Annotated in this window: 46 protein-coding genes and 4 pseudogenes (1 of these 50 running past the window's edge); 10 read left to right on the top strand and 40 right to left on the bottom strand. The window is 40.2% G+C overall.

Annotated elements, in window-relative coordinates:
- Positions 1–499: pseudogene (locus tag AC0KTX_RS01580) on the top strand (alpha-N-arabinofuranosidase) (it extends 986 nt beyond the left edge of the window).
- A 20-nt stretch (positions 500–519) separates the two neighbouring features.
- Positions 520–774, top strand: coding sequence for a DUF6171 family protein (locus tag AC0KTX_RS01575; protein ID WP_474250482.1), 255 nt, complete (start codon positions 520–522; stop codon positions 772–774).
- A 636-nt stretch (positions 775–1,410) separates the two neighbouring features.
- On the opposite strand, the gene AC0KTX_RS01570 is transcribed toward AC0KTX_RS01575, so the two are convergent.
- The 8 genes from AC0KTX_RS01570 to AC0KTX_RS01535 all read right to left on the bottom strand — a co-directional run bounded on the left by AC0KTX_RS01570 (position 1,411) and on the right by AC0KTX_RS01535 (position 11,135).
- Positions 1,411–2,706, bottom strand: a complete 1,296-nt coding sequence (locus tag AC0KTX_RS01570) for a homocysteine synthase (protein ID WP_474250481.1) — start codon at positions 2,704–2,706, stop codon at positions 1,411–1,413.
- A 481-nt stretch (positions 2,707–3,187) separates the two neighbouring features.
- The gene (locus tag AC0KTX_RS01565) at positions 3,188–4,252 is read right to left on the bottom strand and encodes a dihydrodipicolinate synthase family protein (RefSeq protein WP_474250480.1); all 1,065 of its coding nucleotides are present in this window, start codon (positions 4,250–4,252) and stop codon (positions 3,188–3,190) included.
- Positions 4,252–5,268 (bottom strand): NAD-dependent epimerase/dehydratase family protein, encoded by a 1,017-nt coding sequence (locus AC0KTX_RS01560; protein ID WP_474250479.1) that lies wholly within the window; start codon positions 5,266–5,268, stop codon positions 4,252–4,254. The genes AC0KTX_RS01565 and AC0KTX_RS01560 overlap by 1 nt, the downstream gene beginning before the upstream one ends.
- Before the next feature lie 159 nt (positions 5,269–5,427).
- Positions 5,428–6,435, bottom strand: coding sequence for a zinc-dependent alcohol dehydrogenase (locus tag AC0KTX_RS01555; protein WP_474250478.1), 1,008 nt, complete (start codon positions 6,433–6,435; stop codon positions 5,428–5,430).
- Position 6,436: 1 nt separating this feature from the next.
- Entirely contained in the window at positions 6,437–7,852 is a 1,416-nt protein-coding gene (locus AC0KTX_RS01550) for an extracellular solute-binding protein (RefSeq protein WP_474250477.1), read from the bottom strand.
- Positions 7,853–7,911: 59 nt separating this feature from the next.
- Positions 7,912–8,724 carry a carbohydrate ABC transporter permease gene (locus AC0KTX_RS01545; RefSeq protein ID WP_474250476.1) on the bottom strand — a complete coding sequence of 271 codons (813 nt, stop codon included), beginning with the start codon at positions 8,722–8,724 and terminating at the stop codon, positions 7,912–7,914.
- A gap of 136 nt (positions 8,725–8,860) precedes the next feature.
- Positions 8,861–9,781, bottom strand: coding sequence for a carbohydrate ABC transporter permease (locus tag AC0KTX_RS01540; RefSeq protein WP_474250475.1), 921 nt, complete (start codon positions 9,779–9,781; stop codon positions 8,861–8,863).
- A 70-nt stretch (positions 9,782–9,851) separates the two neighbouring features.
- Positions 9,852–11,135: a sugar ABC transporter substrate-binding protein gene (locus tag AC0KTX_RS01535; RefSeq protein ID WP_474250474.1), complete on the bottom strand. Its 1,284-nt coding sequence runs from the start codon at positions 11,133–11,135 to the stop codon at positions 9,852–9,854.
- A gap of 403 nt (positions 11,136–11,538) precedes the next feature.
- Here AC0KTX_RS01535 and AC0KTX_RS01530 point away from each other — a divergent pair, with 403 nt between their 5' ends.
- Positions 11,539–11,802, top strand: a complete 264-nt coding sequence (locus AC0KTX_RS01530; protein WP_474250473.1) for a hypothetical protein — start codon at positions 11,539–11,541, stop codon at positions 11,800–11,802.
- A 27-nt stretch (positions 11,803–11,829) separates the two neighbouring features.
- Positions 11,830–14,811 (top strand): carbohydrate binding domain-containing protein, encoded by a 2,982-nt coding sequence (locus tag AC0KTX_RS01525; RefSeq protein ID WP_474250472.1) that lies wholly within the window; start codon positions 11,830–11,832, stop codon positions 14,809–14,811.
- A gap of 91 nt (positions 14,812–14,902) precedes the next feature.
- Here AC0KTX_RS01525 and AC0KTX_RS01520 read toward each other — a convergent pair whose 3' ends face one another.
- The 27 genes and pseudogenes from AC0KTX_RS01520 to AC0KTX_RS01390 form a co-directional block, all read right to left on the bottom strand.
- A complete protein-coding gene (locus AC0KTX_RS01520) occupies positions 14,903–15,307 on the bottom strand; it encodes an acyl-CoA thioesterase (RefSeq protein ID WP_474250471.1) in 405 nt (134 codons plus the stop codon).
- An 81-nt stretch (positions 15,308–15,388) separates the two neighbouring features.
- Positions 15,389–15,868 carry a hypothetical protein gene (locus AC0KTX_RS01515; RefSeq protein WP_474250470.1) on the bottom strand — a complete coding sequence of 160 codons (480 nt, stop codon included), beginning with the start codon at positions 15,866–15,868 and terminating at the stop codon, positions 15,389–15,391.
- A 227-nt stretch (positions 15,869–16,095) separates the two neighbouring features.
- A pseudogene (locus AC0KTX_RS01510) lies at positions 16,096–16,402 on the bottom strand (sensor histidine kinase).
- A pseudogene (locus tag AC0KTX_RS01505) lies at positions 16,374–17,055 on the bottom strand (ABC transporter ATP-binding protein). The pseudogenes AC0KTX_RS01510 and AC0KTX_RS01505 overlap by 29 nt, the downstream one beginning before the upstream one ends.
- 635 nt (positions 17,056–17,690) lie before the next feature.
- Positions 17,691–18,782, bottom strand: coding sequence for a glycerol dehydrogenase (locus AC0KTX_RS01500; protein WP_474250469.1), 1,092 nt, complete (start codon positions 18,780–18,782; stop codon positions 17,691–17,693).
- Positions 18,783–19,034: 252 nt separating this feature from the next.
- On the bottom strand, positions 19,035–19,772 hold the full coding sequence (locus AC0KTX_RS01495) for a YfjL-like protein (RefSeq protein ID WP_474250468.1): 738 nt from the start codon (positions 19,770–19,772) through the stop codon (positions 19,035–19,037).
- An 816-nt stretch (positions 19,773–20,588) separates the two neighbouring features.
- On the bottom strand, positions 20,589–21,947 hold the full coding sequence (locus AC0KTX_RS01490; protein ID WP_474250467.1) for an MATE family efflux transporter: 1,359 nt from the start codon (positions 21,945–21,947) through the stop codon (positions 20,589–20,591).
- A 151-nt stretch (positions 21,948–22,098) separates the two neighbouring features.
- Positions 22,099–23,079 (bottom strand): aldo/keto reductase, encoded by a 981-nt coding sequence (locus AC0KTX_RS01485; RefSeq protein ID WP_474250466.1) that lies wholly within the window; start codon positions 23,077–23,079, stop codon positions 22,099–22,101.
- 11 nt (positions 23,080–23,090) lie between these two features.
- Entirely contained in the window at positions 23,091–24,116 is a 1,026-nt protein-coding gene (locus AC0KTX_RS01480) for a Gfo/Idh/MocA family protein (protein WP_474250465.1), read from the bottom strand.
- 156 nt (positions 24,117–24,272) lie between these two features.
- The gene (locus tag AC0KTX_RS01475) at positions 24,273–25,205 is read right to left on the bottom strand and encodes an aldo/keto reductase (protein ID WP_474250464.1); all 933 of its coding nucleotides are present in this window, start codon (positions 25,203–25,205) and stop codon (positions 24,273–24,275) included.
- A 52-nt stretch (positions 25,206–25,257) separates the two neighbouring features.
- On the bottom strand, positions 25,258–26,265 hold the full coding sequence (locus AC0KTX_RS01470) for a Gfo/Idh/MocA family protein (RefSeq protein WP_474250463.1): 1,008 nt from the start codon (positions 26,263–26,265) through the stop codon (positions 25,258–25,260).
- A gap of 71 nt (positions 26,266–26,336) precedes the next feature.
- Positions 26,337–28,397: a beta-galactosidase gene (locus tag AC0KTX_RS01465; protein ID WP_474250462.1), complete on the bottom strand. Its 2,061-nt coding sequence runs from the start codon at positions 28,395–28,397 to the stop codon at positions 26,337–26,339.
- Positions 28,398–28,419: 22 nt separating this feature from the next.
- Entirely contained in the window at positions 28,420–29,775 is a 1,356-nt protein-coding gene (locus tag AC0KTX_RS01460) for a multi antimicrobial extrusion protein MatE (protein WP_474250461.1), read from the bottom strand.
- 231 nt (positions 29,776–30,006) lie between these two features.
- Positions 30,007–30,765, bottom strand: a complete 759-nt coding sequence (locus AC0KTX_RS01455) for a sugar phosphate isomerase/epimerase family protein (RefSeq protein ID WP_474250460.1) — start codon at positions 30,763–30,765, stop codon at positions 30,007–30,009.
- Between the two features lie 32 nt (positions 30,766–30,797).
- Entirely contained in the window at positions 30,798–31,913 is a 1,116-nt protein-coding gene (locus tag AC0KTX_RS01450) for a Gfo/Idh/MocA family protein (protein ID WP_474250459.1), read from the bottom strand.
- A gap of 159 nt (positions 31,914–32,072) precedes the next feature.
- On the bottom strand, positions 32,073–33,260 hold the full coding sequence (locus AC0KTX_RS01445; protein ID WP_474250458.1) for a Gfo/Idh/MocA family protein: 1,188 nt from the start codon (positions 33,258–33,260) through the stop codon (positions 32,073–32,075).
- Positions 33,251–34,219 carry a sugar phosphate isomerase/epimerase family protein gene (locus AC0KTX_RS01440; protein ID WP_474250457.1) on the bottom strand — a complete coding sequence of 323 codons (969 nt, stop codon included), beginning with the start codon at positions 34,217–34,219 and terminating at the stop codon, positions 33,251–33,253. The genes AC0KTX_RS01445 and AC0KTX_RS01440 overlap by 10 nt, the downstream gene beginning before the upstream one ends.
- 25 nt (positions 34,220–34,244) lie before the next feature.
- Positions 34,245–35,084, bottom strand: coding sequence for a carbohydrate ABC transporter permease (locus AC0KTX_RS01435; protein ID WP_474250456.1), 840 nt, complete (start codon positions 35,082–35,084; stop codon positions 34,245–34,247).
- Between the two features lie 16 nt (positions 35,085–35,100).
- Positions 35,101–36,000: a carbohydrate ABC transporter permease gene (locus tag AC0KTX_RS01430; RefSeq protein WP_474250611.1), complete on the bottom strand. Its 900-nt coding sequence runs from the start codon at positions 35,998–36,000 to the stop codon at positions 35,101–35,103.
- Positions 36,001–36,106: 106 nt separating this feature from the next.
- Positions 36,107–37,393 (bottom strand): ABC transporter substrate-binding protein, encoded by a 1,287-nt coding sequence (locus tag AC0KTX_RS01425; RefSeq protein WP_474250455.1) that lies wholly within the window; start codon positions 37,391–37,393, stop codon positions 36,107–36,109.
- A gap of 376 nt (positions 37,394–37,769) precedes the next feature.
- Positions 37,770–38,621 (bottom strand): sugar phosphate isomerase/epimerase family protein, encoded by an 852-nt coding sequence (locus AC0KTX_RS01420; RefSeq protein ID WP_474250454.1) that lies wholly within the window; start codon positions 38,619–38,621, stop codon positions 37,770–37,772.
- Between the two features lie 166 nt (positions 38,622–38,787).
- On the bottom strand, positions 38,788–39,993 hold the full coding sequence (locus AC0KTX_RS01415; protein ID WP_474250453.1) for an ROK family protein: 1,206 nt from the start codon (positions 39,991–39,993) through the stop codon (positions 38,788–38,790).
- A 275-nt stretch (positions 39,994–40,268) separates the two neighbouring features.
- Positions 40,269–41,044: pseudogene (locus AC0KTX_RS01410) on the bottom strand (SMP-30/gluconolactonase/LRE family protein).
- A 459-nt stretch (positions 41,045–41,503) separates the two neighbouring features.
- Positions 41,504–42,310 carry a metallophosphoesterase gene (locus AC0KTX_RS01405; protein ID WP_474250452.1) on the bottom strand — a complete coding sequence of 269 codons (807 nt, stop codon included), beginning with the start codon at positions 42,308–42,310 and terminating at the stop codon, positions 41,504–41,506.
- A 547-nt stretch (positions 42,311–42,857) separates the two neighbouring features.
- Positions 42,858–43,130 (bottom strand): HPr family phosphocarrier protein, encoded by a 273-nt coding sequence (locus AC0KTX_RS01400; RefSeq protein ID WP_474250451.1) that lies wholly within the window; start codon positions 43,128–43,130, stop codon positions 42,858–42,860.
- 246 nt (positions 43,131–43,376) lie between these two features.
- Positions 43,377–45,260 (bottom strand): molecular chaperone HtpG, encoded by a 1,884-nt coding sequence (gene htpG, locus AC0KTX_RS01395; protein ID WP_474250450.1) that lies wholly within the window; start codon positions 45,258–45,260, stop codon positions 43,377–43,379.
- Between the two features lie 228 nt (positions 45,261–45,488).
- Positions 45,489–45,983 (bottom strand): spore coat protein, encoded by a 495-nt coding sequence (locus tag AC0KTX_RS01390; RefSeq protein ID WP_474250449.1) that lies wholly within the window; start codon positions 45,981–45,983, stop codon positions 45,489–45,491.
- Positions 45,984–46,640: 657 nt separating this feature from the next.
- Between AC0KTX_RS01390 and AC0KTX_RS01385 the strand changes: the two genes are divergently transcribed.
- Positions 46,641–46,931: a DNA alkylation repair protein gene (locus AC0KTX_RS01385; protein ID WP_474250448.1), complete on the top strand. Its 291-nt coding sequence runs from the start codon at positions 46,641–46,643 to the stop codon at positions 46,929–46,931.
- Between the two features lie 159 nt (positions 46,932–47,090).
- On the opposite strand, the gene AC0KTX_RS01380 is transcribed toward AC0KTX_RS01385, so the two are convergent.
- The 4 genes from AC0KTX_RS01380 to AC0KTX_RS01365 form a co-directional block, all read right to left on the bottom strand.
- Entirely contained in the window at positions 47,091–48,014 is a 924-nt protein-coding gene (locus tag AC0KTX_RS01380; protein ID WP_474250447.1) for a ketopantoate reductase family protein, read from the bottom strand.
- A 407-nt stretch (positions 48,015–48,421) separates the two neighbouring features.
- Positions 48,422–49,648: a cation:proton antiporter gene (locus tag AC0KTX_RS01375; RefSeq protein WP_474250446.1), complete on the bottom strand. Its 1,227-nt coding sequence runs from the start codon at positions 49,646–49,648 to the stop codon at positions 48,422–48,424.
- 9 nt (positions 49,649–49,657) lie between these two features.
- A complete protein-coding gene (locus tag AC0KTX_RS01370; protein WP_474250445.1) occupies positions 49,658–50,158 on the bottom strand; it encodes a cation:proton antiporter regulatory subunit in 501 nt (166 codons plus the stop codon).
- A gap of 50 nt (positions 50,159–50,208) precedes the next feature.
- Positions 50,209–50,775: a tyrosine-type recombinase/integrase gene (locus AC0KTX_RS01365; protein WP_474250444.1), complete on the bottom strand. Its 567-nt coding sequence runs from the start codon at positions 50,773–50,775 to the stop codon at positions 50,209–50,211.
- A 607-nt stretch (positions 50,776–51,382) separates the two neighbouring features.
- Here AC0KTX_RS01365 and AC0KTX_RS01360 point away from each other — a divergent pair.
- From AC0KTX_RS01360 to AC0KTX_RS01340, 5 genes are all read left to right on the top strand, one after another.
- A complete protein-coding gene (locus tag AC0KTX_RS01360) occupies positions 51,383–52,381 on the top strand; it encodes a LacI family DNA-binding transcriptional regulator (protein ID WP_474250443.1) in 999 nt (332 codons plus the stop codon).
- Between the two features lie 131 nt (positions 52,382–52,512).
- A complete protein-coding gene (locus tag AC0KTX_RS01355; RefSeq protein ID WP_474250442.1) occupies positions 52,513–53,916 on the top strand; it encodes a sucrose-specific PTS transporter subunit IIBC in 1,404 nt (467 codons plus the stop codon).
- A gap of 81 nt (positions 53,917–53,997) precedes the next feature.
- A complete protein-coding gene (locus AC0KTX_RS01350; protein WP_474250441.1) occupies positions 53,998–54,306 on the top strand; it encodes a hypothetical protein in 309 nt (102 codons plus the stop codon).
- Complete coding sequence (locus tag AC0KTX_RS01345; protein WP_474250440.1) at positions 54,251–55,708, top strand: glycoside hydrolase family 32 protein; 1,458 nt, start codon at positions 54,251–54,253, stop codon at positions 55,706–55,708. The genes AC0KTX_RS01350 and AC0KTX_RS01345 overlap by 56 nt, the downstream gene beginning before the upstream one ends.
- A gap of 197 nt (positions 55,709–55,905) precedes the next feature.
- On the top strand, positions 55,906–56,136 hold the full coding sequence (locus AC0KTX_RS01340) for a hypothetical protein (RefSeq protein ID WP_474250439.1): 231 nt from the start codon (positions 55,906–55,908) through the stop codon (positions 56,134–56,136).
- Between the two features lie 179 nt (positions 56,137–56,315).
- Here the strand turns inward: AC0KTX_RS01340 and AC0KTX_RS01335 are convergent, their stop codons facing one another.
- On the bottom strand, positions 56,316–57,524 hold the full coding sequence (locus AC0KTX_RS01335) for a CaiB/BaiF CoA transferase family protein (protein WP_474250438.1): 1,209 nt from the start codon (positions 57,522–57,524) through the stop codon (positions 56,316–56,318).
- Positions 57,525–57,671 lie beyond the last annotated feature (147 nt).

Below are 57,671 nucleotides of genomic sequence, written 5' to 3'. Positions count from 1 at the left end.
CTTTCATTTTAACGTTTTCCACCAGCATTCGGACCGCGTTCATATGGCCAATATTGCGCAAATGGTCAATGTCTTGCAAGCGATGATTTTAACAAAAGGCGAAAAAATGATCTTAACCCCAACTTATCATGTGTTTGACATGTTTAAAGTCAATCACGATGCCAAACTGCTTGCAGTTGAAAGCCATGTTGAACAATATTAGTGGAATGAAGAAACATTGCCAAAAATCAGTGTTTCCGCCACCAAAGATCAAGAAAACCGAATTCATATCAATCTTTGTCATATCGATTTGCAAGACACGATTGAATTAACGATCGATGTAAGAGGAATGTCCATCCAAGAAGCAGGACCAATAAAAGGAACAATCTTAACAGCAAACGAAAAAAATGCCCATAACACCTTTGATCACCCGGAAAATGTAAAGCCAGACAGCTTTCATGATTTTGCGTGGAATGAAAAATATTTTAAAATACCTCCAATGTCCGTAGCAGTCTTGTAAATAAATGGAAGAGAAAGCCTGTGAGAAATGATTGCCGAAGATGCATGGAAAATGTGGTCATTACCGATGACATCATAGGCGAAATGATGAAAGAGGCACACATCGATGGAACGATGATTGCCTCTGACGACACGTATCAAAAGAGAATCGGTATTTGTCAAACATGCCCTCAACTAATGGACGGAACGACATGCCATTCAAGCGGTTACTTGATCCATTTTCAAGCAAAAATTTTAAGCAACCGCTGTCCGTCGCCGACAGACCCTAAATGGTAAAGCAAAGCCATGCCTCTCTCTCGTTTGACTTTTGAAACTGCAGTCATAATGCGTAATTTTTCGGATTATGAAGCAATTAAATTTGGTTTTCGTCCCCGCCTTTGAAAATTCAAGGCGGGCTTTTCTATCAATTTTATCCAAAAATATCCTCTCTTTTGTACTTTTCTTAAATTTCAATCCATATTTCCTTGAGCAAGCGGCAATAAAAAAAAGAGAACCTTTCAGAAGGTTCTCGGCAGAACGTCACAGAAAATTTGCGGAAATTGTGAAGGGAAAATCCTACAATGGTCAGATAAATAAAAAAATTGTGCGCTGCGCAATGTTTTTTGAGAAGTAACCTTTGTACGTTGCAAAATTTTGTTATGAAAATTTTCTGCGTTCAGGATCATAACAAAACTTTGCTCATAGCCGGTCGGATTCTTTTTGTTCTGGTATTTTTTAAATGTTACTCTCCTTATATTCGGGCAAATAAAACAATCACCATCTTCACAATAGATCCAGTTTTGGTATTTTTAATGTCTTTTTTGTATTTACGTGTTTAGAAAGGGCGATTTTTTTGTGCACTTTTTTGACAAAATAAAAGGGCACCAAAAAGTCAATTATCCTGACTTTTCGGACATCCCCTTCTTAAGAAGATCAGCGGCGCTGGCTTGCTTCAATCGCTTGTTTTAAATCTTCGATGATGTCTTCAATCGCCTCCGTGCCTACTGATAAACGGACAAGTCCTGGCGTTACGCCGGCTGCAAGCTGTTCTTCGCTCGTTAATTGTTGATGTGTTGTACTGGCAGGATGAATAATTAATGATTTGGAATCGCCAATGTTGGCAAGATTGGAGAATAATTGAACAGAATCGATTAATTTTCGGCCTGCTTCAACGCCGCCTTTTATTTCAAATGTCAAAATTGCTCCTTGCCCTTTCGGCATGTATTTTTTGGCAAGTTCGTACGAAGGGTGGCTTTCCAATCCCGGATAGCTGACCAATTCCACCGCTTCATGCTCTTGTAAAAATTCCGCCACTTTCAGCGCGTTTTCGCTATGGCGCTCCATGCGCAAATGCAATGTTTCAAGACCTTGCAAAAACAGGAACGAGTTGAAAGGCGAAAGCGTTGCCCCCAAATCCCTTAAAAGTTGAATGCGCGCTTTAGTAATGTAAGCCGCTTCTCCTATATCATCCGCATAAACCAACCCATGATAGCTGGGATCTGGTTCTGTGAATCCAGGGAATTTGCCACTTGCCTTCCAGTCAAATTTTCCGCTGTCAACAATCACGCCGCCGATGGAATTTCCATGTCCGCCGATAAATTTTGTTGCGGAATGAACGACGATATCGGCTCCGAATTCAATCGGACGCAGCAAGTACGGGCTAGGAATCGTATTATCGACAATAAGCGGAATGGAATGTTGATGTGCGATGGAAGCGACCGCCTCGATATCTAGCACATCCATTTTCGGATTTCCGATGGATTCCGCATAAAGCGCTTTTGTTTTGTCCGTAATAGCTGCTTCAAAGTTTTTTGGATCTGAAGCATCGACAAATTTAACAGTAATGCCGAGTTTCGGCAATGTATGCGCAAACATATTGTACGTTCCGCCATAGAGAGTGGAGGAGGAAACGATTTCGTCTCCGCTTGATGCGATATTGATGATGGAATAAAAAATAGCTGCCTGTCCGGATGACAGCGCAAGCGCACCAATTCCGCCTTCAAGCGCCGCAATCCGCTTCTCGAAGACGTCGCTCGTTGGATTCATAATTCTTGTATAAATATTTCCTTCTTTCTTTAAACCGAACAGATCGGCTCCGTGTTGGCTGTCTTCAAAAACGTAAGATGTCGTCTGATAAATCGGCACCGCTCTTGCTAAAGTCGTCGGATCTGGAACCTGACCGGCGTGAACGGCCAAAGTTTCCGGCTGAAATTTTTTTTCGTTTGACATTCGCTATTTCCCCCTTATGTACTGAATCCTGAACAGAAACAACATCATTTATCAAAACATTCAAAACTATTTTGATAAAGATAGTATAACATATAATCTTTCTTTGAACAGTATGGATTGTTTCGATCCAATTGCTTTTTTCAGGTAATTCATTTCTCAAAAGAAAAAACTGTGATCGGTTTTGCAACGATCTACAGTTTTAGATTTTCCAAAAAATGTTTTGTACCTTTCTGCAAAAAAAAATAGACGGCATACCATGATTGCTTCTTCCAAAGGAAATGGATATAGCTAACCGTTCGGATAACAGAAAAACTGCTTTCATTATTTGAATCATTAATCCATCATACGATAAGATTGAAAAGTAAATATAGTTTTTAAAGCGGCAGAAAAGAGGAAACGATTTTTTTATCTGAAAGATCCGTTATCCTGTTTCAGAATACCTTCGCTTGATCCACGAATAAACAGATAGTCCGTCTTTTTGTTATTTTATTTGATCTTTTTGCAAGAATTGTTGAACAAAATCATCATCATTTAAGTGAGGATATGCTTGATAAATGCGGTCTATTTCTTCCAGCTGGCCTTCCGATAATGTCTCGTTTTCGTTTAAGCAAATATTGTATTTTAATAATCCTTGCCTCTTTAGCACTTCATGAATGCCTGAAATACAACCGGAAAAATTGTTTTTCGCATCGAAAATCGCCGCATTGGCATCAGTGATTTCATTTGCTAGTTTGAAATATGCTGCAGGAATGCAATCATTCATGCGCACTTTTTTTATTTCCTCAAAAATTTCCACTGCTTTTGAGGTCCAGAATGCCCAATGGCCCAATAGACCGCCGACAATTCTTTTTTCAATGATATCACCATTGACCTTAAACCGATATGTTGAAAGCAAATCCATTAGCAGATGATCGTCATTTCCCGTATACAAAGCGATTTCATTTCTTCTCCTTGATTCGCATACAGCTCGCACAACATCAAGTGTTTGATAACGATTAAATGGAGCAATTTTTATGGCATATAACGATTCAATTTCTGCTGCTACCCGCCAAAATTGAAAGCTTAATGACCTTCCCCCGACAGCAGGCTGCAAATAAAATCCGAAAATCGGAATGACTGTTGCTATTTCTTGTAAATGGTGAACAAGCTGCTTCTCGCTGTAATGATTGAGGCCTCCCAAGCTCACTAATCCAAGATGGTAGCCCAAATCCCTTGCCAATGCTGCTTCTTCCTTGGCTTGTGCCGTTTCACCGCATATACCAGCTATTTTCAAAAAAGGGCGCTTTATATCGGCTTCCGAGATGGTTTCCGCTGCAAAGGACAGAACCTTTTCATATAAATGATATTCAGGATCTCTTATTTCAAATTGTGTCGTATGAACCCCGACGGCAATGCCTCCCGCTCCTGCTTCTATATAATAGTTTGTCAGCAATTTTTGATATGTTTCATCTAGATCTTTTGTTTCCGTCAATGCGAGAGGGTGTGCAGGAATGACGGTCCCTTCTTGCAGATGCCGGAATAATTCTGAGGATAATGGAAAGGACATTAAAACGCACCTTCCCTTTGCTGGAAATGTGTAGGCTTGGCGATGGTTATTCCGTTTCCTTTCACCCAGTCGCTGATCCAATCAATCATTTGATATAAAGTCACCGATGGATAACCAAATAAGCGAAAACATTTGCCAGCATTATTTAATAATGCTGTATCTTCTTCTTCATGGACAAATATCGGCTGTTTCTTCAGCCGATCCCCAAATGCTTCCGCCACTCTGCGGACAGACAGGAGTTCAGGCCCCGTTACATTTAAAATATTGGCGGGACTCGCGCAATGCAGTAAAGATCGAAGTGCATATTCATTTGCATCCCCTTGCCAAATCACATTGACATTCCCCATCTTTAAATCGATCGGTTTTTCCTGATAGACCGATTTTGCGATGTCTAACAACACCCCATAACGCATATCAATCGCATAGTTTAAACGGAAAATTAAAACCGGTGTCCCGTTTTTGATGGAATAATGTTGAAAAATTCTTTCCCTGCCTAAGCAAGTTTGGGCATATTCTCCGATGGGAGCAGCCGGATCCGTTTCGATCGACCCCCCAAGCTTGACAGGAGTAAGCGGATATATATTGCCAGTTGAAAAAACAACAAAACGGGAATTAGGAAATTTTTGAACAACCGTTCCAGGCAAATAGCTATTCATTACCCACGTATAGTGTGCATGACCGACTGTACCGAATTTCATGCCAACCATATAAATTATATTTTTTACATTCGGAAGTTTGTCTAAATTGCCTTCGTCCAACAAATCGGCAGCAATGGTGTCAATGCCTTGCGCTTCCAGTTCATCGCGCAGCTCATTGGCAGAAAAACGGGATACGGCAATCACCCTTTTATTCAACTGAGCCGCAGCAACTGCATTTTTGGCCAATTTCGCCAAACTTGGCCCCATTTTTCCGCCTGCTCCTAATATCATGATATCCCCATCAATTTTTTTCATATCTTCCACTAATCTGTCAGATGGAGTTGTCATCATTTTTTCCAATTGTTTTAATGTTTTCAAGATCCACACCCCTTCATTTTCACCAAAATGGGCATTTTCTTCCACATGATTTTCCATTTAATCCAGAATTATCAATTTTTTTTAGCTGATACAAACCCTTTCACACGTTTATCTTCCATAACGGTAGAAGGAGGAAATGTTTCCTTCGGCTGTTGATTTCTATTCCTCAGGATACTTGATAACTTTTGTTAATACAGGGCTTTGTTTATTGATCAGCTCTTTATAAGCCTTTTCCACTTCGTCAAGCTCGACAATTTCTTGTAAATATGGCGAAACATTAATGCGTTTCTCAGAAACAATCCGTATAAATTCTTCCAAATTTCTTCCTTCTGTCCAACGAACAAAACCATAAGGATAATCGACGGCATTTTTCTCAAAAATCGGATCATACCTCCCGGGGCCGCCCGCCCGTGAAATCAAAATTTTCGCCTCTTTAGCAAACATGTCCGCCCGCGGGAAATTCGTTTCAAGATCGCCTACAATTACAACTTTTCCTTGGTCGCGAATCCAGCCCAAACTTTTATGGGTTAAATCTGATTTTTTTCCGCTCGCGCATAAAAACACAGCATCAACACCATAATGATTCGTGCATGTTTGAATGGTTTGTTCAACGTCTTGCAAAGTTAATAATGACGGTATGCCTGTAAGATTTTCAAAGCTGTTCGCCCTTGCTTCCGATACATCATGAACTATTACACGATAAAGGGAGGCATGAGCAATTTGAGCAATTAATTGTCCAAGAATTCCCAGCCCGACAACGACCGCCCATTCGCCAAATTGCAGCTGTCCTATGCGCAATGCATGAATAGAAATTGCCCCTAAACCGCCCAGAGCAGCCGCTTTTGGTTCTACGTGGCTTGGGACTTTGCAGCATAATGTTTTCGGAACAAGCAAATATTGGGCGTGTTTGACATAAGGGGATCCATAGCAAGCAACCAAATCCCCCTTCGAAATCGTTTTGACACCATCCCCCACTTCAACAGCTACTCCCACTGCACTATACCCCAATGAAATGGTTCGCCCTTCACTGGCTTCAATTAAAGAAATTTCAGTGCCGGGGCTGATGACGGAATATTTGGTTTTAATGAGAATATATTGGTCTTTTATTTTTGGAATTTCACTTTCTTCTAAATAAACCGCTTTATCTTTTGCAACAACCGTTTTCAATTTATTGAGCTCCTTTCTTTTCTATGTTGTCCTTTGTAAGAAGTGTGCGGATCCTCTGGACAAACAATTTTTCAGTCAGCAATCCCGACAAATACAGGCGCATTTCATGTTGAATCTCACTTAATTCTTGAAACGTAACACCAATATCGGAAAATAACCGGTAAGTCGGGATAATTTCTCTAAATAAATGAAATCTTGACGGTTTATAAATCTTTTCATCTCCCGTTTTTTCAGCTTCCTTTTTCACACTGGGAATACTTAATGTATGCTTACGAATCATCCCTTGTACAGAATCGGAACTGATAAAATCAACAAACTTTTTCGCAGCATGAATTTTCGTTGAATGCTTATTAATAGCAAAACCTATAATTAACAATAACGTCATGGCGCTTGAGAGATACGGCAAAGGCGCAATATCATAATCAAGATTCTGTTCTTTAAATACATTTAAACTAAAATAAGAGGAAACAATCATAGACACTTTTTCTTGAATAAATAGTTTTTCTGCATCTTGGTCGCTATCCGATAAAAAAGTTTGCAAAATTCCTTGTTTATCAAACATTTCTCTAATCGTATGAATGCTTTCCAATAGGCGCTCTTCATCAAATGAAACAAAACCATTGATGTTCCGCTGAAAATAAATATGATTTTGCAAAAGAAACAATGGCCAGCGATTTAAAGAAAGCGGGTGCAAATATATGCCGCAATGGCGGTCAGCCCCTGCTTCCGTCGATAATTGCAGCGCTACTTTTAAAGCATCTTCCCACCTCCAGCTGCTGTCAGGCAAAGGTAGATTGTTCTTTTCAAAGTGCTTCGGATTATAACAAAGGATAATCGGCGAAAAAACAAACGGTCTGACAAAGACGTGGTTTCCATCATTCGTCCGAAAAGGCTTTTCCAAAAATGGATAGATTGAGCCATCGCTGTCAATATGGGCAAAAATGTCCCCAGGTGCTGAAAATGTGCAAAAATCATTATAGTTAATCGAAACGACATCAATCATATCACTGTTAAAAAAATCAAGAACCGTTCTTTGATATTGATCATATGGCAAGGCAATCGTCTGTACTTTAATATTGGGATTTTCACGTTCAAAATGTTGCACGATTTCTAAAAACTTCGTCTCTTTTAAAAGAGACGGATAATATCCTACCCGCAAAATCATTTGATCATACGGTTTATTGGACACCACCAAATTTCCAATGCGCGATTTTTTTACGATTAATCCCTCTGACACAAGAGTTTCTAAACCTTTTCTGACAGAATTTTTACTAAGGTCAAATTTTTCGGCTAAGCTTTGTTCAGACGGGAGATAGTCTCCCACGAAAATCTCTTCATTCAAGATTTGATTTCTTAACGTTGAAACCATATGGTCTAATTTAGCTTGAAATTCTTCCCTGCTCTTTTTTTCTGACATAATCCGATTTCCTTTCTGCAATGGATGTTCCGGCTGCATATTTTCAGGATATCCGGCAGTTATTTTAGACCGCTTAAAGCAATACCTCTGACAAAATATTTTTGGAAGAACAAAAAGACTAAGAAAGTCGGAATGAAGGAAATGACAGAACCTGCCATTTCAACACCAAAATTTCCTTCTTTCGTTAACATGGAAGCCAAACCGACTGTCAACGGATACATTTCTTCACTTGTTGTAAAAATTAACGGCGTTAATAAGTCATTCCAGTTGCTGATAAAGGCAAATGTTCCGACGGTTGCTATGACCGGTTTTGATAACGGAAGCAAAATTCGAAAAAAGACGGTAAAATCATTTGCTCCGTCCATATAAGCTGCTTCCTCTAGATCTTTGGGCAAAGTCGTCATAAATTGCTTTACAAAGAACACTCCCATAATCCCCCAAATTTCTGGCACGATGAATGGCAAGTATGTATTGATCCAGCCAAATTCTTTAAACATAATGTATCTTGGAATAATTAACAATTGACTCGGCACCATGACAACAGCCATCATGATCCAGAAAATGACTTCCCGGCCGAAAAAATTCTTTTTAGCAAAAATATAGCCAAGAACCGCTGCGAAAAACATTTGCGTAAAAACAGGAATGATCGTAATGATAAAAGAATTCATGATCCATCTGACAAAATTTCCATTCGTCAAAATGTATTGGAAGTTGGCAAACGTCAGTTCCTCTGTCAAAATCCACGCATAAGGGTTGCCAATGGCCGTCCGCATTTCTACCATGGATCCGATGAGCATAATGATAAACGGGCTTAAAAACAAGAAAGCAAAAATGATGAAAAATATATACACCCAACTTTTGTTTGATTTCAAACGATTCCCCTCCTCCAAAGAATAGGTGTATCACGCTGCCCTTGATTCCTGCAAGCCTTCATTGGTTGCTGCTGAAATTATGCCGTGTTTATTTGCACGATCGTGATTGGCAGGGGATTCTGAGCCTTTTTATCAATTACTTATAGGTCACTTCATCACCCAAATATTTTTTTTGAACAATGGAGATGACAAATATCATAAAGAACAGTATATATGCAAGCACGCTGGCATAGCCGAGCCGAAGCGCCGTAAATCCTTCTTGATACAAGTAATAAACAATAGTGGTTGTTGAAAAATCCGGTCCTCCAGAAGTTAATAAGAAGGCGGAGTCAAAAATTTGAAAAGACCCAATCGTTGTAATAATGGCAACATAAAAATGAATGGGCAATAATAAAGGAAATGTTATTTTCCAAAAGATTTTCCAGCCGTTCGCCCCATCCATCCTAGCAGCTTCGTAATATTCAGAAGGAACGGACTGTAAACCCGCATAATAGTAAATCATTGTACTGCCGCAGACTTTAAAAATGCTTAAACCAGCCAGCACCATTAATGCTTGTCTTGAATCGGAAAGAAACAGCTGCGGCTCAATGCCAAATAATCCTAAGAATGAGTTGACAAATCCATCATCCGTTCCTTTAAAAATCCACGCCCAAATTCCAGAAATCACTACAAATGATGTGACAACAGGCAAAAAATACACACCCTTAAAAAATCCGCTGCCTCTTTTTCTCGTGTCGATTAAAAGGGCAAGAATTAAACCGAGAGCCATGGTCGGCAATATATAGTAAACAGAGAACACCACCGTATTCCATATTGATTTCCATGCCAATTTATCCGAAAAAAACTGCATCCAGTTTTTCAAACCGATAAATTTCGGCTCGCCAATGACCGGCCAGTTCGTAAATGTTAAATAAAAACTAAAGGCGATTGGGTATACCTGAAAAATGATAAAATGGATCAGAACAGGGAATAAAAAAATATAAACAATTCCATAACGGCTCCAATGTTTTCGCCAATGAAATCGTTTTGCCGGTGAAACAGCTTGTGTTTGCGGCATGATATCTCCTTCCTTTTTTACCGGATTTCCCAATGATGAAAAAGGGGAGTGAAAAATCCCCTTATTGCGTTTAAAGCCCTGCTTTTTCGATTTCTTCTTTCACTGCTTTAGCCATATCATCTGCTGCTTGCTGCGGAGTTTTCTTTCCTTCTAACATTGCTTGTATTTCAGCTTGAATTTTTGGGATAACCGTGCGGGCAACAGGATGAACAACGCCTGGTTTTGCATACTGGGCATATTCTGTCAATTGCTTCATTAGTGGATCGTTGTCATAAATGGAAGCCGCGGACTTTCTTGCTGGTATATATTTTGTTAATTGATTAAATGCTTTTTGATGTTCGGTGCTTGTCATTACTTTAATAAATTGTGCTGCCGCTTCTTTATTGTCGCTGTTAGCTGCAACAACAAACATTCCGGTTGTTCCAAACGTGGCCATTTCCTGATCTTTCAATGGCGGGCCGATGACAAAATCTTCAAAGCCGCGTTCTTTTAAAGTACTGATTGTTAAACTAGTACCCCAGGCAGCTAACAATTTATTCTCAACAAACAGTGTAAAATGATCCAGCGAGTTAACCGAGTCTTTCGGAATATAGCCATTTTTATACCAATCATGGATTAATTCCAGTGCTTTCACACCTTCCGGCTGGTTAATGACAACTTTACCGTTTTGATCGATAACGTCACCGCCAGCTTGCCAAATTAGCGGATAAAGCGTGGCGTTTGGAGTATTTCCTCCTTCAAAGCTTCTTGCATAATATCCTTTATCTGCTGCCTTTTTTGCTAATTCATTAAATTCCTCCCAAGTCGCAGGCAAATGTTTCGGATCGCCGCCGATTTCTTTTAATAATTTTGTATTATAAAAATAGGTTTGCACCTCGCGCAAAATCGGCAATCCGTAAATTTCATCCTTATACGTAACCGATTCTAATGCTGATGGTGTAAAATCTTCCTTATCCCAATCATCACCCAATAAATCGGTAATAGGCGTCAATACACCTTCCTCTGCAAATTGCGCCATCATGTCTGGAATAATATAAAAAACGTCCGGTCCTTCATTTGCAGCTAACGCTGTTAAAATTCTTTGTTCACGATTGGCCCAAGGAATTTCTTCAAATTTGACTTTCACATCAGGATATTTTTCATGAAACGTTTTTACCATATTGTTGAAAACTTCTGTTTGTTTGTCTTTCAATTCGCTGCCTACAAACGGATGAATCCAAACAGTTAATTCCCCTTTCATTTTTTTATCATTGCCTGCAGCACCGGAAGATTGGTTAGTGCCGGAACAAGCCGTTAGCATTGAAAGAAACACGAAACACCCCAAAAAAACCACCCAAAACCTCTTCTTTTTCATTCTACTTCTCCCCCCATCCCTCAAAACTAGTTCATATCTGGTTCACAAATTAAATATAGAGCAACCACCGATCACTTGTCAATTATTATTCTGAATTTTTTTATTTTTTTAAATTTATTCAAGTTCATCCCTATGATTTTGCCCTGTAACAATCTTTTTCGTAATCTTCAAATAGGTCTTTCTACCAAAAAAAATGGAAGTGAATCAGATTTTTTTCTTATTTTTATAAATTTTCAGAAAATTATATTTTATTTCTAACCGCTTTATTGTATGATTTTTTATGAACCAGATGTAAACTAGAATTTCCACAAGGAGGGATTGGAAAACAACGGTTGCTAAAAACGGCATCGTTTATATTGCCGCTGGCGCTAATTGGTATCATTGTGATCCTATCAATGATTCGGTGAAAAATTTTGGGAAGCCGATCAGTTCTGAAACAACACTATGGCATTTCCCTTACCAATGGGATCAATTCAGCCACTATTGGCGGGAAGCTTTTTTACATTATGATCAAGGTGAGGGAACGTTTTACGGCACCAGTTTAGGGCGACTGTTTTGTTTTGAACCGGACAGTTGGGAAGCGCAAGTGTTGAAAACAAATGCATCGCTGTTTGCAAAAGATTGGCTTGGCAATATTGCACAGAATTATTTTCCTATATTCGTTTAATTTTTCCTTGGAAAGGAGGAGGCTGGATTGCCAGGTTTGAAAAAATCTTATCTATTTATGAACGTAATCCTCATCATTTTCCTGCTTTCGTTTGTGCCCGAACGGATTGCAGCCAGCAGCGATCCGTTCCCTGAATATGCAAATGCGGTTGAATTAACAAAACCGCTAAATAGCGCTGCGACCATATATGATGGCGCTGTAGGAAAAGAGCATAATCATGACGTGCTGTATACGACCTCCAAAGGTGTTCCGGCAATGTTTTATGTGATTGATTTAGACGAAAATAAATTGCTTCACTCTTTCCCTCTTGAAGGAGCTGCCGATTCTTGGCAGCATGAAGTGGCGCCAAACGGAACGGTATATATTGCTGCCGGAAAAAATCTATGGAGGTATTCGCCGGAAACAAAAGATGTAAAAGCGTTGGCTTCCATTCCTGAATCTTCATTATGGGCTTTGGCAGTAGATGAAGAAAGCAACGCTTATGTCGGAACTTACCCGAACGGAAAAGTATTTCAATATCATTCAAAAACAGGCGAATTGCGTGACTACGGAAAAATGATTGGAGTAAAAAATCAGGAATACGTCAGATCCATGGATTATCATCAAGGTTATATATATGCGGGAACCGCCGATAAAAAAATTATCAAACTAAATGTTGAAACCGGGGAAAAGGAAGATATTTCACAACCATTGAATGAAACAGGATTTGTCTATGACCTTGATATCGTCGATGAGCGATATTTATTTGCTAGATATTCCGCCTCCAAAACGATGTATATATACGATTTGCAGGAGCAAAAATGGCTCGACGTCAAAATGGAAAACGTGAATGGACTTCATGTCGCGGATTCATTGAACAATAAAGTATTTTTTATTGCTGATGAAAAACTAAAATATATCGATTTATCGACGCTGCAAATCGGAGAAACATCCATTCCATACAAAAGCAGCTTGCGCGGAGCGGATTGGGTAGAGATCGAAAATGATTCAAGACTTCCCGGAAAAAGCCTTGTTACGATCTCCATTGATGGAAAAGTGAATTTTTCCAATATTGAAACCGAAACATTCGTTCAATATCCATCCGTTATTCCGCCGTCGGCCAATGTAATAAACAAAATATATGCCTATTCAGAGGATAAGATTTATATTAGCGGGATGACTGGTACAACAGGTGCGGTTTACAATCCTCAAACAAACAGCTGCCAATCTTTTGTTCTTGGACAAGCCGATTCTATCCATCATTGGAACAATCATATCTATTTCGGCGTATACCCTGACGGAAGTGTTCAATCTCTTGATCCAAATGTTGAACCGAGCGGAGCAGTTTCAAAATTGTTTGCCATAGGGAATGAACAAGACCGGCTGCATACCATAACAGATGGCGGCGGTAAATTATTCATCGGAAGTATTGCCACATACGGAAAATTAGGAGGAGCTCTTACAGTTTTTGACGGGCAATCACATAAAGTCTACCGGAATATTGTAGAAAATCAAAGTATTATCGGATTAGCCTATAAGGACGGAAAAGTATATGGATCGACAACGATTTACGGCGGTTTAGGAAGTGAACCTACTGCTGAAGAAGCTAAAATTTTTGTTTGGGATCCTGTTCTTGAGAAAAAGATGAAAGAAACGGCTTTAACAATCGATGGGCTTGAGAAGCCGGAGCATATCGGCGATTTAGTTGTCGGCCCAAAGGATGGGTATATATGGGGAGCTTCTAAAGGAGTCGTTTTTGCCTTGCATCCTGATACATTAGAAGTTATAAAAAGTGTTGAAGTGGTAAAAAACCCGTTAATTGGTGCTTGGAATTCCATTCATCTTGAGTGGTCCAATTCAGGGTTGCTTTACGCCAATATCGGCAATCAATTATATGTCATCGACCCGGAAACGCTCAAGTATCAATTTATTGTCAATACCGTCTCCTTCACCCTTGGGAAGGATGGCAACATTTATTTTTCCAAATACAATAATCGAACCGTTTTAGCCAAAATTTCTGTATTTGAAAAAGAAAAATTTGAATGGGGGAAAATCCCCGTAACGAACGCCAGTTTCGAAAATGGCCATATAGGTTGGACTTCCATGTTTCAAACCGGTGTAGGCTACACATATTCCGTCACGAACGAAAAAGCCCATTCCGGACAATCCAGCTTAAAAATCGACGATGCATCCAGAAATCAATCAGTGGCCATATATAGCAACCCGATTCCTGTTCAGCCGAACGGTATTTATAAAAGCAGCGTGCAAATGTTTATTGAATCAGGTACGCCATCATTGCTTGTCCGCATCTATGATAAAGATGGCAACCAACTGGCAGAAGAAGCGATCCAAGTGAAAAACGCAAGTGAACAAAAATGGCAGTATGTTGAACAAAAAATAACAGCACCTGAATATGCGGCATTTGCCCGTTTGTTTGCTTTAAGCACCTCTTATGCTTTAACTTCAACGTATTTTGATGATTTTTCCTTTTTTGCATTAAAAGAAAAACCGGAAACCATTCAAAAAATTTATTTAACAATAGCTCCTACCGAATTAACTAGAGGTATGCCTGCCGCTTATTCAGTAAAAGCGATAACAAATCGTGGAAAAGAATTTCCTGTTAACGCCGTTTTATCGATATCAGATGAAGAAGTGGCAAAGCTTGAAGGAAACCGCTTGATTGCACTAAATCCAGGTTCTGTTGAAGTCCGGGCAATCGTTGTCGAAAACGGCCGGCAGCTGATTTCAGAACCCGTCGAAGTCAAAGTTGTCGTAACTTTTGCTTCTTTGAAAGAATATTTGTCTAAATTAAAAAATACCAATCAAATACCGCATCCTGTTTACATGCGGCTGTTCAACCATTTAAAACAAGCTGAACAACATAAACTAAACGGGAGAACGGATCAAGCGAAACATCATTTGTATAAAACAATCGAATGGCTTGAAAAAGAAAATAGAAAAATCGATCATTCCATCAAAAATGACTTATCGATCGATATCCAATTTTTGATTCACCATTTGGACAAATAGGCAGAATAGAAAAAACAGTGGCAAAACGGCCTTCTTATCCGCTGGACAAATTTTGCCTGCCCCGGATAGGAGGGCAATGCTTTTTTTTACTTTAATTCGAAAGCAAAATACGTTTTATATGCTCCGGGACAACTATTGCCCTCGGCGGAGTTTCCTCAACCGATACCCATGCTCTTACTTCATATCCTTCAGCTGCAATGGTTTCCTGTTTGTAAAATTTGTGGCTGATTTTCACCACTTTTTGTTTCACTTCCAAAATTTCCGATCGGACAATGACTTGCTCATCATATGTAAGCGGAGCTTTGAATTGGCAAAAAGCTTCCAACAATGGGAGAGCAATATGTTCTTCTTTTTGCAGTTTCGCCATCGAAAGACCTGCAACACTAAAAAGTTCATGCGCTGCTTGATCCATCCAACGGTAAAAATTCGGATAAAAGACAATCCCTGCTGCATCGGTATCACCCCATGCAACCTTGAACGAATATTCATTTTTCAACTTTGCCTTCACCTCGATAAGTAAATAACTGCCGCGTTATTCCGCAAAAAATTCTTGTCTGCCAAAAGCAGGCCGTCATTTTCATTTATGATCAGATGTTTCCTCCAAATAGCGCTTTACCAACTGGTAGCAATCATCAATATGTTTATTTCCCAAATATTTCATTGCGGCATAGCTGATGCCGGCTGATACACCAAGCCCAACAAGCGGAATCCACTTGCTCGTCTGCTTTGCAGCAAAGCGGGAAGCTGCTTTTTTGACGATGTTCAACACAATTTTTTTGCCGATTGCTTTGCCGACCAGTTCATTTCCAAGAGAAGTGGCAAGAATCATGACAAGTTCCTTCGATTTTGAATCCAATTGGTCGACCTGTTCTTTCGATAAACCGAATTTGCGATTAATGTCATTCAGCAAGTCTTTCACTAGTGCGGCATCGACCGTCACATCAATGCCGGGTATCGGCACGGCAGCGGCAACCGCTGAATAAGATGAGCGTCTTTTCACCATTTTCCGGCATTCATCTCGTATTTGATTCAATTCTTCGATCGTTTTTGGCAACATATGGATTCCTCCAAAAAATTTTCTTTCATCTCAAGCATCATGTAACTTACGTCTTCAGGCATAATGACGGAAAATATCCAAGAAAGTTCTTGTCTTGAGGTAAACATGATTCTTTTCCTATATAACATACCCTATCATAACCAACAGCAAACGAGCAAACGAACAAATGAATCTTTTCTTTTTGCGAATTGCGTCTTAGACCGTTCTTATCGATTCCAGTCTTTTTATTAATATTTTAAAAACAGACCTTCAAAAACTGTCCCGTTTCCAAGCTCGCTTTTTACTTCAATCAAGCCGTTATGCAATTCAATAATAGATTTGGCCAGCGCCAAACCAATGCCGACTGAATCAGTTTTTTTTCGATGTTTTTGCTTTATAAAACCTTCTAAAAATATGGGGCAAATCTTCTTCGCTTATTCCTTCGCCCGTATCTTCAATCCTAACAGTTGAATAAACCGGGTTTTGGTTGACTTCAATCTTGATGATTCCTCCTGCTGGAGTATGTTCAATTCCGTTTTTGAAAATATTGATCAATGCTTTGAATCGTTATGATCCTCTTAGCCATTTCAGCAATATGAATATCATGGGTAATTAAGATTAATGTTTGCCGGTACTTTCTCGCCGTCAGCTTTAATAACTCCACTACTTCCTTAGAGTTTTTGCTGTCGAGGTTCCCTGTCGGCTCATCCGCCAATATAATTGACGGTTTATGACACTGAGCCCGTCCGATCGCAACCCGCTGCTGTTGTCCTCCTGATAGCTGCGAAGGCAAATGTTCTCTACGATCGGAAAGCCCCAAAATGCCGATAATCTCGTTTAAATACGTTTGATCAATTTCTTCATGATCTAAAAGTGCTGGCAAAACGATATTTCCTTCAACTGTTAAAACAGGAATGAGATTGAAAAATTGAAAAATAAATCCGATTTTTTCTGCGCCGGAATATGGCCAGTTTTTCTTCGTTGTATTCGAAAATGCTTTCTCCATCGATGATCACTTCTCCGCTTCTCGGTTCATCCAGCCCGCCGATCAAATGAAGAAGCGTGGTTTTTCCAGAACCTGATGCACCGACGATGGAGACGAATTCCCCTTTTTGAACAGAAAAATGAATCTTTTTCAATGCTTCTACCTTGTTCTCTCCGGTGCCGTAAACTTTCCAAAAATTTTTCACATGCAAAATTTCTGTCATCGTCACTGTTCCTCCTGTTTCACCTCTTCTTTGTCTTCATTGTATTTCTTTGCTCGCCAAGACTCCATGACGAGACGCTTACAAAAAAAGAAGCTGCCTTACAAATTTGTAAGATAGCTTCAGCCGCTCTTCGAAACGCCCATTTGTCAAATTGTACCTATTTTTCATTTCACAAAAAAATCTTCATTTTTTAAAAAAATGACATAAAATTCCTCTGTTGAAAATATAAAGGTACAAAGGGGGTGAATGGATTATGGGCAGAATATATTTTGTTTTTTACGCCTTTCTGTTTTTCATCATCACGTTCCTTGCTCTGATCGTTGTCCTCGTCGGCTAGCAAACTTGTTTTTCCACAGCTTTTCACCCGGTCGTCCTCTGCGCCGGGTGTTTTTTTATGTTCACGGTTATATATTTATACGCAAACAAGGGAAAAAATGACTGCTTACAAAAAAATTGTTGGCAACAAATTGAACAGTCATTTACATAGAGGCAAAAAGAAAAGGGATTGTCCGAAAAATGGTTTTTCAACCCAATCATGAAACAAAGTAAGACCAAAGAATGCTGTTAAATCAACATTCTTTGGTCTTTCATGTGACACTAAAATGGGCTTTTCAAACAGCCCCGAGGAGAAAGCTTTATTTAAATGTTTTTCCAATTGCATCTGCTGCAAGTATTGCCGCATATACGTCATCAGGAGTAACCGGAAACGGCATATTGTGAATCGTTTCTCCCTCTTGGCAAGAAGCTTCAGCAACTTTTTGTATTTTAGATTCTATTTCCTCGGTGATTCCCATGTCTTCAAGTGTAATAGGCAATTCCAGCTCTGCACAGAGTGCTGCATATTTCTGAATTTCATCTAGGCTGCGATTTTCTAACACGAGTTGAGCAATAGTGCCGAAAGCTACTTTTTCACCATGGTAAAGATGATGCGGATCATCAATGACCGTAAATCCATTGTGAATCGCATGGGCTGCTGCGAGTCCGCCGCTTTCAAAACCGACGCCGCTCAAATATGTGTTGGCTTCAATAATATTTTCCACCGCTTTGGTGACAAGGTTTTGTTTTACAGCAAGGAAAGCTTTGACGCCATCTTCAAATAAAGTTTTTTGACAAAGCTCGGCAAGAGATATAGCAGCTTTTGTAATGGTGCCTCCTGCCATCGGAATGGCATTTGCTTCATAACAAGCTCTTGCTTCTACGTATGTTGCAAGGGCATCGCCGATACCAGCTGCCAGCAGTCTTGCCGGTGCATTCGCAACGATTTGGGTGTCTACTAAAACAATATCGGGGTTTTTCGGCAAAATCAAATATTCATCAAATACTCCTTCTTCTGTGTAAAGAACAGATAAAGCGCTGCAAGGAGCATCTGTCGAAGCAATGGTTGGAACGATCACGACAGGAAGTTTGCAATAGTAAGCAACCGCTTTGGCAGTATCAAGTGTTTTTCCGCCGCCGATTCCGACAATCACTTGAATATCATTTTCTTGAGCAATCGTTTGAAGACGATTGACTTCTTGCTTCGAACATTCACCTCGAAATTGTTCAAAAGTTAATGCGCCTTCTTGGCTGGAAAAACTTTGTTCAATGGTTTCACGGGTTAAACCTAATACAAATTCATCAGCGATGATTAAAAATGAATCCCCCAAACTGCTGATGTGCCGGCTGAGATTTTGAAGTTCTCCTTTCCCTTGTATGTATTTTGCTGGTGAATTTATGATTCTTGCCATTCACTACCCCTCCAAAACGTTATTAGGAAACTTTCCTTCCTATTTTGGATTATATCATCAAATCTTGCTTTTCTCATTTTAAAATTTGAACATTCACATAATATTCAAAAACTTTTGGTATTTTTTCGAAAATGAGCTCTCATTCATGAAACATGATGTTGTTACGGAAAGGATCATCCACTGAAACATCATTTGGGGCAAACACGCTTCAGTTGAGCCGTTTAGCTTTATAAGACGAAGCTATGCCACCATTTATCTGTTTCCATCTTCGAACTCCGTCACATCTTTTTTCTTAATGTGTGTGTTTTTTTTAAAATTGATTGCATACTTCACATATCCTTGGCCGTCTTTTAAACCTGTCGGATTTCCATCAAAGTCTCTTATTGCATTGATAGTGACATTGCGATAATGGTAGTTTTGTTCGTTCAGCAACGCATGCATTTCTTTTGCTTTTGTGTAAACTCCTTCCAATGTTTCGTTGTTCGCATCGATCTGGACGAAAATGTCAATTGGTTTTTTTAACTGAAGTTCTTTGCTCCAAGAAGCTTCAGGCGGAAGTTCCCCTTTTTGGATTTCTAACGATATATCCACATTTTTGATCGTATGAATTTTCTGTTTCAACAGCTGCAATATTTCTTGTTCCGCTTCCTGGCTGATTTTTTCCATGAGGGGTTCATCCAATGTTTCATAATAGATTTCATCATATTTCACCTTTGGCTTAATAAACCCTTGTACGTGCACTTCATAAGGATTGGCCCTATTGGAACCAATTTCCGTAACATCAAAATCATACCCGGATATTTTAAAGTTATAAAACGATCGATCAATCCGGAATTCTCGATCCGGATAGTTGGCTTGCAAATATCTGTTCAATGCTTTTTCCGCTAAATAATGGCTGACAGGATTGCCGTTAAATGCATTGTATAATAGCAAGATTCCTACTGTAAGAAAAACGATGAGCGCCACAAACACAATTTTGAATGTTTTCATTCTACAACTCCTCCTTTGTTTTAGACACGAGCCACGCAATAATGCATCCAAAAATGCAGGCAGATAATGAAAAGGCCGCCTAAGAGGACGACAGGAATAGCCGACAACCAAGTTCCCTTTTGTTCGGTCAGATGGTTTCCAATTGCCCAAACAAACAGCGATATAAAGGAAATGGCAAACACAATCCAAAAATTTTTGTAAAACCAAAATGTTATATTACTTCTTGGAACGGTCATATTTCTTCAATCGATTTTTTGCGATAGCAAAGTGCCGCGTTTTTTGACAGAGGAATGTCGAGAAAACAGTGCATTGTTTTCAAAGCTTCAAAAAATGCATCCTTCGTTAAATCTTCAGCTAATTCCTTTTGAAGTATTGCTGCAGGAAAATAAAAAGTAAATTTGTGAAAAAATTGTTTATGCCAATCTCCATCTCCACTATTTTCCTTACCAAAAACAACAGCGCTGCTTTTTTATTAGTATCATACAAATGAGATTTGCGGCAGGCAACAATTAATTTTTCTGTAAAGCATTCTGATTTGTTAATGGGATTTGGAACTATATGCTGATTGATTTTGCCTTTCATGAAGAAAATTGGGGAATGTTAAGCGAATTGCGTCATGGTTTTTGCGTGGTTTCATCGAATTATGCGGACTTTTTTTCTGTGGTGGGATTGGCTGTCAATAAGAGTAATTCAAATTGCTTTTCGCATTCCCATTGAATAGGATATTTTTAACGCCTGAGATGAGCGGCATCTCCAAAGGTTTGTTTGTACAGAAACGAAGCAGGGAGTGGCTTCCTCCCTGCCAAAGGAACAACTTTAAACTTCATAAACAGAAGTCTCTTTCTCTTCTGTCGACTTCATTTTAATACTCAGCCAATCGGTGCGGTAATATCGAATCATGACACCTGTCCCTAGCACCATGGTAAACGTGTATAATGAAAGCCATGCACCGATGCTGTTGAAAGAAAACGTAAAAATGAGCAAATAGGCAAGCGGAATAAAGAAAAACCATCCTAAAAGCACGGAAATTTTCAAAAGAAAGGTTGTATCGCCGATTCCTCTCAAGCCGCCCGCATAGAAATTAAACATGGCATCAAACAACTGCAAAAATGCAGATATTTTAATTAAAGTCACCGCCAATTGGATGACCTCCGCCTCATCGGTGTACATGCTAATAATCGGCTCGGCAAAAATAAACTCGACGATTCCAAGCAGGAAAATAAAAATGCTGCCAATCACCGCCGTTTCCGTCCCCATTTGTCTCGCAACGAGAGGTTTGCTTCTGCCAATATATTGACCGACAAGGATGGTGGCTGTTGAACCAAAAGCAAAGGCTGGCATGAAACCAAAGCTCATGACACTTAAGGCAATTTCATTCGCCGCAAGCGCTTCTGTTCCCAATCGAGCAACAAAAACAGTGTAAACAAACATGGCAATACTTTTGGAAAATTCTTCAGCACCGAGTTTGGAGCTTTCCGACAAAATCAATTTTGTTTCCGATCGCTTAAAACGAACCTTCCGGCGCGTTTCGTATTTTTTATGGAGCAAAGCAAAAAAAACAATAGCGGAAAGAAGAGCGACAACAGCTTCGCCGAGAAAAACGGCAAATCCGGCGCCGATAAGGCCGAATTTCGGAAATCCTAATTGCCCATATGTCAACGTATAAGTAAAGAAGATCATGAGCACATTGCCGATGATGGAGGTCACCATCGGGGTTTTCGTGTCGCCGACGCCTCGAAAAAAGCCGTGGAAAACGAAAACAAAAATAGAGAAAATCATGGCAAAAAAACGAAGCGTCAAATAGCCGGAGCCTTGACGGATAAACTCAGGCGAAACGCCCATTAACGCCAGCAAATCATCGGATAAGAAGATACCGGTTAAAAAGATGATGACGCCGGCTGCAATCGATAAATATAGACCGATGTAAGTCCGCTCCACTCCTATCTTCATCGTACTCGAACCATAGTTTTGGGCAACGAGATAATTGATCGTGTGGCCGATGCCAGAAAATAACGCCCAAATATTGTACATAATGATATTTGTTACTCCGACAATCGCAATCGCCAGGGCACCTAATTTGCCAACCATGATCAGATTAATCGTTCCAGTTACAGTCGCTGCGGCAAAGGATGCAATGGAAGGGATTGCTAATGCTAAAATTGTTTTCCAATTCATAGTCATTCTCCTGTTAGCCTGATAATTTTTAAAATTTGGAGGGAGAAAAAGCAAAAAGGAGAAAATGCTTCCTCTGCCTCTCCCCTGAAACATGGAAAACACTGAAAAAGCAAAACTTCATGCTATATAAGATAAAACATCAAGTGGAAGTTTACCAAGCATATGCTTCTGGGGCGCGTCCTCCGGGACCAGGAAAAATTTCATCCAACTTTTTCATGACTTCTTCATCCAACTTAACCTCAACGGCCCGCAACGATTTTTCAAACTGCTCTGCGGTGCGGCAGCCGATAATCGGCGCTGTCACTGCAGGATTCGCAAGCAGCCATGCTAAAGCAACCGTATCTTCTCTTTCGCCGATTTCCTTGCACAAAGCTGAAAACTGTTCCAATTGCTTGCGGTGTTTTTCGATTCGTTCTGCGTCTCTTCCACTTCTTGTTCCCGGAAGTTTCTTTAAAGCATTCCCGCCCAGCAAACCGCCATCAAGAGGACTCCATGGAATCACGCCAATTCCTAAATACTGTGCTGCCGGAAGCACTTCCAGTTCAGGGAGCCGGCAATTTAAATTATATTTGTGCTGTTCTGAAACCAAACCGAGAAAATGGCGTGATTGCGCCTCTTTTTGCGCCTCCATCAGTTTCCATCCCGGGAAATTGCTCGCTCCAATATAACCGACTTTCCCTTGTTGAACAGCAGTTTCAAATGCTCCCCAAATTTCATCCCATGTCACATTCCAGTCAACATGATGCATCTGGTAAAGCTCAATATGGTCTGTTTTCAGACGCTTAAGCGAGTCTTCCAAATGTCTGCGGATTTTATAGGCGGACAACCCTGGAGTGTTGTTTGGACCTTCAAGAGGATTATGCATCTCCCCGTACACTTTCGTTGCCAAGATAACTCGTTCTCTCCGTCCGCCTCCTTGAGCAAACCAGCGCCCGATCATCTCCTCCGTTCTTCCGGCATTTTCGCCCCAGCCATACACATTGGCTGTATCGAAAAAATTAATTCCGGCATCTACTGCCATGTCCATAATTTTAAATGCTTCTCTTTCTTCGGTGTCTACGCCAAAATTCATTGTTCCCAAGCATAATCTGCTCACTTTCAAACCCGTTCTTCCTAAAGCAGTATATTCCATGCCCTTCCTCCTCAATATGAAATGGTTACTTGTTTGCCTAACTTGGCGCTTTCTATGGCACTATATACCATTGCTACGCTTTTAATATTATCTGAACAATCCGTTTCAGGTTTTCTCCCTTCTTTTAAAGCTGAAAACATTTCATCCAGGCAGCCGATATGACCTTCCCGTCCTCGCCATTCGGATGAAGGATACACTTTCGCAGCATTCCTTATAAATTGTTTCTGATCACGGTTTTCAACCACTTCGGCAAAAGGCGCATTCGTTCCGTCCCAAATGGCGGTTCCTTTGCTTCCGACAATCCGCCATGACGATTCCCATGAAGTAGGGTTTCCTTCCGCACACCATGCACCTCGGTAACAAAAAACCGTTCCGTCATCAAATCGAAAAATACAAACAGCGGCAGCATTTCCTTCATACCATGACCATGATGGATTAAATTCATCACAATAAACCGAAACAGGATTCCTGCCGATTAAAAAACGGGCTTGATCAAACGTGTGAATCGCCATATCTAATATAAGCGGGCTTTCCATTTTTTCTCTAAAACCGCCGAAATGAGGCCCGAGAAAAAAATCTGCACAAATATAACCCGGCTTTCCAATGACCCCTGATGTGATCAAACTTTTCAGCGCCCGGATTTGCTTGTTGTATCTGCGGTTCTGCATAACAGCAAACGTTCTGCCGGTTTTTTGGGCTGTTTGCAGCATTTCTTTCGCCTCTTCCAGCGATGCTCCCATCGGCTTTTCGCCAAATACATGGCATCCCATTTCCAACGCCTGTACGGTAATATCTTTATGGCTTTTAGGAACGGTCACATCAAACACAAGATTTGCCCCCGTTTCCTTGATTGCCTGTTTCATATCTTCATATATTCTGCATTTCAATTGATATTCCTCTGCTAATCTCTCGGCATTATGAACTGAAATATCGACCAGTGCAGCGATATGGACATCCGGCCGGCTCAGGGCATACTCCAGCCAAATTTTTGACATGCCTCCGCAACCGGCAATGATCACTTTAAAATCCATCAACATTCCACTCCCTTCGCTGAAACCTTTTTCGGCTGTTTGTCAAGGGCGATTCTGCAAAACCCATGCCTGCTTTCTACAACTGAAGCCGGACACTTAAACAGCCTATCGATGTTATAATGTTGTCAAATACCTTCATTCCTTTAAATAAGAATGCGCCGATCACGATTTTCGCAAGTCCAGCCATTTTATTTCATCGGGGGTTAACTTGATGTTGAATGCTTTTAAACTTGAGTGCAGCTCCTCCTTCGACATCGGACCGATGATAGCACTTGTCGGGAAAGGCTGATTCAAAACATATGCAAGCGCAATTTGAATAGGCTCCACCCTTTTTTCATTTGCCAGCTGCACTGCTCTGCGGTATCGCTTCCAATTATCCTCATGATAATAAACCCGAACCATCTCGGGATCATCCGTTTGTTCAGGGGAATATCGGCCTGAGAAAAAACCTCCCGCTTGCGATGACCATGAGAACAGTGGAAATTGATGCTTCTCATGCCATTGCAGGCCTTCTTCATCTGCCGAAACGCATCCCGGCCATCTTGGTTCGTTCGGCTTTGCCAGACTTAAATTCGGGCTGTTGACAACAAAGCCTGCCAGCCCGTTTTCGGCAGCATATTTGTTAGCTTCTTCCATTCGGCTGATTGTCCAATTGGATACGCCCAATACGCCAATAAGCCCCTCCCGTTTATGTTCATTCAAAGCGTCAACGATTACATTGACCGGTATGTTCGGATCATCGCGATGAAGCATATAAATGTCAATATAATCAACCTGCAAACGTTCCAAGCTTTCATAAAGATCACGTTTAATATGTTCAGGAGCAACGCGCGGGCCTTTGCTGTCATGGTGGGCGCCTTTATCCAAAATAACAATGTCGTTGCGATTTCCTCTTTCTTTCAGCCATAGGCCAATCGCTTTTTCACTGGCGCCTTGATTATAAACGTGGGCTGTATCGATCGTATTTCCTCCCGCTTCCACAAAGGCATCCAAGAGATCGTTTGTCAGTTTCATGTTTTCAGGTGTAAACATCACCGAACCGATCGTGATTTGCGAACAAAGCTTATTTAGCCCTGCAATTTTTATTTTTTTCATCCCTCTCCCCCTTCCCCCATTAATAGAGCTTTTGACAATATCCAAAAGAATGCTAATTCAGCACAACTCTCCTTCTCTCTCGGGCTGATTTTAAACACCCGTCGATGACTTTCATGTTCAAAATAGCGTCTTCAGCCGGAAAACGAAGCGGTATGCCATTTAGGATGCTTTCGGCAAATTCATCTACTTGGGCTGTGTAGTGATTGATTTCCGGGCTTTTTTCCGTTCTCGTTTCCCCTTTGACCGTAACCGTAAAATGCGCTTGTTCAGTAGAATGAACAAGAAAAGCGCTCGGAATCTCTATTTTTCCTTCTGTTCCTAAGATTTGGAATGTATTTTGAAAATCAGCCCACATTCCGCACATAAAGGTCAATCCGATGTGGTTAGGAAATTCGATGAGACCGGTTGCCATCATATCAACATTGTCATGTTCGGGAGAGAAAAATGCTTGGACGGTTACTGCTTTCGGTTCCCTCCCCAACAAATACCGCGCAGCGTTTATCGGATAGCAGCCGACATCATAGATGGAGCCGCCGCCCCATTCAGCATGATAGCGAATATTATTTTTATCTTGGGCATTATTAAAAGTGAAAGTGCCGTGCAGCCCGCGAATCTCTCCTATTTCAGCGGATTCCAAAATTTCTTTAATCCTTTTATAGCGCGGATGATGGCGATACATAAAAGCTTCCGCTAACTGTACTCCCTCTTTTTTGCATGCATGAATCATCCTTTCCGCCTGTTCTTGGTTCAAAGCAAGCGGTTTTTCACATAAAATGTGTTTTCCGGCTTGGGCTGCTTTCACCGTCCACTCCATATGCAGATGATTGGGCAATGGAATATAAACAGCATCTACATCCCTGTCTTCAAGCAGTTCCTCATAGCTTCCATATGCTCTCTCAATCCCGGTTTCATCGGCGGTTTTTTTGGCTTTTTCGATATTGCGGCTTGCGATCGCAATCAATTCGCTCGTCCGTGAGGATTGAATAGCTGGTATGACCGATTTGATTGCGATATTGGCACATCCTAAAACTCCCCATCGCAGCTTTCTTTTCACGTGCATCCCCCTTCGATAAAATTTTTTGTACTTTTCCTTTCCGTTTCGGTTCGAATGGATTCGATTGGCAATTTTTCTTAAGCCCTATCGCTTTCGAAAATAAACACGCCAAACGGTTCCATGGTTATCTTTCCTTTTAGTTTTTTTCCTGTCAGAAGTTCTTCTCTTTCTCCATTTATCTGAATTTCTTGATTAGTGTCGGAGTAGTTCAGGAGAAAAATATATTGTCTTCCGTTTATCTGTTCGCGAACGGCCAATTCCACCTGTTCCGGCAATGCCACCCACCCGATTGGCTGTGCCAGGCCGATTTCCTTGATGAGCCTTTCTGCAATTGGCAAGGTGAAAACTCCGCCGTAATAATACGTACAGCCATTTCCGTATGGATGTTTGACGAGCGCCGGTTTTTCAGCAAAATAGCTGGTTTTATATACAGCCAAAACTGCTGCTTGATCGCTTTCCAGCTTCAAGACTTCATTAAATCGAACTGCCGCAAACTCTGTTTTTTCTTCATCCGCCATGATGACCGCAGGCGCTTCTTGATGAGGCCCAACAAATGTAAAATCTTCTACAGATATGCCGCAAAGGTCAAGGACATGGCCAGGCATCGGCAACATATAACAGTGTCCATCTTTGTTTTTATAACCTGTACGAGCCCCGAAAACAAGCTTGCCTCCTTGTTGGACATACTCTTTTAGCAGTTCAGCTGTTTTTTCTGTCAAAATCGTTGGATGAGGATAAATCAACAGCTTATATTTCAGCAGTTCTTCAACAGTTGTCGTCGGCTGCACATAAAAAGCATCCGCAGGAATATGGTTATATTGAAATGCTTTCACCCATGCTGAAACGCTTTCTTGTTCAAACGGCCCGTGCCAATGATCCAACTCTCCGTCCCACTCATTATCATAATCTTTTAAAATAGCCGCTTCCGCCTTAAATCGGGATCCTGCGATTTTCCCGCCAATGTTATGAATCTCGTTTCCTATTTTTCTAACTTCTTCTATGCGGCGATTCGAACGGTTGTGATAATCATTGATGCCATGCCAATAAATTTCGGTTCCCACCGTTGCCGTTCTCCAACGGAAATAGAGCACCATATCTGCTCCATGAGCGATTGATTGATAGCTCCACAACCTCATCTGCCCCGGTTTGGGAGAAGGCTGCTCCATTCTGTTCACCCATCCTCCCGGGCCTGATTGTTGTTCAAACACGGCAAACGTTGGGGAAATGCTTCTCACATTGCTTAAATTCCAGCTCCATTTCCTATCAAGAAGAGGTTTCTCCCCTTTATCCGGATAAATGGTGCTGAAGTTAGGATAGGAATCGTAGGCAATAAAATCAAGGTGCTCGTCTGTCAGCTTATGATAGTCTAAATGCCCGAAAATCCCATTGGTTGTCACCCAGTGATGAGGAACAATTTTTCTTAAAATCTCGGCTTGCATCGCTGCGAAAGAAATAGCGCTGTCTGAGAAAAAGCGTTTTTCATCCAAAGCCTGATGAGGATTTGGAGAATCGCTCACCGTCGGCCTTGTTAAATGGACTTGTTCCCAATCCGTGTAGGTTTGGCTCCAAAAGACCGTTCCCCACGCTTTATTCAGCTGTTCCAACGTCCCATATTTATTTTGCAGCCAAGCCCGAAACGCTTTATGGTCAGCTTCCGAGTAAAATACATTCACTTCGCAATTTAACTCGTTATCAATTTGCCAGCCGATGACTGCCGGATGATTTTGATAATGCTCAGCCATTTGCCGGACAATTCTGGCTGACAATTCCCGGTAAATGGGAGCATTGTAGTTATAATGCCGCCTTTGTCCATGTTGGAATTGCACTCCATCCTGCGAAACATTCAACACTTCCGGGTATTTGTGCGTCAACCAAGCCGGAGGGGTGGCGGTCGGCGTTCCAAGGACAACCTTCAAACCATGCTTATGGGCGAGATCAAGAACACGATCAAAAAAAGCAAACGAAAAACTCCCTTCTTCCGGCTCAAAAATCGACCACGCAAATTCCGCCATCCTTACAATGGAAAAACCCAATTCGCGCATTCTTTTAAAATCGTCTTTCCACATTTCTTCCGGCCAATGCTCCGGATAGTAACATACTCCAATTTGAATTTTCGGTGCTTGAAGTGCTTTCTTCATCTTCCCATCCCCCATAAATGTTTTAACGAAAATGCGAACTTCTCTCGGTAAATTTCTTCATCATTCCCTGTTGTCTATAAGACGTAAAATATACATAAATGGCAACAATCGAAAGCTCTACAAATACTCCAACTGATTGCGAGAAGGCGCCAATCATTCCTCCTTCATTAGGAAACAATGAAATCAGCAGAAAAAGAAGCGCGATCGTTGACGCAACATTTCCAAATTGGGAAAAAGACATAATGCGTGTTTGCTTCTTCACCATTAAAAGACCATTCACAAAATCAAGCCACGGAAAAAAAAGCGCCATCCAAACAAAAAATTTCAACGCTTTCAAACTTTCATTCAAAAGCTGTCCGGTCACCCCCATTAAATTTTCTAGAAGCCAAACGCCCAAAGAAGAATAGGCGATGATTCCAAGCATCATGGCCGGTAGAAGGCTAAACAACAGCATAAACCGAATAACAAGCTGAAAATCTTTTTCATAAAAATTTAAAACAACTTGATGAATATATGATGTAAAACTCAAAAATAACTGGGTAACCGAGAAGGCGATGGCATATGAAGCAATGGCAATTTCCGCTTGCCTGCTCCACCCCAGCATAATATTAATGGCCGGACCAATCGTCACGGCAACAAGCGAGGCCACAAGAAGAGGCCAGTAAAATTGAATAATTTGCGTTTTCTTGTCTATTGAGTTTCCCGTCTTTTCGGGAAGATCTTTTACAACATGCATCCCTTCCAAAAAACTTACCAAAGCTTCTATCGCCATTCCAATCAAAAAGATGCAGGCGCCAACCTTGCCGTGATTCACCATCTTGTTTTCGATCACAACCACGGCAACTCCTCCCATAAACAGCAAACGAATGACCATTCCGATTGTCAGCCACTTGGTCCTGAACTGAGAAATGATCATTCCTTGGAATAAACATCTCGCACCCGAAAAAATCGTGACAAACAGAAGAATTTGATACGTTTCGACCGCCGCATGGAGCACTTCACCTTTTACATGAAACAGACTGGAAAATATCCATATTCCCATAGGACTGAAAGCAACAGCTACGCTCACGAGAAAAATCGCTGCCAGCACAAAAACCGAAACCATCAACATTTGCCGAAACGAAATTTTATCTTTCACTAATGCGGCCGAAGTCGGGCGAAGCATAACCGCTATTCGCTCCATAATTCCGAATATATTCATGGCGATTGAATAGCTGGCAATCACGACCGCTGGATTGAAAGCTCTGGCCAACGTGCTATTAATAATAACATGAGAGACCGTGACTAAGCTTGCGGACAGTGCAAGCGGAATGAAAAAACGCAATATCGCAGAAAAACCTAATCCTTCTTGATTTGACTGTGCCCCAAGAAGCCCCATACCAACACATCCTAGCCATACAGATTCCCAGCATTTCCTTTGAAAGCAAGTGCCTTTTTGGGAGCTGCTTTTTTTAGAAAATAATCAAGGCTAAATGCTGTTCATTTGTCTGATTATCTTCGTAATCGTTTACATTTGAAGAACGAATAGAAGTTCCCCTAAAAAATATACACGGAGGCATATATTTGAAAGAGCGAAACATGGGCTGCATGCCCATGTTTTCATAAGATCCTATTTTGCAAGGATAGATTGCAAGTTTTGAATATTAATCCGTGAACTCTCCATCGGATCGCCGTCAAAGTGCTCCTGTTCAACGACATACCACCTTACGCCGAATTGATCGCCCGTGTTTAACAAACTTTTGATATCGAGTTCTCCTGATCCAATTTCAATGCTTCTTTTTACGCCGTTAACATTTTTCACATCTTTAATATGAAGAGAAACGACCCTTTCTCCATATTTCTCGATAATGTTTCTCGGTTCAAATCCTGCAAAAGCAGCCCAATAACAATCAAGTTCCATTTTTACCAAATCGGCATCAGTATTGTTGAATAACAGTTCAAAACCTGTTTCGCCATCAAAAAGCGAAAATTCAAAATCATGATTATGATAAACAAATGTGAATCCATTTTCTTTGCATTTTTGCCCTATTTCATTTAAAATTTCGGCTGTTTTATTATAATCCTCGCTTGTTTTTCTATATTCTTCCGGCAAGTAGGGGCAAATAATGAAATCATTGCCGATGATATGATTATATTCGAGTGTTTGCTCAAGGTTGTCGCCGAGTAATGTATCAATCCCCATATGGCTTCCCGCCGCAGTAATTCCTTTTTCATCCATTACCTTTTTCAATTCTTCTGCAGGCGTATCAAAAAATCCAGCAAATTGGATCCCATCGTAGCCCATATCTGCTACTTTTCTAACGGTTTCTAAAAAATTTTTTCCTGCTGCTTCCCTGACGGAATAAAGCTGCAAAGCTATTTTACCCATTGGAAAAACCCCTTTTTATTAATTTTTTCAGTCTAGCGGTTAATCAGTTCTAATGAATCTTTTGTTATCCCTATTGGCAGTGGTGCCGGCCGCTCGCAAGTGCTTGTCATTTCATAATGTTTTCCTTCATCTGAAGAAATGTGGAAACCATGCATAGCTTCAAGCACATGAAAAGCTAATTTTCCGTTTGCCCGATGCGAACGATTATTTCTTATCGCATAAGCCATATCAGCTGCACCTAAACCGCGGCTGTTTTCCGTAAAGCCGTGCGTTAAAGGAATTTCCGTCCAATTTTTCTCTCCGGAACGCCGCAAGTAAATCGGGCCGCCGAATGTATTAGGATCTGGCACAATTAACGTTCCTTCAGATCCATAAACTTCTATGCGCGGAAGCTGCGATCCGCCAAAGACGTCAAAGGTTGTAATCATCGTTCCAATCGCCCCGTTTTCAAAATCAATGATTCCGGCAATATGAGTCGGCGTTTCCACTTGAATTTTTTGCTTATATTTCGGCTGGCTTAAAATTGTTCTTTCCGGGAAGGAAATGCGTGCCGAACCGGCTACTCTCTTGATCGGCCCGATTAAGTTGACCAATGCTGTTAAGTAATACGGCCCCATATCAAACATCGGACCGCCTCCTTTTTTATAAAAGAATTCCGGATCTGGATGCCAGCCTTCCGGTCCATTGCTGATCATAAAAGCCGTTGCTGCGATCGGTTCTCCAATCCATCCGTCGTCAATGAGCTTGCGGCATGTTTGCAGGCCTCCTCCTAAAAAAGTATCGGGGGCGCAGCCGACGCAAAGCCCATTTTTCTCCGCTGTTTCCAGCAGTTTTTTTCCATCTTCAAGATGAATGGACAAAGGCTTCTCTACATATACGTGCTTTCCTGCCTCCAACGCAGCTAAACAAACGTCCGCATGCGCTTTTGGAATCGTTAAATTGATCACAAATTCTATTTCTGGATCGGAGAGCAGTTCCTCAACACTGCACGCTTTGGCAATGTTATATTCATTAGCTTTTGCCTTTGCTCTTTCCAGATCCAAATCCGAAACAGCGGCAACTTCAAACCCATCAAATTTAGTTAATGTTTGAAGATAAATGCCGCTAATATTTCCGCAGCCAATCACACCGATTTTAAACGTTTTCAATGCACTTCTCCCCTTTGCAAGCTAATTCAATGAATCTATGTAATGTTCTTGTTGAAAAATAGCTGGCTGCCAGAAGACAGAAGGAATGATCTGCCTTCTGGCCTTCAATGTTGAAATCCAAACCTGCGAATAAATGGCAATTTTCTCTGGCATTTCATATTAATTTTGAAGTTCTTTTGGAAGAAACTCGGCAATTTCAACCCAAGCCTTTCTTTTAACTGACTGCTCGACCGCATGTAGAACGGCTTGGTTTCTCAATCCGTCCTCAAAATTAGGTTTTGGACTTTCTCCCTTTGCAATGCCGTTCATCAATTGCGTGAACAAATTAATAAACGTGTGCTCATATCCGATAATATGCCCAGCCGGCCAATATTGGCCTGCATAAGGATGATGTTCTTCCGTGCAATTAATCGTTCTGAACCCTTGCAATCCTTCTTCATCATCGACAAAATAAACTTGAAGATTGTTCATATTTTCCAGATCCCAACGAATCGAGCCTTTTTCGCCATTGATTTCAAACCGATTGCCGTTCCGGTTTCCTCCACCCAATCTTGTAGCTTCAAACACTCCGGTTGCACCGTTTTCAAAGTGAACTAAAAAGGCGCATGAATCATCTACCGTTACTTCTCCCATCTCTGCCCCTGACGCTTTCGCACTTAAACCGTCTTCAGCGGCGACAAGCGGACGTTCTTTAATAAACGTATCCATCATTCCGACAAGCTCTTTCACCTCGCCAACTAAAAAGCGGGCTAAATCAATGCTGTGCGCCGCAATGTCTCCTAATGTACCTGATCCGGTCGTCTCCTTTTGCAAGCGCCATGTCAACGGAAACTCGGGATCGATAATCCAGTCTTGAAGATAAGTTGCCCTGATATGGCGGATTTTTCCCAGCTTGCCTTCTTCAATTAATTTTTTGGCGAACTGGATGGCAGGCGCAAAGCGGTAGTTGTGGCAAATCATATGAACAACCCGATTTTTTTGCACCGCTTCATACATTTGATAAGCATCTTCCAACGTTAAAGCCAGCGGTTTTTCGCAAATGACGTGTTTGCCTGCTTCCGCTGCCGCAATGGCCATTTGCGCATGAGTGTTATTTGGCGTCACAATATCAATTAAATCGATGTCATCCCGTTCAATAAGACGGTTCCAATCTGTCTCGTAGGATGCCCAGCCCATTTTTTGCGCAGCTGCTTTTACGCCTTCTTCATTACGGCCTGCTACAGCTTGCATGACAGGCACCGCTTCCGTATCAAAATAAAACGGGACATTTCGATACGCTAAGCTATGAGCTTTTCCCATAAACTTATAACCTATCAATCCAACGCGAACTTCTTGTTTTACGCCCACCACATTTCACCAGCTTTCTCTTGAATAAGTTGACTTTTCAAGAAACCGACCGCTTTTTGAAAGCCTTCCTCTACGGACATGAGACTGTCTTCATGCTCAATGCTGACGGCACCGTCATAGCCGACCATTTGCAAAGCGCTGATGATTTTTCTCCAAGTTTCTTCACCGTGGCCATAGCCGACCGTACGGAAAATCCAAGAACGGTTCAGTTCATCCCGATAGCTTTTTGTATCAAGGACTCCATTTCGCGCCGTGTTTTGTGCATCGATTGCTGTATCCTTGGCATGGAAATGATAGAGGGCTCCAGCTTGTGCCAATTCTTTAATTCCTGCAACAGGATCCATATTTTGCCAAAATAGATGACTCGGATCAAAATTGACTCCGATATTTGTGCCGCACTCATTTCGAAGGCGGAGCAAAGTTTCTGTATTATAAACGACAAAACCAGGATGAGGTTCAATCGCTGCTTTCACGCCATGCTCTTTCAAAAATTTATCTTGTTCTTGCCAATAAGGGATGACTTTTTCTTCCCATTGCCATTTCAAAACAGCCGAATGCTCTTCCGGCCACGGGCATGTGACCCAAACCGGGTTTCGGGAATGTTCTGACTCTCCTGGACAACCGGAGAATGTGATGACAGTATCAACCCCAAGCTTTTCCGCCAGAAGCACTGTGTTTTGAAAATCCTCATGAAATTGTGAGGCTGTTTCTTTGTTTGGATGAAGCGGATTTCCATGACAGCTTAAGGCGCTGATTTCCAAACCTCGGCTTTCAACCGCTTGTTTCAATTGCTTCAATTTTGCGTCGTCTTGCAATAATTGGGCAGGATCGCAGTGCGCTTTCCCCGGATATCCTCCAGTACCGATTTCCACTGCTTCCAGCCCGTTTTCGGCAATATAATCCAATGCTTCTTCCAATGGCTTTTGAGCAAACAATACTGTAAATACTCCCAATTTCATTAGAAATCACTCCCATGATTTATGTTTATTTCACAGAACCTTCTGTTAAGCCTGCAATAAAATGTTTGCTGAATAGGAGGAATACAATCAGAAGCGGCAATGTCGCCAAAAATGTACCGTTTAAAATCATGGCAAAATCTTTGTAATAGGCTCCGTTCAGAGTTCTTAGCGCAATTTGAATCGTTTGTACGCTTCGGTCTTTCAGGACAACGAGCGGCCATAGAAAGTCATTCCAAACATTCATAAAGGTGATGAGCCCTAATGTCGCCAACGCCGGACGGATGGATGGAATCGTGATATTCCAATACAAGCGGAAGTTCGAGCATCCGTCTATTCGTCCAGCATCCATCAGCTCATTGGGAATGGTCGCTGAAATATACTGCCTCATCCAAAATACACCGAAAGCGTTGACCAAACCTGGAACAATTACAGCGTTTAAACTATTGATCCATCCCAATTTACTAATAATCATATAGGATGGAATTAAGCCTAATTGAGATGGAACCATCATGGTGGCAAGAATAAAAATGAATAACACATTTCTTCCTTTAAACTGCAATTTCGCAAAGGCAAAACCAGCTATAGAACAGAAGAACAGAACAGATAAGGTAATGCAGGTAGATGCGATAACAGAATTTCCAATAGCTGCAAAAAAATCGATATTGCTAAACACCTTGTTCACGTTTTCCATAAATTTTGTACCCGGCAGCATGGCTGGCGGGAATTTATTAACAGCAGAGGTATCGTGCGAACCAATGACCAGCATCCAATAAAACGGAAAAATCGATAAGATGGTCATCATCAGCAATATCGCATAAACAATGATTCTCCCCGGACTATACCACTTTACCCCGACCTCTTTCACGCTTTCACTTCCTTTATTAAGCTGATTGAATACGTCTTGTAATAAACAGGTTTATGACGGAGAAAAGAACAATAATGACGAATAGCACCCAAGCAATGGCTGAAGCATAGCCAAATGAGTTGCGGACAAACGCTTCTTCATACAAATACAGTGTCAGCGTCAACCCTTGTTTTGATGCGCCGCCGCCAGCACCTGAAAACATTAAAGGCTCCGTAAAAATTTGCATGCCTCCGATTGTTGAAAGAATAACGGTAAAAATGATCATTGGCCGAATCATTGGAATCGTGATCATAAAAAACTGTTGGATTTTATTGGCGCCGTCTATCTTTGCCGCTTCATACAAATCCTTCGGAATACTTTGCAAAGCAGCCAAATAAATGACAGCGTTATACCCAGTCCACCTCCACATGACCATGGAAGAAATGGCAATATGAGTGCCCAAATACGACGCTTTCCAATTAATCGGATCAATGCCGAAAAAAGAAAGCAAATAATTGAGAATGCCGTATTGCTCTCCGAAAATGGCGCCGAAAATAATCGATACGGCTACGAGGGAAGTAATATTCGGCAAAAAAACAGCCAATCGGAAAAATTCCCTTCCTTTGATGAAAGCTTGATTTAAAATAAACGCTAATATTAGCGCCAAAAACAATTGAGGAATCGTCGAAATAACCCAAATGCTAAACGTATTTCCCAGCGCCTGCCAAAAGGTTGGATCTGTGAATAAAGATTGATAGTTTTGGAATCCAATAAACTCTTTCGTTCCTAATATGTCCCATTTATAAAAAGAGATGAAGGCCGTGTACACAATTGGGAACAAGCCAAAAATGCCATATAAAATGAAATACGGAGAAATATACAAATATCCCGAAATATGATCTCTGACACTCTGTTTTAACTGTTTTTTCGTCGACACTCCTTGTCTTTTTTCGGCAGCTACCTTTGTTTCCAATTTGCTCCCCTCCCGAATTTCTGTTCCGTTAGAGACTGACCATTGGGATCAGTCTCTAACGCATCATTGATTACCTGCTCAGCTCCCGATCAAGTTGTTTCATTGCAGTATTCCAGCTCTTTTCAGGTGTGGACTTGCCATCGCGGACACGTTTGATGGCATCGCCGATGATTTGTTCAATTTGAATCGATTCCGGACCTTCCAAAACCGGTTTTACCCGTTTAGCCGCTTCACCATAAATTTTCGCTGTCGGAGCTCCGTTAAAGTAATCGCTCGTCACACTTTGGAAATCTTCATTTTCATAAATACCAGGCGTTGACGGGAAGTTGCCGGACTCTTTAAACGTTACTAATTGCTGTTCAGGCGACAGCAGCCATTTTATTAATTTAAAAGCTTCTTCCGGATGCTTTGATTGTTTTGGAATCGTCAAGAAAGATCCCCCTTGGTTGCCGGAACCTTCCGGTATTTGTGCCAAATCCCATTTGCCTGCTGCATCGGGAGCATTTTCCTTCATAAAAGTCATCATCCAAGCGGGCGCCAATAAAGTTGCAAAATCGCCCTTAGTCATGCCTGTGCCCCATTCTGATGACCATTGGTCAACTTTTGTAGCAAGGCCTTTATCAATAATTTTCATCGCATAATCATATGCTCTCTTGATATTCTTATTTTCCTTTACTATAATATTGCCTTTTTGATCGTAATATTTTTCGCCTGATTGTCCTTCAATGACGCTGTATAATGCATTCGGCGAGTCGATGAGGGCTTTTCCGGTTTTTGCTTTAATCTGTTCGCCGACTTTAATATAGTCATCCCACGTTTGAATTAATTTTGAAACTTCTTCGCGATCCGTCGGCAAGCCGGCTTGCTCAAAAATGTCAACTCGATATGCCATCGCTTGCGGACCGATATCGGTCGGGAGTCCGAGCAAATATTTTCCATCTATTGTCTCAGCTTGTTTCCATTTCCATTCCAAATAATCCCCTTTTAATTCTTTCGCTCCTAAATCATACAAATTATGGAAATGTTCTGGATTCGCTTTCATTTTGTCGATCCCTTTTACTTCAACAGCGGAAATATCAGGCGCACCGCTTCCTGCCGCCAAAGCTGTTGTCAGGTTGTTATGAACATCATTAAACTCGGAAATCTGTATATCTACGTCGATATTATTCTCTTTTGCATACTGTTTGATTTGATCTTCAATCCCCATCCCCGGCCATAGCCAAATGGTAAGCTTTACTTTTCCGTCTTTTGTTTCCCCCCCAGAAGCATCTCTTGCTTTACAACCTGCCACCCCGACAAGCAGAAAGAAACAAAAGAGCATTATAAAGAACACTTTCATTCGATGTTGTTTGACCATGAAAAATTTCCCCCTTTTAACATAGTTTGTTTGATAAATTATCTTTAAATAAATTATATTTTGACAATTACACACTGTCAATGAATTTTTGTAATCGTTTACAAAAAAGATTTTTCAAGAAGTTCATTCATGTTTTTCAACGGCGCTCCTTTTTCTTGTCAGAAGACAATACCGCTGATACGAGAGCCTTTTTTTCTCAAGCACCTTTCCGTTTCCTTCCCTTCGGCCGCTCTTTGTTCCCCGAATATAAATTGAAATGAGACCGATATTTATATGGGTCGCTGCTCAGAACGAAACAATCCATTCCTCTCAAAATCTCTGCGGCTGTCGTAAAAGATGGTGCTTCATTTTTCTTTCGAATCATCATGGAATCATCTTAAACAGTCCGCTCTGAATTGCTGCGAACCGGCAAACCGAATTTTTGTTCCACAAAATCACGGCATATTTGCAAGCTTTGATACGGAGTGCTTGTCGATTGATCGATTTCAACCGTTACCCACCCTCCGTAGCCAATTTCCTCAAGGAAATTGAAGATCGGCTGAAAATTTATCGTTCCCAATCCAAGCTCGCAAAAGATCGGCAATGCCTCATTTCCCGTTAAAATCGGAAACTTCTCTGCATCCAACTCATCTTCCGGGGTTACATCTTTTAAATGCAAATATGCGATGCGGTCTCGATAACGTCTCATAATTGCAACAGGATCCATCCCAGCTTTTGTTAAATGGGCAGTATCCGGGCAAAAAAACACATAATTTGGATCTGTCAGTTCCATAATGGCATCGATTTCATTTTCATTTTGAATTTCTGTCCACAAATGGGGATGGACGCAAGCCTTTACACCAAGATCGCTGCATCTTTTGGACGCTTCATTGATCGTTTCCGCTGCAATTTTTAATTCTTCTAACGTTGTTCCTCCTTCAGTTCTCGGTCCTCCAGGTCCAAACACAATCCGGTCGCTGCCGCATGCCGCCAAAAATTTTGCAACACGTGTGTTGTATTCAATAACCTCTTTTTGTTTGCTTTTGTCGCTAAATGTTCCCCCACCGTATAAAGCGGAAAGGACAAAACCGCTGTTTGCCAGCAATTCTTTAAACTCTTCCACCTTATCTTCATAGCGCAGCGCAATGTGCGTAAATGTTTCACATGCTTGATACCCAAGCTGTGATGCTTCTTCCAATCCCTTCAATAAATCTTCTCCCCATGTAATGAGATGGCAAGATACTTTCATGAAAAACCCCCCATTTACTTTGTTTAATAAACAAATTAAAAAATAATAGAAATTTATAATCATTATATGGCTTTTTATGAATTTTTTCAATATTCTTTCAAAAAACTTAATTCCAATAATTTCGTCAGCCAGGCAGGCGGAGCAACAGTATTTTTTCAAATTCTTTCTAAAACACTTCCTCTTCGCTGACGTTGATTTCAACCGGATTCAATATTTTATCTAAAATGGACGATACAGCGCCGATAACACAGCTTTTTTCTTTTAATTCGGAATTCACGACAACTGGATTCGGGCTTGATTTCGTAAGCTTTTTCTCATTCACAATTTTTTCAGCATGCTGAAGCAGCCATTTCCCTGCTCTTCCAAGCGTATTTCCTATGATGATGGCCTCTGGATTATACGCATGAACGACATTTAACAACCCGATGCCAAGATACGTTCCGATTTCCTGAAAAATTTCAGCAATTTCGCGATCTCCGCTTTCCGCCAATGAGCAAAGCCGATCAATCGAAAAATGATCCGCTTCCTCCTTGCGATTAATCTCGATGAGCCTTCTTCTTATTGCTTTCTCTGAGGCGTACATTTCCCAGCACCCGCTATTCCCGCAGCTGCACGTTAACCCGTTGGCTTGAATAATATGGTGGCCTATTTCTCCCGCCTGGCCTTCCGTTCCGCTGTATAGCTGATTGTTGATAATGATGCCGGCGCCTATGCCAGTTCCAGCGCTGATGTAGACTAAATTGCTGAAGCTGCGGCTTGCGCCAAACCATTTTTCGCCAAGAGCGGCAAGCTTCGCTTCATTTTCAATCGTGATCATATAATTTGGCAAATGTTCTTTTAAAAATGGAAGGAAAGCGACGTTGTCCCAACGGAGATTCGGCGCGAATAAAATTTTCCCTTGCTCGCTGTTGACAATGCCTGGAACCCCGATGCCGATCCCCATGACTCCGTTCGGCGTTTCAGGCGCATTTTCCAGCGCTTCTTGAATCATGTATACCATCTGCTGCAAAATCTCTTCCTGTTTCGTATCTTCTCTCAACTCGATTCGCTTCTCCCAAAGAATATTGGCATTCAAATCGGTTAAAACCGTGTAAATATAATTTACTCCCAGTTCCGCACCAACAATCGAACCAGCCAAATGGTTAAATTTGAGCATTGTTGGCCTTCTGCCGCCGGTTGAAGCTCCGATCCCGCTTTCGAACACAAAGTTTTCCTGTATAAGCTCGTCGACCAATGCGGAGACGGTTGCTTTGTTTAATCCGGCTACTTTAGCAATTTCAGCTCGAGAAATCATTTTCTGATCGCGAATGAGATTTAACACCGTTCTTTTATTGATTTTCTTCACTAAACCTAAATTTCCTCTTACAAACATTTCATTTCGTCCCTTTTCTGAATAAATATTTCATTATGGCAAAAATGCAACGGAATATGTTTTCAATTTAAACTTTCTGGCTCATTTCGTCAACTGTTGGCTGGAATAAAAGCGCAGTGGACGCATGGAAATTCTTTTCGTGTTTAGACCCAAGCATTGTTTTCATTCAAATTAAACTAAAAACCGCCGCGGCAACATTTCGTTTCGAACAAACAAACCGGCCGACTGGCGATCCATTCAAAACAACAATTAGGAGCCTCTCCCATAGCCTCATATTATAAAAACAGATAGGAGGGTGTTCCTTTAACGCCGAGCCGAACAGAAAACAATCCTCCAGAATAAGGTTCTTTTTCCAATTGAGTTTCTGACAAACCGATCCGTGCCGTTGTGATATACAATGTTTGCAAATCATCGCCGCCAAACACGCAAGATGTGACAAGACTTGCGGGTACATCAACCGAATCGACCCATCGTTTCTCCTCTGGATTGACCTTCGCCACTTTCCCGCCTCCCCAAAGAGCGACCCAAAGCATCCCGTCCGCATCAATGGTCATGCCATCAGGCGAACCATTTTCTTCTCGAAAAGTGTAGACAACCGAACGATTGCTGATTTCCCCTGTTTTTGAATCAAAATCAAAAGAAACGACTTGTTGTGTCGGTGTATCAATGTAATACATTTTACTTTTCTCTTGATCCCAAGCAAGCCCGTTGGAAATGCTTACACATTCCAGAACTTTTTTCAGCGTTCCATCCTTGTGCATGCAAAATAATTCTCCATCGCCCTTCTTTCCCGTCATGCTCATCGTCCCAGCCCAAATTCTCCCTTGGGGATCACACTGCCGTCGTTAAACCGAATTTCCGGTTTTTTTTCAGGTTGGGCAAGCAGCGTTAATTGATTGGCTGGTGCATGATAAGCATAAATTCCGTTCTTTAGCGCAAGCAAAAGTTCCCCTGTTTGCCGTATCGCAACGGTACAAACATGCTCTGAAAAAGATATGGCGTGATCGTTTCTTTTTCAAGGATCATAGAGATGGAGCCGGTTGCCGGCAATATCTACCCAATATAATTTCTTTTCCTGCTCATCCCAGCAAGAACCTTCCCTAAAACAGCTTTTGCATCCAATTCAAGCAAAACTGTCATCTTTCCGTCCCCCCTGACTATTTCTTAACAACAGCATTTTCTGTTCAAGGACGTCAATTATGCAAAACTCATTTCTAAAAAATTCGCAAACGCTTTCCAAAGGCATTTTATCATAAAATCATTTGAAGATTCTGTTTTTTTAGAAGAAAAAAAGAAAAATCGCTCATATGACGCCACCTTCAAAATAAAAAATGTTTTGTTATCATCCCCATCCGTTTTCGTTAGAATCCTTGATTCATAGCGTTTATAATAATCGGAAATACGATTTTTGTTGATCCATCTTTGGTTGGAACGATCAAATTTTTTTAAATTGAGAGGGGAACAGCGATGGAGGCAATTTCCATGGAGAACTTCTTTCTAAAAAAAATTTTCAGAAAATTTCATGAAAGGTAATTTCAGGACGGCTGCCGATTCTGATATTAATGCCTGTCTGGCCAAGCCCTTCACTAATATAAAACGGCTTTCCATTAAGATAATGCAGTCCTTTAATCATATTCATTTTTGCCAGTTTCCCTTTTACAGCAAGATGATAAGGTTTCGGCCAATGAATTTGTCCTCCGTGAAAATGGCCGGATAACAGGTAATCGAACGGAACATTTTTCATCTCAAGAACAACATTGGGATCATGGGTTAATACTAAGTTGTAACCTTCTTCCAATCCGTGAAACGCCTTTTGCACATCGCTGCGGTTTGTGCAATAATCATCAATTCCGATAATATTCAAGTTCCTGCCATCAACCTTTATCGAAACATGTTCATTCTGAAGCGTTGTACAGCCATTTTCTTCAAGTGTTCTTTTCAATGTGTCAAAATTTTTGCCTTTTAAGATGTAATCGTGATTTCCAAACACAGCAAAAATGCCATATGTCGGATTTATTTTTTTCAACACTTGAAGATATGCCGTAAGTTTCGGGATGCTTCGTTTCCGGTCCAGAAAATCTCCCGTAAGAGCAATCAAATCAATTTTTTCGTGTGCAATCATTTTATATAAATCATCTGCGCTGATGGAAATGTTTTCAAGGTGTAAATCAGACAGATGAAGGATTTTTAAAATCTTTTTATTTATTTTTGAATGAGAAATTTTCACTGTATTGGCCGCCACTTTTTTTGTATTTTTATTGGCACGGAACAAAAGGACGCCCAATAAGACGGAAATTATTAGAATCATAGACAACATGATCGGACTACCTCCTTCTTATCAAGTATATTGAGAATGATAGAATAATGCTAGTGGAAGTTAAAGGAAGTTGTGCAGTTTGCTTTAGATCAATAAAAATCGGTCAAAATCTGATATTGTTAGCAGAAAGCAACGCGGCTGATCTTTGATATTTTTTCATCAACTAACCTATTCTTTCTCTTTTTGACTGGTGAACAGCTGCATCTTTCCATACGCTTCAATCCTTGATTTCAAAATCCCGTAAAAAATTGCTGTCTGATTGAAAATTATAAATCGATTTCATTCTTCCGACACATCAAAGAAAGTTTGTTTTCAATGAAATTAAGTGATCACCAAAAAACCTCCGAGCGGATTTCGCCAACTCGAAGGTCAACATCGCGCAAACATATATTTATACCAGTTTCTGGCCAAGTCATGATTATTGTGTAAAATCACACTCCCAGCTCAGCGAGCTTAGACTCCCGGCAAATCAAACCGCTTCCTTTTTTCACAAAATTCAGGACTTAATTCAGTTTCTCCAAAAGAATAAAAATTTTGCTGCTATTGCTTATTTCGCTTCCTTGTTAAACATCGTTTTTAACGTTTCTAATACTTGATTAATCGCTTCTTTCTCATCTTGGCCTGAAGCTTCCAACGTAATGATAGCCTGTTTCGGTATGCCAAGGGACAAAACGCCAATCATCGATTTCAGATTCACCGTCCGGCCATTGTGGGTAAGAAAAATATCGGAATTGAAACGGGACGCTACTTGAACCAATTGAGAAACATAAGGTGCATGCAACCCATCTTTACTGTTCATTTCAAAAGTTTCTTGTATCATGTTGAAGACCTCCTAAACAATCATCATTTTGCTGCACAAAATTATGTATGATTGGATTTGAAAAAAAATGATTCATTCTTTTGCAGTCGGCGTCAAAATTCTCCGTACGATCGTCCACACTTGCCATAAAAAAAGACTCTCCCCTTTTTCAAGGAAAGAGCCAACATCTGAAGCAGACGTATTATCCGCATGCAATCCTGAGAGCCTTCATCATGCACAGAGTTTTGGCGACAGCCTCCGATCTTTTTACAGAACCATTATTTTACAGATGTCGTTTGTAAATTCAACCGGGTCGTTGATTGGCAGGCCTTCGATCAACAATGCCTGATTGTATAAAATATTGGTAAATAGCTTCAGTTTTTCTTGATCTTTTTCGTAAGCAGCTTTTAAAGATTGGAATACTTCATGGTTCGGATTAATTTCCAGCACTTTGTCAGCTTTGATGTTTTGGTTGTTCGGCATCGAATTTAAAACCTTTTCCATTTCAATGGTGATTTCCCCTTCTGTTGATAAACAAACTGGGTGGGTTTTTAGCCGTTTGGAAGCCCTCACATCTTTCACTTTGTCCGCCAAAATGGTTTTCATGTAATCGAACAATTCTTTGTTTTCTTTCTCTTCTTTTTCCGCTTGCTGTTTATTTATCTCCTCATCAATTCCCAAATCGCCGCTTGATACCGATTTAAATTCTTTCCCTTTATACGTCATCAGCATTTTAATGGCGAATTCATCGATATCATCTGTGAAATATAAAATTTCATATCCTTTTTCCGCCACCAGTTCTGTTTGCGGCAGTTTGTCTATACGCTCATAAGAATCGCCTGTTGCATAATAAATATATTTTTGCTCTTCCGGCATTCTGGAAACATACTCATCCAACGTGACCAGTTTTTTCTCTTTGGAAGAGTAGAACATAATTAAATCCTGCAATACTTCTTTATTTGCTCCGAAATCGATGTAAATCCCATACTTTAATTGTCTTCCAAACGCTTCATAAAATTTTTCATACTTCTCCCGTTCATTTTTTAATAAACTTTCAAGTTCTCTCTTAATTTTGTTTCGAATGTTTTTGGCAATCACCTTCAATTGTTTATCTTGCTGGAGCATTTCTCTTGAAATATTTAATGATAAATCTTCCGAATCCACCATTCCTTTGACAAAACTGAAATAATCCGGAAGCAAATCCGCGCATTTATTCATGATCAAAACGCCGTTGGAATATAACTCAAGTCCTTTCTCGAATTCCGCTGTATAATAATCAAACGGCATTTTTTCCGGGATATATAAAATAGCTTGATATCTGACAGTGCCGTCAACGCTGATATGAATGGTTTTAAGCGGCTTGTCAAATCCGTAGCGCTTTTCTTTGTAAAAGTTTTCATAATCTTCATCCGTCAGTTCATTTTTATTTTTCCGCCAAATCGGCACCATGCTGTTGATGATTTGTTCTTCAACATGCTCCTCAAGTTCTGTTTCGTTTCCTTCTTTCGGTTTTCGGACGGTTACATCCATTTTGATCGGATAGCGGATGAAGTCGGAATATTTTTTAATAATTTCTTTTAAGCGATATTCTTCCAAAAACTCGTCATAGTTTTCGTCTTCGGTATTATCTTTTATTTTGAGAATAATCTCTGTACCGACTTCGTCTTTTTCGTATGGCTCGATTGTGAAACCATCGGCGCCTTCCGATTCCCATTTGTATGCTTGATCGCTTCCCAAAGCCTTGCTTATGACGGTCACCACATCGGCAACCATAAATGCCGCATAAAATCCGACGCCGAACTGCCCGATAATATCAAAGCCGTCTTTGATTTCATGTTCATTTTTAAAAGCGAGCGAACCGCTTTTGGCAATCGTTCCGAGATTTGTTTCCAACTCTTCTTTTGTCATGCCAATGCCTGTATCAATGATTGTCAGCGTTCGCTTTTGTTTGTTCGGGATCACTTTTATGTAGTATTGTTCTTTCTGGAAAGTTAAAGAATCATCGGTTAATGCTTTATAATAAATTTTATCAATAGCATCACTTGCATTCGAAATTAACTCCCGCAAAAACACTTCCTTTTTTGTATAAATGGAGTTGATCATCATTTCCAGCAATCTTTTCGATTCCGCCTGAAACTCTCTTTTTTCCATAAAATCCTCTCCTTTCCAATTTTATTTCGCAAAGCTCCTAATATACACGCATGTCCAGCATCATAAAATTAGCACTCTATCTAAAAGAGTGCTAATCATCAATTTTTAAATACCAGATTCAAATTGTTATGTCAACCACATGTCATTATTTTAATGTTCGCTGACAATTTTCCACAATGATTTTCCAAAATGAGATTCCCAAGCGTGGCCTTCCGATTGTATAGTTCGCTAATACCAATCCATTGATAACGCTTTTTTCGCATTTTTCAGATCGTTATTTAGTAGTTGAACTAAATCATATGCGGGATAAAACCCTTTTTTATACATATAGTTGAAAATTCTTTCATGGCACTTAATGCTTCTTAATAGATGGTTTGTTAATGTTTTCCTTACCATCGGCGTTGCCGTTTCCGTTATGGCGATGGCGTAATTTCGAACAAGCGTTTTGCATAAACCAAGCAAATCTCCGGAATAAAAACCTAAATCGCCGGAAAGGCCTTCTCTGCCCTGATTTATTGGAGCAGACGAATAAAACTGAATCAATTCACTTACATTTAATTCCATTTCATGAATTGTTTTTTTGTAAATATCACGGAGCTCAGAATCGCTGATTTTCTTTACAGCTTTCTTCAATTTTATTAACCCATTTGATTGGAATGCAACCAGTTCATGAATTTCAAGTGTTTCATGCCAGGCAAGCGGTTTTCTTTCTTGTTCAGTCATATTTTATCCCCCATCGTTGAATCATTCATCTTATTTTATTTCAAAGGAACATAATGGAAATTTGTCCCGGTTACGTTCATGCGCCTAATTTCTTCAAATCGCTTTACATTCTTTTTTGTCACAATAGTATTGCATTAAGCAGTCTGATTTGCCACTTGACAGCAAATGGCGTCACAGCATATCAAACAAATATATTTAAATAAAATTTGTACGAACCGTTCAACTTGACTTTTGAGTTGTTTTTCACAACTTGGAGGTGAAACTTTTTTATTCAGCAGCGGGGACTGCAGTCATAAGGAATAAGTTTACCGTTTTATTAAAATTTTGGATTAAGATATTTTTGTAAAGATGGAAAATAGTTAGGAGCGATCGTCATGGAAAAAAAGTTGCCATTCTTGGCAGCAGCGGGGGAAATCTTTATTTTCAAGAAAAATTATTATACATTGATCATTAATAAAACAACGAAAAAAAATAGAACTGCAAGCAAAAACTAGTGCACATTGACCATAATCAAAACAGGAAGTCCTTTTAAAGGATTCCTGTTTTTTCATAAGGTTTCAACCGACATAAATGATTTTTGAACATGAATGGCATAATAAAGAATAAATTGCAGTAAAGGCAGACTGTCAAATTCCAAAAAAATGGAGGAGGTTCTTTATGAATTCGCCATATTTATGTCCAAATTGCAAAACAAATCGATCCCGTTTTAACTTGATTGAACAGGTTGCAAGACCGGTCAAACTCAATCCGCAAACAGGAGAAATTTTGCAACAATTTGAAATCGAACATTTGGAACCGTTCCATCTTCCCTATCAAGGTCCTTCATATAAAGTCCAATGCGGCATATGCGGTGTCATTGAAAATGAGATCGTATTTATTAAACAGGCACAAACAAGCAATTTTACAAGGAAAACGAATAACCCCTTAAACTCCGCCGACAATTTTTAAAAAAGCAGTTTCAAAACCGCCATTTCAGTTACTTTTTGCCAAGAGAATAGAAGGAACTGTGACAATCATGATGTCTAAAAATCCTTCGATCATTAACTGAATGCGAGCAGCAGATCAACACTTTATTCGTTTTTGAATATTCTTTTTAATATGATCCTGCTATTGGTTCAGCCCTCGTTCATAAGGTTTTAACAATTGATAAATGGTCTCGATCGTCGGAAGAGATGCTTTTTTTTGCGATGCAAGCCTCAGCGCCGCCCCTTGCAAATGATCAAGTTCCAAAGGCAATCCCTTTTTTTTATCTTGATGCATTGAGGATGTTCCATCCTCGGGCAGCTGCTTCATGGACAATATGCCGTTTTCTATATGCTTCTCCGTCAACGGGACATTATAAAGATTTGCCAATTCTTTCATTTCCCTTAACATTTTAATGCCGATTTCTAGTGTTTCAGGGTGTTTTCGGATCGTTCCGATCGGCAAATTGGCAGCGGTTGTCAAACCGGAAAATGCTGTAATGAACATATATTTATTCCAAATGGCTGTCTCAATTTTATCCGATTTTTCCACTTCAAAGTTTGCTTTACGAAATGCTTCATACAATTCTTCACAATATGATGCTTGCTCCTCTTGCAATGGGCCGAACACAAGTTTATGCTGTTTGCTAGTATGATAAACATGCCCCTTCTCATCCAGCGTTGCGATAATAAAAGCGAGCCCGCCCAATATCGTCTCCTCACCTAACGCTTTCTGCAAAATTTGGTAATGCTCAACACCATTTAAAAGCGGCAGCACTTTCGCTCCTTTTCGTGTAAGCTTTTCTAATGTTGGCAGCGCTCCCTGCAAATGATACCCTTTGACAGACAAAAGGACGAGATCTGCTTGTTTGATGTTTGCGGCATCAGTCGTAAAATTGACATTCGAAAATGAATAATCACCTCGAACGGAATGAATCTTTAAACCAAATTGTTTGATTTGTTCCGCTCTTTTTTCTCTAACAAGAAACGTAACTTTATGACCGCTTTCTTCCAGTCTTCCGCCGAAATAAACTCCTAAAGCGCCAGCACCGACAATTGCAATATTCAATGTTATCCCTCCTCATCAAGTTAATGAAAAATGTTACTTTTTATTTTCGACCGTGCTGATCATATTTTCATTTTTCAAAAAATGTTGCTTAAAATTACTATATCACATTCAATAGCAGTGGAATTACGAAATAAGAAATTATTGGCCATTTAATAATAAAGGTTTAGAAGTAACGTTACTTATTTCTCCTATCTGATGTGCTCTAAGAAAAAAACTGCCATCTTAAAAATGTTGGCAGTGACGAACAAAAAAAAGCACCCCTGCTGAAGGTGTGAAGAAATGAACATAATTTTTTTCAGGGGTTCACAAATTCAGCATTTGTTTTCAAATATTTAAATTTTTAGAAAAGCATTAGGGGATTTCCTTACTTCCCGATGACACAGGAAAATTAGGGTTAAAGTTTCCGTTCATTCACCTGGAACTTGTATTTTTTTCTTATTCGGTGTGTCGTTCCATTTGAAAATCTTGTTTAAAAACTTGTAAATTTTTTTGCTTTCTTTCGCCAGAAGCGGTCCGGCTACCGCTAAAATGAGAACGTACAGGGCAGTAAAAGGAGTTAGTATGGGATTTAATCCCGCTGTAATCCCTAAATTGGCCACAATGATGGAAAATTCCCCACGAGCTATAATGGTTAAACCGATATTGGTTGATGCCTTATGGGATAAACCTGCTTTTCTTCCAGAAATCATACCTGCGGCAAAATTCCCTGCGATTGTAAGTACAGCAGCTCCTAAAGCCAGCCAAAACGCACCTGCCAATGTTGAAGGATCGATACTTAATCCAAAACTGAAAAAGAAGATGGCACCAAAGAAGTCTCTAAAAGGAACCACCATATGTTCGATCCGGTCCCGGTAGTCGGTTTCTGAAAAAACAAGACCCAACAACAGAGCGCCGATCGCCTCAGCAACATGAAGCGTTTCTGAAAAACCGGCAACAAAAAACAATGTAGCAAATATAACAATAATGAAAATTTCGTCAGATTTAATATTCAGCCATTTATTTAATAACGGGGCACCTTTTCGCGCAATGAGAAAAAACAGCAGCATATACCCAACTGAAATCAGAACAGAGGTGATAATACCGAGGACAGAAGTAGAGCCGGCAAGCAAAACGCCTGACATTGTCGTTAAAAATAAAGCAAGGAAAATGTCATCGAATAAGATGATCCCGAGGATTAACTCTGTTTCTGGATTTGCTGTTCGCTTTAAATCCACAAGAACTTTTGCTACGATGGCACTGGAGGACACGCTGACAAGTCCGGCAATAATAAGCGTCTCCATCCATGGCATCCCGACTAAAAATCCATATAAAAGGCCTAAAACAAAATTGATTGTTACATAGAGGCTCCCGCCGACAACAATGTTGCGGCCTGATTTCAGCAATTTTCCAACGGAAAATTCCAAGCCTAAGTAAAAAAGCAAAAACAGAACGCCAATACGACCTAAAAATTGGATAATTTCTTTGCTTTCAATAAAAGTCAAGTCAATAATGCCAATGGTTGGGGCATGCGGACCGACCAACATACCGAGTACAATTAGGAAAGGGATAATGGAAAACTTAAGCTTATTTGCGGTAATAGCTGCAATCGCAACAAGGACAAGTGCTGTACCAACTTGAAGGACTAGATGATCCATCGATAAACCTCACTCCTTTCCTTTGTTTGACAATAATTGATGAATTAACTCTTTTAATTGGTTTCGTTCTCCCGAAATGACCAATGTATCTCCTGCTTCAATCACCGTATCAGGACCCGGATTCTGTGTTTTCTTTGTCTTTTTTTTCTTAATGGCAATGACCGTAACGCCAAAATTGTTTCTTATATCAATTTCACCAATCGTTTTATTAACAACCGGTGCTCCAGGTTCTACTTGATACCATTCAATAATTAAATCATCGAAAGCAAAGTCAACGGTTTCCAATGCTTTCGGTTTATAGGCCATCCCGCCTAAAATCCCTGCAATCTGTCTTGCTTCCACATCATCAAATGTGGCTGTACTGAGAACTTCATCGTGATCATCTGGATCAAAATGATAAATTTCCCTGCGGCCATCATCATGGATGACGATCACAAGTTTATCTTGATTCTTCGTAATAATTTCAAATTTATAACCAATTCCCGGGAGTTCGCTTTCTCTAATATTCATAAAAAATTCCTCCTTCATAAATGGTTTGAATGGATTAAGGCTGTTGGATATTAAAGGTTTACATCAATTTCCGTTTTAATGTTTTCATCTTTGGAAATTCCAAGATATTTCAGTGTTTCTGAAGGAGATGAATGATGGAAGTATTTCTGAAGAAGAGTAATGGCGACGCCTCGTTTATAGGCGTGAAATCCGAAGGTTTTCCGCATTGAATTCGTTCCAATTTTCCCATGTATACCAACCGCTTCTGCGGCACGATGAATAATGCGGTAAGCTTGTTGACGCGAGATTGGCTTTTTCGTTTTAGCGGATTGGAATAAATAATCTTCACGGTTTAAACCTTTGGATTGAATATAATGCAGAATCGCCTTTTTTACTTTTTGATTCAAATACACTTCCTTAGCAGTTCCGGATTCTCTATGAAAAAGCACATAGAAATCCTTTATGCGCCTGTCTTCCTCTAAAACATCTCCTACTTTTATGTCCAATATTTCCGTGATCTTTAAACCGGTATTGATGCCAAAAACAAAGAGAACATAGTCTCGTTCTGAATGTTTTTTCAAATATCTTTTCATGGAATTGATTTGTTTTATGTCTCTTAGCGCTTCAACATATTCCATACATTGCCCCTTTAATCCATGTTACTTAATATTATTATATACTATTATTATGTAACATGCAAACACATGAGGAAAAAGTGCTGAAAAACTAATGGAATATCCCTATGCTTTTATAGGTAGATTGGATTATTTCCATATAAAAAAACTTGACGGAAAATTCATTAGATTTATCATCATGTTTTAAATAGAAATGATTCATCTTACGTTTCAGATTTCATACATGTTGATGGCTCCCTTCGCTCTCGTATTGCCACGGTTTTATCAGTTTGCTTTGTGGAGATCGTGATATTATCCATTTTTAAATTGAACAACAACTTCCTATTTTAATCAAGCATTTTGCAGTTGCTTGGTTAATCAACTATTTACACAAATTTTCGTACCTTTCTTGGTTGATGATTTTCATCCATATACCCTATCTTATAAGAGACTCCTTTTTCAACGCTGTAAGGATTTATTAGGAATTCCCCCTAGCCGAAAATACTTTTTTGTTTCCTTACACAACATTCATCCCGCAAACAAATCATAGTATAATGAAAAATAAAATATCCTCGTTTTTATTTTTTGACTAAAAAATGTCGTTTACTTGAAAATCTTATGGAAGAAAAGGATGAAAAAATTGGTTACGATCAAAGAAATTGCTAAATTGGCAAATGTTTCCCGAACGACCGTTTCCCGAGTGTTAAACAATTCTGGTTATGTCAGCGATGAAGCCAGAGCAAGGGTTTTGAAAGTGATTGAAGAAACCGGCTACGTTCCAAGCCACCAGGCAAAATCATTGAGAACAAAGCAAACAAAAGTCATCGGCGTTATTTTGCCAAAAATCAGTACAGAAACCTCCAGCCGCGTTGTGATGGGGATGGATGAAGTTTTTTCAGAAAAGGGCTATCAAATTTTGCTATCAAATACGAATCTACAAAGAGAAAAAGAAATCGAATTTTTAAATTTGTTAAAAAGCAGACGTGTCGATGGAATTATTTTATTAGCTACAAATATTCATGAACATTTGGTTAAAGAAATCGAACATATTGATATTCCTTTTGTTGCCGTCGGCCAAGAAATTCCTCACTGCTCTTATGTTGTTCATGATGACTATAACGCTGCTAAAACCATCACAAATCAATTGATTGAAAGAGGACGAAAAAAGATTGCTTTCATCGGAGTTTATGAATCAGACTATTCTGTTGGTGTTTTAAGGAAAAGGGGGTATTTTGATGCATTAAAAGAAAACGGTTTGCCTATCCAGCCATCCTATATCGCAATTCGTGATTTTCAACTTGAATCCGGATATCAGGCGATGGAAGAAATCGCGATGAATAATGACGTTTTTCCTGACGGCGTGTTTGCGGCAACGCACCGTTTAGCCATCGGCGCCATGCAATATTTGAAAGAAAAAAACAGGAAAATTCCAGATGAAATTAGCGTGGCAAGCATTGGTGATTCAGATCTATCGAAAATTTATTCCCCTGGCTTAACAACGATTGATTATGAATATGAAGAAGCAGGGAGAAAGGCAGCGGAAATTCTTCTCCGGCAGATTGAAGAAAATGGTCATCATCAACAAAAAATCACATTGGGATATAGACTGATTGAAAGAGATAGTATATAATCAAGGTAATGGAATCGGTTCCATATTTATTTTTTTGATTATGGAATCGGTTCCACCTATTATTTACTTTGTGTGGAATCGATTCCTTATTTCTCGAGAATGTTTCATCAAAAATTGGGAGCGTGAAAAGCATGTCGGAAAACAAACAAATTGCCAAAGAAATCCTTGCTGCAGTCGGCGGGAGCGAAAATGTGATTTCTGCCGCCCATTGCGCCACACGTTTAAGATTAATGATTAAAGACAAAGAGAAAATTGATCAAACGAAAGTGGAAAATATCCCTAAAGTCAAAGGTGCTTTTTTTAACTCCGGCCAATACCAGATTATTTTAGGAACAGGAACTGTCAATCGCATATTTGATGAAGTGGTCAAATTAGGTGTCAGCAGCAAAACAAAATCTGAACAAAGCAGTGAAGCTGCAAAAAGCGGAAATGCGTTTCAACGTGCTGTCCGAACATTTGGGGATGTCTTCGTGCCGATTATTCCCGCCCTTGTTGCCACTGGTTTGTTTATGGGGCTGCGCGGTTTAGTAATGCAAAAACAAATATTAGCTTTATTTGGGTTGTCCCCTGATGATATATCGGAAAATTTTATTTTGTTTACACAAATTCTAACCGACACAGCATTTATTTTCTTGCCGGCATTAGTTGCTTGGTCAACATTCCGCGTATTTGGCGGCACGCCGTTAATCGGCCTTGTTTTGGGCCTAATGTTGGTGAGTCCCTCCCTTCCCAACGCATGGGGAGTTGCTGGCGGAGATATCGAACCAATTGAATTTTTTGGTTTTATTCCGGTAGTAGGTTATCAAGGATCCATACTCCCTGCTTTTATTGCCGGTATTATAGGGGCGAAATTGGAACAAAACATCCGCAAACGAGTTCCGGAAGTGTTGGACTTAATTTTAACGCCATTTTTAACGCTCTTCATCATGATCACTTTGGCGCTGTTTGTGATTGGCCCTGTTTTTCATGTTGCGGAAGAGTATATTTTAAATGCAACCGTTTTCCTTTTATCACTTCCATTTGGCCTTAGCGGATTCATTATTGGTGCAATAAATCAGTTGATCGTTGTAACAGGCGTCCATCATATCTTTAATATGCTGGAAATTCAGTTATTGGAACAATATCAAAATAATCCATATAATGCCATCATTACTTGTTCAGTTGCAGCTCAAGGCGGCGCAGCTTTGGCAGTGGGGCTAAAAACGAAATCGTCGAAATTGAAAGCCTTGTCACTTTCTTCTTCATTATCTGCTTTTTTAGGAATAACAGAACCGGCGATTTTCGGTATAAATCTTCGCTATGTCAAACCTTTTGTCATGGGGCTGATCGGCGGAGGAGTTGGAGGATTTTTGGCTTCAATATTCGGCTTAAAAGCTACGGGGATGGCCATTACCGTGATTCCGGGAACATTGCTTTATTTAAACGGACAAATTCTTCCGTACATTTTCGTTAATTTAACGGCGATCGCAACTGCCTTTATTTTAACGTGGCTTTTCGGATTTTCAGACAAGATGCTTGCGGAAAACAAAAAATAAATTTGAGAACGCTGACTTTTTTAGGAGGATTCATGTTTACCGCAATCTTTCCGCTGTTTTGCAGCAGATCGTGCTATCGCAATGATTTGCCAAAAGAGAAAACAAAATCTCCAGCTTAGGCAGAACACGCCGGCAACCGGAAGAGTTTTTTCGAAGAAGAAGAAAAAACAAAGCGCCCGGCTTCGGAAAAACGGTTCGCATTGGTGCGGAGTGCGGTCAACATCTACTGCCGGCAAGCCAACACTTGCCGGCTTTACAGATCATAAAATATTGATGGATTTTCACGATTTCGATGCAGATCAATTTTTATTACACTTGGAACAGGAGCATGTCAATGACAATGGAATTGCATTTGCTAGAAAAAATAAGGCAAATAAAAAGCAAAAATGATTCAGACAACCATCATGATCCGTATCGCCCAGGTTATCATTTATCGCCTCCATTTGGCTTGATGAATGATCCAAATGGCCTTATCTACTTCCATGGGAGGTTTCACGTTTTTTATCAATGGAATCCGTTCGAAACAAATCATGGAATAAAGTTTTGGGGACACTTCTCCTCAACAGATTTGTTGCATTGGGAAGAACATCCCCCCGCTTTAATCCCAAGCGAGTGGTATGATAAGAACGGTTGTTACTCAGGCTCTGCCATTGAACACGAAGGCAAAATGTATCTGTTTTATACAGGAAATGTAAAAAATCGAAACGGGGAACGAGAATCGTACCAATGTTTGGCGGTATCCGAAGATGGAGTTCATTTTGAAAAAAAAGGACCGATTCTCCATGTGCCACAAGGATATACTTCACATTTCCGAGACCCGAAAGTATGGCAGCAAGACGGACGTTGGTACATGGTTCTTGGTGCACAAAGCAATACTTTCAATGGAAGAGCGGTTTTATTTTCCTCAATGGATCTACAACATTGGGAAATGTTAGGCCCTTTAACAGGAAGTAATCGAAAATATTCTGAAGAATTCGGTTATATGTGGGAATGTCCTGATTTTTTCCACCTTCAAGGGAAGGATATCCTTTTGTTCTGCCCTCAAGGATTAGAACCTAAAGGATTGCATTTCCACAATTTGTATCAATCCGGTTATTTTGCCGGCCGTTGGATTCCCGGTACAAACCATTACGAACATGGCGAATTTACGGAATTGGATCGAGGCTTTGATTTTTATGCACCACAAACTTTCGTCGACCACCGGAATAGAAGAATAATGATCGCCTGGATGGGAATGGGGGATGATCATGAACAATGCCACCCAACCATTGAAAAAGGCTGGATCCATTCCTTAACCATACCTAGAGAAATGAAAATAGTGGGTGGCCATTTATATCAACACCCTGTTCAAGAACTGCAAAAATTACGAATCGGCCAGCCATCCATTGTAAATCTTGATTTTCATAATGGAAACCATGAGTATTATGCATCGATCCATCCGCAATCTGAAATCATAATAAATGTAAACTCCTTAATAAACGGACGGTTGGAAATAACCATTCGAAACAATATCCAATTATCCTACGATCCATCTAATGAAATATTTACCATGGCGAGAAAAAAATTTGCTGATAACCGGTTGGAAAAAAGGCAATGCATTGTAAATCATATGCGCAAATTGCAAATGTATCTAGATTCCTCGTCCATCGAAGTATTTATAAATGACGGACAGGAAGTGTTTACAGCCCGCTTCTTTGCCGATCAAAAAGATGATACTTTCCACATTTCATCGGAAGCGGAAGCATCATTGAATTTGCAATTGTATTCGTTGCAAGCTTCCTGTCCCGCATAACAGATTTGCAGGATGATAACCTAGAGAGCCATCAGTTGGCTCTCTATTTTTTGTTTTGTAAGAATTTGACCCTCATTGACTTTCCTTTTGTCATCCAAAATAGCTTCCTGTGTTTTAAAATCAGGTTTTGGACGGCAACTCACAGGTATTAAGTGGTTTCATAAAAGATTGATTTGCTTGCTCAAAAGGAGGACTCTATGAATTTTCCGAAAAACTTGACGGCCTTTCAGCTGTTGTTGTTTATCCAATACAACTCCCCGAATTCATTTCGTCTAATGAATACATGCTCCTACGAGAATACTGCATTGACAAGGCAAAAAGCAATCTGTTTCTCTGAGTCAGCCATGACATGGGGATTTCTTTTGAACAGGAGAAGGGTTTACTTAACCGTTCTCCTGTTTAAAAGACCGCCAAACTGGCGGTTGTAAGGTTTTAAATTTTTCCCCATTCTGTTTACCTATTTTCTTGACATAATCCCACAATTCCTGCATTTTTAAAATGTTATCAACCATTCATTTCAAGATGTTGACACTTTCGTATGAAATCAAGAGATAGATCTACATTGGGATGCGTTTACAATCATAAGAAAGCAACCCGCATTCTTTAATCAAGATGGAACATGGGAATACTGTGAAACAACACCTTTTTCTATTAATGTTTGAATTTCTTCTTTTGAATAATTAAGTTTGTTCAATACCTCTTCAGTGTGTTCACCTAAAAGAGGCGCTGGTTTTTCAATTTTAACCTTTGTTTCTGAAAACTTTGTTGGAGATCCAATTACTTTCATTTTTCCTATTACCGGATGCTCTAATTCCTGAATCATTTCCCTTGCGAGATAGTGTTCATTGTTTACGGCTTCAGCAAAGTTATTAATTGGTCCCGCTGGTACACCAGCCAGTTCACATTTATTAATCCAGTAGCTGGCATCCCTTGTTGTAGTAATTTCTTCTATCTCTCTTTCAAGCTCTTCAACATGTTCATGGCGAAGAGAATTTGTTTTATATCTTTCATCTTCAATCCATTCTGGTTTATTGAGAACTTCTAGACAGAGTTTTTCCCATGTTCTCTGATTAGCGCAACCGATAATCATGTAAGAATCTTTTGCTCGTATTGCTTGATATGGAGCTGAAACGCGGTGTCTCCACCCTGTCGGTTCCGGTATTGTTCCATTAGCAAAATAAGCAGCTGCTTCCCACGTAAACCAAGGTAGTCCTGCTTCTGCTAATGATATATCAACATGTTGACCTCTTCCGGTTTTTTGCTTGTAAATATAGGCAGCTAAGATGGAATATACAGCAGTAATTCCTGCACCAATATCATAAACTGCTATTCCCGATTTTAAAGGCCTGCCTCCAGGGACACCTGTCATGCTCATCAAACCGGTCATTCCCTGGGCGACTAAGTCAAAACCTCCTTTATGGGCATATGGTCCAGTTTGGCCGTATCCTGAAATTGAACAATAAATAATCCCATCGTTCAATTGTTTAATAGATTCATAATCGATGCCTAATGACTTCGCTACACCTGGACGGAAATTTTCCACAATAACATCAGCATCTTTGGCTAATTCGTAAAATATTTTTTTACCTTCATCTGTTTTTAAATTGAGAGCCAAACTCTTCTTATTTCGATTAATTTGAAAAAAACAAGTAGATTCTCCATTTACATAAGGCCCCATTTGTCTAGAATCATCGCCGCCATTCAATTTTTCTATTTTAATGACCTCTGCACCTAAATCAGCTAATACCATTGTACAATAAGGCCCTGCCATAATTTGGGATGTATCCAATATCTTTATTCCTGTCAGCAAACTCATTCCACTTCACTCCTCGTATACTAAGTTTCAGAAAGTTTTTTTATCGAATTTCCAGTCCGATACGCTCCTTGACAATCGCATATCTTGGGTGGTTGCCTTTGTGGGAGGGGCGCGCCCCTCCCACAAAGGGTTGAGCGTACCGGGGTT

The sequence above is a fragment of the Aeribacillus sp. JST-2 genome, from assembly GCF_056032925.1.
This window is presented reverse-complemented; position numbering and strand designations above follow the sequence as displayed.

Excerpts from the sequence above, each read along its gene's own strand:
- AC0KTX_RS01570 (WP_474250481.1), bottom strand. The coding sequence starts at position 2,706 with ATGTCAAACGAAAAAAAATTTCAGCCGGAAACTTTGGCCGTTCACGCC.
- AC0KTX_RS01565 (WP_474250480.1), bottom strand. The coding sequence starts at position 4,252 with ATGTCCTTTCCATTATCCTCAGAATTATTCCGGCATCTGCAAGAAGGG.
- AC0KTX_RS01550 (WP_474250477.1), bottom strand. The coding sequence starts at position 7,852 with ATGTCAGAAAAAAAGAGCAGGGAAGAATTTCAAGCTAAATTAGACCAT.
- AC0KTX_RS01540 (WP_474250475.1), bottom strand. The coding sequence starts at position 9,781 with ATGCCGCAAACACAAGCTGTTTCACCGGCAAAACGATTTCATTGGCGA.
- AC0KTX_RS01535 (WP_474250474.1), bottom strand. The coding sequence starts at position 11,135 with ATGAAAAAGAAGAGGTTTTGGGTGGTTTTTTTGGGGTGTTTCGTGTTT.
- AC0KTX_RS01515 (WP_474250470.1), bottom strand. The coding sequence starts at position 15,868 with ATGTTGCCAAAAACGATCGAAGAATTGAATCAAATACGAGATGAATGC.
- AC0KTX_RS01500 (WP_474250469.1), bottom strand. The coding sequence starts at position 18,782 with ATGGCAAGAATCATAAATTCACCAGCAAAATACATACAAGGGAAAGGA.
- AC0KTX_RS01495 (WP_474250468.1), bottom strand. The coding sequence starts at position 19,772 with ATGAAAACATTCAAAATTGTGTTTGTGGCGCTCATCGTTTTTCTTACA.
- AC0KTX_RS01490 (WP_474250467.1), bottom strand. The coding sequence starts at position 21,947 with ATGAATTGGAAAACAATTTTAGCATTAGCAATCCCTTCCATTGCATCC.
- AC0KTX_RS01485 (WP_474250466.1), bottom strand. The coding sequence starts at position 23,079 with ATGGAATATACTGCTTTAGGAAGAACGGGTTTGAAAGTGAGCAGATTA.
- AC0KTX_RS01480 (WP_474250465.1), bottom strand. The coding sequence starts at position 24,116 with ATGTTGATGGATTTTAAAGTGATCATTGCCGGTTGCGGAGGCATGTCA.
- AC0KTX_RS01475 (WP_474250464.1), bottom strand. The coding sequence starts at position 25,205 with ATGAAAAAAATAAAAATTGCAGGGCTAAATAAGCTTTGTTCGCAAATC.
- AC0KTX_RS01470 (WP_474250463.1), bottom strand. The coding sequence starts at position 26,265 with ATGCACGTGAAAAGAAAGCTGCGATGGGGAGTTTTAGGATGTGCCAAT.
- AC0KTX_RS01465 (WP_474250462.1), bottom strand. The coding sequence starts at position 28,397 with ATGAAGAAAGCACTTCAAGCACCGAAAATTCAAATTGGAGTATGTTAC.
- AC0KTX_RS01460 (WP_474250461.1), bottom strand. The coding sequence starts at position 29,775 with ATGGGGCTTCTTGGGGCACAGTCAAATCAAGAAGGATTAGGTTTTTCT.
- AC0KTX_RS01455 (WP_474250460.1), bottom strand. The coding sequence starts at position 30,765 with ATGGGTAAAATAGCTTTGCAGCTTTATTCCGTCAGGGAAGCAGCAGGA.
- AC0KTX_RS01440 (WP_474250457.1), bottom strand. The coding sequence starts at position 34,219 with ATGAAATTGGGAGTATTTACAGTATTGTTTGCTCAAAAGCCATTGGAA.
- AC0KTX_RS01425 (WP_474250455.1), bottom strand. The coding sequence starts at position 37,393 with ATGGTCAAACAACATCGAATGAAAGTGTTCTTTATAATGCTCTTTTGT.
- AC0KTX_RS01420 (WP_474250454.1), bottom strand. The coding sequence starts at position 38,621 with ATGAAAGTATCTTGCCATCTCATTACATGGGGAGAAGATTTATTGAAG.
- AC0KTX_RS01415 (WP_474250453.1), bottom strand. The coding sequence starts at position 39,993 with ATGTTTGTAAGAGGAAATTTAGGTTTAGTGAAGAAAATCAATAAAAGA.
- AC0KTX_RS01405 (WP_474250452.1), bottom strand. The coding sequence starts at position 42,310 with ATGTTGTCTATGATTCTAATAATTTCCGTCTTATTGGGCGTCCTTTTG.
- AC0KTX_RS01400 (WP_474250451.1), bottom strand. The coding sequence starts at position 43,130 with ATGATACAAGAAACTTTTGAAATGAACAGTAAAGATGGGTTGCATGCA.
- htpG (WP_474250450.1), bottom strand. The coding sequence starts at position 45,260 with ATGGAAAAAAGAGAGTTTCAGGCGGAATCGAAAAGATTGCTGGAAATG.
- AC0KTX_RS01390 (WP_474250449.1), bottom strand. The coding sequence starts at position 45,983 with ATGACTGAACAAGAAAGAAAACCGCTTGCCTGGCATGAAACACTTGAA.
- AC0KTX_RS01385 (WP_474250448.1), top strand. The coding sequence starts at position 46,641 with ATGAATTCGCCATATTTATGTCCAAATTGCAAAACAAATCGATCCCGT.
- AC0KTX_RS01375 (WP_474250446.1), bottom strand. The coding sequence starts at position 49,648 with ATGGATCATCTAGTCCTTCAAGTTGGTACAGCACTTGTCCTTGTTGCG.
- AC0KTX_RS01370 (WP_474250445.1), bottom strand. The coding sequence starts at position 50,158 with ATGAATATTAGAGAAAGCGAACTCCCGGGAATTGGTTATAAATTTGAA.
- AC0KTX_RS01365 (WP_474250444.1), bottom strand. The coding sequence starts at position 50,775 with ATGGAATATGTTGAAGCGCTAAGAGACATAAAACAAATCAATTCCATG.
- AC0KTX_RS01360 (WP_474250443.1), top strand. The coding sequence starts at position 51,383 with ATGAAAAAATTGGTTACGATCAAAGAAATTGCTAAATTGGCAAATGTT.
- AC0KTX_RS01355 (WP_474250442.1), top strand. The coding sequence starts at position 52,513 with ATGTCGGAAAACAAACAAATTGCCAAAGAAATCCTTGCTGCAGTCGGC.
- AC0KTX_RS01350 (WP_474250441.1), top strand. The coding sequence starts at position 53,998 with ATGATTTGCCAAAAGAGAAAACAAAATCTCCAGCTTAGGCAGAACACG.
- AC0KTX_RS01345 (WP_474250440.1), top strand. The coding sequence starts at position 54,251 with ATGACAATGGAATTGCATTTGCTAGAAAAAATAAGGCAAATAAAAAGC.
- AC0KTX_RS01340 (WP_474250439.1), top strand. The coding sequence starts at position 55,906 with ATGAATTTTCCGAAAAACTTGACGGCCTTTCAGCTGTTGTTGTTTATC.
- AC0KTX_RS01335 (WP_474250438.1), bottom strand. The coding sequence starts at position 57,524 with ATGAGTTTGCTGACAGGAATAAAGATATTGGATACATCCCAAATTATG.